General features: G+C 50.2%; 60 protein-coding genes, 1 pseudogene and 2 CRISPR repeat arrays (2 of these 63 running past the window's edge). Of the genes and pseudogenes, 33 read left to right on the top strand and 28 right to left on the bottom strand.

The window, feature by feature from the left end; all coding sequences use genetic code 11:
• Positions 1–291 carry the 5' portion of a GyrI-like domain-containing protein gene (locus MCON_RS14025; protein ID WP_048132613.1) on the bottom strand. 147 nt of this gene lie to the left of the window's left edge, so 291 of the gene's 438 nt are visible here — the first part of the coding sequence; its start codon is at positions 289–291; its stop codon lies beyond the left edge, outside the window.
• A 141-nt stretch (positions 292–432) separates the two neighbouring features.
• On the opposite strand from MCON_RS14025, the gene MCON_RS14020 reads away from it, so the two are divergent.
• From MCON_RS14020 to MCON_RS16990, 8 genes and pseudogenes are all read left to right on the top strand, one after another.
• Positions 433–1,038 carry a hypothetical protein gene (locus MCON_RS14020; RefSeq protein WP_048132612.1) on the top strand — a complete coding sequence of 202 codons (606 nt, stop codon included), beginning with the start codon at positions 433–435 and terminating at the stop codon, positions 1,036–1,038.
• A 101-nt stretch (positions 1,039–1,139) separates the two neighbouring features.
• On the top strand, positions 1,140–1,937 hold the full coding sequence (locus MCON_RS14015) for a 2-amino-3,7-dideoxy-D-threo-hept-6-ulosonate synthase (RefSeq protein WP_048133388.1): 798 nt from the start codon (positions 1,140–1,142) through the stop codon (positions 1,935–1,937).
• A gap of 94 nt (positions 1,938–2,031) precedes the next feature.
• Positions 2,032–2,139 (top strand): annotated as a pseudogene (locus tag MCON_RS16770) (transposase); the annotation flags it as partial.
• Between the two features lie 123 nt (positions 2,140–2,262).
• Positions 2,263–2,574 carry an IS200/IS605 family transposase gene (gene tnpA / locus MCON_RS14010; protein ID WP_048132611.1) on the top strand — a complete coding sequence of 104 codons (312 nt, stop codon included), beginning with the start codon at positions 2,263–2,265 and terminating at the stop codon, positions 2,572–2,574.
• Positions 2,571–2,990 (top strand): RNA-guided endonuclease InsQ/TnpB family protein, encoded by a 420-nt coding sequence (locus MCON_RS15400; RefSeq protein ID WP_052297591.1) that lies wholly within the window; start codon positions 2,571–2,573, stop codon positions 2,988–2,990. Before tnpA ends, MCON_RS15400 begins: the two co-directional genes overlap by 4 nt.
• A 76-nt stretch (positions 2,991–3,066) precedes the next feature.
• Complete coding sequence (locus tag MCON_RS15395) at positions 3,067–3,324, top strand: transposase (RefSeq protein WP_052297590.1); 258 nt, start codon at positions 3,067–3,069, stop codon at positions 3,322–3,324.
• Between the two features lie 17 nt (positions 3,325–3,341).
• The gene (locus tag MCON_RS14000; protein ID WP_013718493.1) at positions 3,342–4,556 is read left to right on the top strand and encodes an ISAzo13-like element ISMco6 family transposase; all 1,215 of its coding nucleotides are present in this window, start codon (positions 3,342–3,344) and stop codon (positions 4,554–4,556) included.
• An 11-nt stretch (positions 4,557–4,567) separates the two neighbouring features.
• On the top strand, positions 4,568–5,029 hold the full coding sequence (locus MCON_RS16990) for an RNA-guided endonuclease InsQ/TnpB family protein (protein ID WP_083804738.1): 462 nt from the start codon (positions 4,568–4,570) through the stop codon (positions 5,027–5,029).
• A gap of 86 nt (positions 5,030–5,115) precedes the next feature.
• On the opposite strand, the gene MCON_RS13990 is transcribed toward MCON_RS16990, so the two are convergent.
• The 4 genes from MCON_RS13990 to MCON_RS13975 all read right to left on the bottom strand — a co-directional run bounded on the left by MCON_RS13990 (position 5,116) and on the right by MCON_RS13975 (position 9,011).
• Complete coding sequence (locus tag MCON_RS13990; protein WP_013720589.1) at positions 5,116–6,876, bottom strand: hypothetical protein; 1,761 nt, start codon at positions 6,874–6,876, stop codon at positions 5,116–5,118.
• 135 nt (positions 6,877–7,011) lie between these two features.
• Entirely contained in the window at positions 7,012–7,773 is a 762-nt protein-coding gene (locus MCON_RS13985; RefSeq protein ID WP_048132587.1) for a DUF6834 family protein, read from the bottom strand.
• A 56-nt stretch (positions 7,774–7,829) separates the two neighbouring features.
• A complete protein-coding gene (gene mptA / locus MCON_RS13980; protein WP_013720587.1) occupies positions 7,830–8,780 on the bottom strand; it encodes a GTP cyclohydrolase MptA in 951 nt (316 codons plus the stop codon).
• Positions 8,781–9,011 (bottom strand): hypothetical protein, encoded by a 231-nt coding sequence (locus MCON_RS13975; protein WP_048132571.1) that lies wholly within the window; start codon positions 9,009–9,011, stop codon positions 8,781–8,783. It lies immediately after the preceding gene.
• Between the two features lie 179 nt (positions 9,012–9,190).
• On the opposite strand from MCON_RS13975, the gene MCON_RS13970 reads away from it, so the two are divergent.
• On the top strand, positions 9,191–9,835 hold the full coding sequence (locus tag MCON_RS13970) for an RNA 2'-phosphotransferase (RefSeq protein WP_013720586.1): 645 nt from the start codon (positions 9,191–9,193) through the stop codon (positions 9,833–9,835).
• Between the two features lie 4 nt (positions 9,836–9,839).
• Here the strand turns inward: MCON_RS13970 and MCON_RS13965 are convergent, their stop codons facing one another.
• Positions 9,840–10,451 (bottom strand): undecaprenyl diphosphate synthase family protein, encoded by a 612-nt coding sequence (locus tag MCON_RS13965; RefSeq protein ID WP_013720585.1) that lies wholly within the window; start codon positions 10,449–10,451, stop codon positions 9,840–9,842.
• 60 nt (positions 10,452–10,511) lie between these two features.
• Between MCON_RS13965 and MCON_RS13960 the strand changes: the two genes are divergently transcribed.
• The 3 genes from MCON_RS13960 to MCON_RS13950 all read left to right on the top strand — a co-directional run bounded on the left by MCON_RS13960 (position 10,512) and on the right by MCON_RS13950 (position 13,570).
• Positions 10,512–11,726, top strand: a complete 1,215-nt coding sequence (locus tag MCON_RS13960) for a TIGR00297 family protein (RefSeq protein ID WP_048132557.1) — start codon at positions 10,512–10,514, stop codon at positions 11,724–11,726.
• Positions 11,727–11,790: 64 nt separating this feature from the next.
• Positions 11,791–12,645 (top strand): shikimate dehydrogenase, encoded by an 855-nt coding sequence (gene aroE / locus MCON_RS13955; protein WP_013720583.1) that lies wholly within the window; start codon positions 11,791–11,793, stop codon positions 12,643–12,645.
• A 34-nt stretch (positions 12,646–12,679) separates the two neighbouring features.
• Positions 12,680–13,570, top strand: coding sequence for a prephenate dehydrogenase/arogenate dehydrogenase family protein (locus MCON_RS13950; RefSeq protein ID WP_013720582.1), 891 nt, complete (start codon positions 12,680–12,682; stop codon positions 13,568–13,570).
• An 8-nt stretch (positions 13,571–13,578) separates the two neighbouring features.
• Here the strand turns inward: MCON_RS13950 and MCON_RS13945 are convergent, their stop codons facing one another.
• The gene (locus MCON_RS13945) at positions 13,579–14,307 is read right to left on the bottom strand and encodes a ferredoxin--NADP reductase (RefSeq protein WP_013720581.1); all 729 of its coding nucleotides are present in this window, start codon (positions 14,305–14,307) and stop codon (positions 13,579–13,581) included.
• Between the two features lie 108 nt (positions 14,308–14,415).
• Between MCON_RS13945 and MCON_RS16355 the strand changes: the two genes are divergently transcribed.
• Complete coding sequence (locus tag MCON_RS16355; protein WP_157863840.1) at positions 14,416–14,562, top strand: hypothetical protein; 147 nt, start codon at positions 14,416–14,418, stop codon at positions 14,560–14,562.
• Positions 14,563–15,324: 762 nt separating this feature from the next.
• Here the strand turns inward: MCON_RS16355 and MCON_RS13940 are convergent.
• Positions 15,325–16,572, bottom strand: coding sequence for a Glu/Leu/Phe/Val family dehydrogenase (locus MCON_RS13940; RefSeq protein ID WP_013720580.1), 1,248 nt, complete (start codon positions 16,570–16,572; stop codon positions 15,325–15,327).
• A 423-nt stretch (positions 16,573–16,995) separates the two neighbouring features.
• Here MCON_RS13940 and hisH point away from each other — a divergent pair, with 423 nt between their 5' ends.
• From hisH to MCON_RS13925, 3 genes are all read left to right on the top strand, one after another.
• The gene (gene hisH / locus MCON_RS13935) at positions 16,996–17,601 is read left to right on the top strand and encodes an imidazole glycerol phosphate synthase subunit HisH (protein WP_013720579.1); all 606 of its coding nucleotides are present in this window, start codon (positions 16,996–16,998) and stop codon (positions 17,599–17,601) included.
• Positions 17,595–18,407 carry an imidazole glycerol phosphate synthase subunit HisF gene (gene hisF, locus MCON_RS13930; RefSeq protein ID WP_013720578.1) on the top strand — a complete coding sequence of 271 codons (813 nt, stop codon included), beginning with the start codon at positions 17,595–17,597 and terminating at the stop codon, positions 18,405–18,407. The genes hisH and hisF overlap by 7 nt, the downstream gene beginning before the upstream one ends.
• Positions 18,408–18,504: 97 nt before the next feature.
• Positions 18,505–18,765 carry a FeoA family protein gene (locus tag MCON_RS13925; RefSeq protein ID WP_013720577.1) on the top strand — a complete coding sequence of 87 codons (261 nt, stop codon included), beginning with the start codon at positions 18,505–18,507 and terminating at the stop codon, positions 18,763–18,765.
• A gap of 42 nt (positions 18,766–18,807) precedes the next feature.
• Here MCON_RS13925 and MCON_RS13920 read toward each other — a convergent pair whose 3' ends face one another.
• Positions 18,808–19,185 (bottom strand): hypothetical protein, encoded by a 378-nt coding sequence (locus MCON_RS13920; protein WP_013720576.1) that lies wholly within the window; start codon positions 19,183–19,185, stop codon positions 18,808–18,810.
• 376 nt (positions 19,186–19,561) lie between these two features.
• On the opposite strand from MCON_RS13920, the gene MCON_RS13915 reads away from it, so the two are divergent.
• Positions 19,562–20,110: a hypothetical protein gene (locus MCON_RS13915; protein ID WP_013720575.1), complete on the top strand. Its 549-nt coding sequence runs from the start codon at positions 19,562–19,564 to the stop codon at positions 20,108–20,110.
• 43 nt (positions 20,111–20,153) lie between these two features.
• Here MCON_RS13915 and MCON_RS13910 read toward each other — a convergent pair whose 3' ends face one another.
• Genes MCON_RS13910 through MCON_RS13885 form a run of 6 tightly spaced genes read right to left on the bottom strand, consistent with a single transcriptional unit; the run spans position 20,154 to position 23,629 of the window.
• A complete protein-coding gene (locus MCON_RS13910; RefSeq protein ID WP_013720574.1) occupies positions 20,154–21,329 on the bottom strand; it encodes an NAD(P)/FAD-dependent oxidoreductase in 1,176 nt (391 codons plus the stop codon).
• Positions 21,326–21,496, bottom strand: coding sequence for a 4Fe-4S binding protein (locus tag MCON_RS13905; protein WP_013720573.1), 171 nt, complete (start codon positions 21,494–21,496; stop codon positions 21,326–21,328). The genes MCON_RS13910 and MCON_RS13905 overlap by 4 nt, the downstream gene beginning before the upstream one ends.
• 15 nt (positions 21,497–21,511) lie before the next feature.
• Positions 21,512–21,781: an acylphosphatase gene (locus tag MCON_RS13900; protein WP_048132554.1), complete on the bottom strand. Its 270-nt coding sequence runs from the start codon at positions 21,779–21,781 to the stop codon at positions 21,512–21,514.
• The gene (gene tpiA / locus MCON_RS13895; RefSeq protein WP_013720571.1) at positions 21,782–22,447 is read right to left on the bottom strand and encodes a triose-phosphate isomerase; all 666 of its coding nucleotides are present in this window, start codon (positions 22,445–22,447) and stop codon (positions 21,782–21,784) included. It lies immediately after the preceding gene.
• 27 nt (positions 22,448–22,474) lie between these two features.
• Entirely contained in the window at positions 22,475–22,978 is a 504-nt protein-coding gene (locus MCON_RS13890; RefSeq protein WP_157863839.1) for a hypothetical protein, read from the bottom strand.
• A 39-nt stretch (positions 22,979–23,017) separates the two neighbouring features.
• Positions 23,018–23,629, bottom strand: a complete 612-nt coding sequence (locus MCON_RS13885; RefSeq protein ID WP_232844296.1) for a ribbon-helix-helix protein, CopG family — start codon at positions 23,627–23,629, stop codon at positions 23,018–23,020.
• 219 nt (positions 23,630–23,848) lie between these two features.
• Between MCON_RS13885 and MCON_RS16985 the strand changes: the two genes are divergently transcribed.
• The gene (locus tag MCON_RS16985; protein ID WP_269798818.1) at positions 23,849–23,977 is read left to right on the top strand and encodes a hypothetical protein; all 129 of its coding nucleotides are present in this window, start codon (positions 23,849–23,851) and stop codon (positions 23,975–23,977) included.
• A 280-nt stretch (positions 23,978–24,257) separates the two neighbouring features.
• Here the strand turns inward: MCON_RS16985 and MCON_RS13880 are convergent, their stop codons facing one another.
• Positions 24,258–24,767 (bottom strand): DUF1003 domain-containing protein, encoded by a 510-nt coding sequence (locus tag MCON_RS13880; RefSeq protein ID WP_202795805.1) that lies wholly within the window; start codon positions 24,765–24,767, stop codon positions 24,258–24,260.
• A gap of 242 nt (positions 24,768–25,009) precedes the next feature.
• Here MCON_RS13880 and MCON_RS13875 point away from each other — a divergent pair, with 242 nt between their 5' ends.
• Positions 25,010–25,519 carry a hypothetical protein gene (locus tag MCON_RS13875; RefSeq protein WP_013720567.1) on the top strand — a complete coding sequence of 170 codons (510 nt, stop codon included), beginning with the start codon at positions 25,010–25,012 and terminating at the stop codon, positions 25,517–25,519.
• Positions 25,520–25,992: 473 nt separating this feature from the next.
• On the opposite strand, the gene MCON_RS13870 is transcribed toward MCON_RS13875, so the two are convergent.
• From MCON_RS13870 to MCON_RS13840, 8 genes are all read right to left on the bottom strand, one after another.
• On the bottom strand, positions 25,993–26,838 hold the full coding sequence (locus tag MCON_RS13870; RefSeq protein WP_013720566.1) for a CoB--CoM heterodisulfide reductase iron-sulfur subunit B family protein: 846 nt from the start codon (positions 26,836–26,838) through the stop codon (positions 25,993–25,995).
• Entirely contained in the window at positions 26,835–27,365 is a 531-nt protein-coding gene (locus MCON_RS13865) for a 4Fe-4S dicluster domain-containing protein (RefSeq protein ID WP_013720565.1), read from the bottom strand. The genes MCON_RS13870 and MCON_RS13865 overlap by 4 nt, the downstream gene beginning before the upstream one ends.
• A complete protein-coding gene (locus tag MCON_RS13860) occupies positions 27,365–28,471 on the bottom strand; it encodes a 4Fe-4S binding protein (protein ID WP_052297589.1) in 1,107 nt (368 codons plus the stop codon). The genes MCON_RS13865 and MCON_RS13860 overlap by 1 nt, the downstream gene beginning before the upstream one ends.
• The gene (locus tag MCON_RS16350; RefSeq protein WP_052297588.1) at positions 28,468–28,800 is read right to left on the bottom strand and encodes a 4Fe-4S binding protein; all 333 of its coding nucleotides are present in this window, start codon (positions 28,798–28,800) and stop codon (positions 28,468–28,470) included. The genes MCON_RS13860 and MCON_RS16350 overlap by 4 nt, the downstream gene beginning before the upstream one ends.
• On the bottom strand, positions 28,787–31,222 hold the full coding sequence (gene hdrA2, locus MCON_RS13855) for a CoB-CoM heterodisulfide reductase HdrA2 (RefSeq protein WP_013720564.1): 2,436 nt from the start codon (positions 31,220–31,222) through the stop codon (positions 28,787–28,789). The genes MCON_RS16350 and hdrA2 overlap by 14 nt, the downstream gene beginning before the upstream one ends.
• 64 nt (positions 31,223–31,286) lie before the next feature.
• Positions 31,287–31,892 (bottom strand): toll/interleukin-1 receptor domain-containing protein, encoded by a 606-nt coding sequence (locus MCON_RS13850; protein ID WP_013720563.1) that lies wholly within the window; start codon positions 31,890–31,892, stop codon positions 31,287–31,289.
• Positions 31,893–31,899: 7 nt separating this feature from the next.
• Positions 31,900–34,653 (bottom strand): formate dehydrogenase subunit alpha, encoded by a 2,754-nt coding sequence (gene fdhF / locus MCON_RS13845; RefSeq protein WP_013720562.1) that lies wholly within the window; start codon positions 34,651–34,653, stop codon positions 31,900–31,902.
• A 209-nt stretch (positions 34,654–34,862) separates the two neighbouring features.
• Positions 34,863–35,135 (bottom strand): dodecin family protein, encoded by a 273-nt coding sequence (locus MCON_RS13840; protein ID WP_013720561.1) that lies wholly within the window; start codon positions 35,133–35,135, stop codon positions 34,863–34,865.
• Positions 35,136–35,259: 124 nt separating this feature from the next.
• Between MCON_RS13840 and MCON_RS13835 the strand changes: the two genes are divergently transcribed.
• Complete coding sequence (locus MCON_RS13835; protein ID WP_013720560.1) at positions 35,260–36,573, top strand: alpha/beta hydrolase family protein; 1,314 nt, start codon at positions 35,260–35,262, stop codon at positions 36,571–36,573.
• A 216-nt stretch (positions 36,574–36,789) separates the two neighbouring features.
• On the opposite strand, the gene MCON_RS13830 is transcribed toward MCON_RS13835, so the two are convergent.
• The gene (locus MCON_RS13830) at positions 36,790–37,173 is read right to left on the bottom strand and encodes a hypothetical protein (RefSeq protein ID WP_157863838.1); all 384 of its coding nucleotides are present in this window, start codon (positions 37,171–37,173) and stop codon (positions 36,790–36,792) included.
• Between the two features lie 22 nt (positions 37,174–37,195).
• On the bottom strand, positions 37,196–37,402 hold the full coding sequence (locus tag MCON_RS13825; RefSeq protein WP_013720558.1) for an antitoxin family protein: 207 nt from the start codon (positions 37,400–37,402) through the stop codon (positions 37,196–37,198).
• A 425-nt stretch (positions 37,403–37,827) separates the two neighbouring features.
• Here MCON_RS13825 and cas1 point away from each other — a divergent pair, with 425 nt between their 5' ends.
• The 10 genes from cas1 (at position 37,828) to MCON_RS13775 (ending at position 51,434) form a co-directional block, all read left to right on the top strand.
• Positions 37,828–38,943 carry a CRISPR-associated endonuclease Cas1 gene (gene cas1, locus MCON_RS13820; RefSeq protein WP_269798881.1) on the top strand — a complete coding sequence of 372 codons (1,116 nt, stop codon included), beginning with the start codon at positions 37,828–37,830 and terminating at the stop codon, positions 38,941–38,943.
• Positions 38,944–38,945: 2 nt separating this feature from the next.
• Positions 38,946–39,233, top strand: coding sequence for a CRISPR-associated endonuclease Cas2 (cas2, locus tag MCON_RS13815; protein ID WP_013720556.1), 288 nt, complete (start codon positions 38,946–38,948; stop codon positions 39,231–39,233).
• Position 39,234: 1 nt separating this feature from the next.
• Positions 39,235–39,870 (top strand): CRISPR-associated protein Cas4, encoded by a 636-nt coding sequence (gene cas4 / locus MCON_RS13810; RefSeq protein ID WP_013720555.1) that lies wholly within the window; start codon positions 39,235–39,237, stop codon positions 39,868–39,870.
• 113 nt (positions 39,871–39,983) lie between these two features.
• The gene (locus MCON_RS13805) at positions 39,984–41,867 is read left to right on the top strand and encodes a TIGR02556 family CRISPR-associated protein (protein WP_013720554.1); all 1,884 of its coding nucleotides are present in this window, start codon (positions 39,984–39,986) and stop codon (positions 41,865–41,867) included.
• Positions 41,868–41,869: 2 nt separating this feature from the next.
• Complete coding sequence (gene cas7b, locus MCON_RS13800; protein ID WP_013720553.1) at positions 41,870–42,790, top strand: type I-B CRISPR-associated protein Cas7/Csh2; 921 nt, start codon at positions 41,870–41,872, stop codon at positions 42,788–42,790.
• A 7-nt stretch (positions 42,791–42,797) separates the two neighbouring features.
• A complete protein-coding gene (cas5b, locus tag MCON_RS13795) occupies positions 42,798–43,511 on the top strand; it encodes a type I-B CRISPR-associated protein Cas5b (protein WP_013720552.1) in 714 nt (237 codons plus the stop codon).
• Positions 43,429–45,954, top strand: coding sequence for a CRISPR-associated helicase Cas3' (gene cas3, locus MCON_RS13790; RefSeq protein ID WP_232844393.1), 2,526 nt, complete (start codon positions 43,429–43,431; stop codon positions 45,952–45,954). Before cas5b ends, cas3 begins: the two co-directional genes overlap by 83 nt.
• Positions 45,955–45,963: 9 nt before the next feature.
• Positions 45,964–46,620 carry a CRISPR-associated endonuclease Cas6 gene (locus MCON_RS13785; protein ID WP_013720550.1) on the top strand — a complete coding sequence of 219 codons (657 nt, stop codon included), beginning with the start codon at positions 45,964–45,966 and terminating at the stop codon, positions 46,618–46,620.
• Positions 46,621–46,779: 159 nt separating this feature from the next.
• Positions 46,780–47,627: a CRISPR direct-repeat array (repeat unit 37 nt; unit sequence CATCAAGAGCAAGTTCCACGAAAACAAGGATTGAAAC).
• A 198-nt stretch (positions 47,628–47,825) separates the two neighbouring features.
• Positions 47,826–49,178 (top strand): IS110 family RNA-guided transposase, encoded by a 1,353-nt coding sequence (locus tag MCON_RS13780; protein WP_048131613.1) that lies wholly within the window; start codon positions 47,826–47,828, stop codon positions 49,176–49,178.
• A gap of 79 nt (positions 49,179–49,257) precedes the next feature.
• Positions 49,258–49,883: direct repeats of the CRISPR family, unit length 37 nt; unit sequence CATCAAGAGCAAGTTCCACGAAAACAAGGATTGAAAC.
• Positions 49,884–50,081: 198 nt separating this feature from the next.
• The gene (locus tag MCON_RS13775) at positions 50,082–51,434 is read left to right on the top strand and encodes an IS110 family RNA-guided transposase (protein ID WP_048131613.1); all 1,353 of its coding nucleotides are present in this window, start codon (positions 50,082–50,084) and stop codon (positions 51,432–51,434) included.
• Between the two features lie 694 nt (positions 51,435–52,128).
• Here the strand turns inward: MCON_RS13775 and ligD are convergent.
• Both ligD and ku read right to left on the bottom strand, forming a co-directional pair.
• Complete coding sequence (ligD, locus tag MCON_RS13770) at positions 52,129–53,076, bottom strand: non-homologous end-joining DNA ligase (protein WP_013720547.1); 948 nt, start codon at positions 53,074–53,076, stop codon at positions 52,129–52,131.
• Positions 53,073–53,924 carry a non-homologous end joining protein Ku gene (gene ku / locus MCON_RS13765; RefSeq protein WP_013720546.1) on the bottom strand — a complete coding sequence of 284 codons (852 nt, stop codon included), beginning with the start codon at positions 53,922–53,924 and terminating at the stop codon, positions 53,073–53,075. Before ku ends, ligD begins: the two co-directional genes overlap by 4 nt.
• A gap of 100 nt (positions 53,925–54,024) precedes the next feature.
• Here ku and MCON_RS13760 point away from each other — a divergent pair, with 100 nt between their 5' ends.
• The 3 genes from MCON_RS13760 to MCON_RS13750 form a co-directional block, all read left to right on the top strand.
• Positions 54,025–54,426, top strand: a complete 402-nt coding sequence (locus MCON_RS13760) for a hypothetical protein (protein WP_157863837.1) — start codon at positions 54,025–54,027, stop codon at positions 54,424–54,426.
• Positions 54,414–55,598, top strand: a complete 1,185-nt coding sequence (locus MCON_RS13755; protein WP_013720544.1) for a geranylgeranyl reductase family protein — start codon at positions 54,414–54,416, stop codon at positions 55,596–55,598. The genes MCON_RS13760 and MCON_RS13755 overlap by 13 nt, the downstream gene beginning before the upstream one ends.
• A gap of 609 nt (positions 55,599–56,207) precedes the next feature.
• Positions 56,208–56,522, top strand: the 5' portion of a protein-coding gene (locus tag MCON_RS13750) for a LamG domain-containing protein (protein WP_232844295.1). It continues 993 nt past the right edge of the window; only the first 315 of its 1,308 coding nucleotides appear in the window; its start codon is at positions 56,208–56,210; its stop codon lies beyond the right edge, outside the window.

The raw sequence follows: 56,522 nt of genomic DNA, 5'->3' as shown, positions 1-56,522 counted from the left end.
CATCTTTCCTCCAGCAAGCTCATAGCATCTGATCATATCATTCTCCGGGATGTTCTTTAAAATCGGAACGCAGACCTCTATGTCGGCATTGCCTGCCTCATCTGCTCTCTTTGCCTCCTCAACGCTCTTTTCGTGATATAAAAAAAGGGGATGCCCGACAATTATGGCTTTGCAGCTCATGGCATATTCAAATAGAGAGGCAAGCATTTCTGCGATCTCCCTATAATGCCCCTTCCGTCTCATACCTGCAACCAGTTGAGGCTTCTCGTCTATCACGGTAATTTCCGCCATGCTATCACGTATCATTATCTGATTTTATTTCGGATATATCTTTCGAGCTGTCCTCTTTGGAGCATTCTCTTTCAGAGTCTGTACCATGTCTATAAATATTTGACAATCAGAATCTAATTAAAATTCACACTAGGCACATAAATGAAGATAGTTAATTTGCTTGTCATGCTATTCCTGATCGCCGCAACACCAGCAATAGCTATTGCGTCGGGGGAGACGATCGCATTGGGTCCAGCCACCATCTCATTGGACCTGGAAAATATTGGTTCATATACGATAGAGAAGGAGAGTGTCATCTCAATGGATCATGAGGAAAAAGATATCCGATTTCAATATGAGATCACACCTGCAAACATAATTATCGATGATAAATTAGGCCAAATTATACTGGAAGTCCATCAAATGAGTACCGCGGAGCCGATGGATGAACCTATCTCAGAAAGGGATCAATCAACAGGCATTGAGCATTGCATTCAGAAATCGGATATGATTCACGGCAGCCGAGAAATGACCATGAAGGAATATGAAGTTGATGGCCATGATGGCGTTTTAGCGACCATAGAGATCGATTCAGATGATCCCCTTAGTGCACTTGGATTGATCGAATCAAATGATCCCCTTTACGTACTCGGATGGTGTCTTGATCAGAAAGATGGTGAAGGTAGTGTTGTATGTGTAATTGGATCTGATCTTCCTTGGGAAACAACGAAAGAGATTTTCGATTCAATATCTTCAGATTTGGCATAATTCGGCTTCGACTCAAAAGTCCCTTTTTTTTAGTCCAATCGCAATCCTTATATATGTTATATGTTAGCATGCTACATGTTAGCATGATTAGGTGATTGGATTTGAGTGAGATTGGCAAGAGAGTCAGAATTGAGAGGATAATGGATAGAGACAGCGGGAACACAGTCATAATTCCACTGGACCATGGCATATCAGTCGGCCCCATCCAGGGCCTGGCCGACCTCCCGGAGATGGTAAACAAGGTGGCCAAGGGCGGAGCCAATGCCGTGCTGCAGCAGAAGGGAATGGTCAGGCATGGTCATCGCGGCTATGGCCAGGATGTGGGACTGATCGTGCACATGAGCGCATCCACCTCTTTAGGTCCAGACCCCAACAACAAAGTCCAGGTTTGCCTGGTGGAAGAGTGCCTAAAGATGGGCGCTGATGCTGTATCCATTCATATCAATATCGGCTCTGAGACCGAGTCCGATCAGCTGAGCATCATGGGGTGCGTCAGCGAGCGCTGCGACTTCTGGGGCATGCCGCTGGTGGCCATGATGTACCCCCGGGGCAAGAACATCGCCAATCCCAATGATGTGGAAGTGGTAGCCCACGCTGCCCGGGCGGGAGCGGAGCTGGGAGCGGACATAATCAAGACCAACTACACTGGCGATCCTGACAGCTTCCGTAAGGTGGTCAAGGGCTGCCCAGTGCCAGTGGTCATAGCAGGCGGTCCTAAGACCGAGACGGACATGGAGTTCTTGAAGATGATCGAAGGAGCGCTACAGGCTGGTGCGCGCGGGGTGGCCATAGGCAGGAACGTCTTCCAGCATAAAGATCCGGTGAAGATGACCCGTGCCATAGCGGCCATAGTAAACAAAGGCAAGAACGCTGATGAGGCCATAAAGATCCTGAAATGATAGAAACGAGCAGGGCGCAAACTCCGGTCTTCGGGCCGGAGTAAGCCCGTAAGTACTCTATTTATAGTATGCGCACGTATAAACGGTCATGGAAGTGCGGTCTACTAGGCATAGTAAGTATAATATAAATTACCATTTGGTATGGATACCCAAATACCAGCGTCCTGTACTTACTGGCGATGTAGCAGACCATCTCAAAGACATATTCGGCTCCTCGCTATTTTGCATGGGTGAAATTGAATCGGAAACTCTCTGTATCTTTTCGCCTCTGTGGTGAACCGCGATGCTCTGACCCAACCACAGAGGCGCAGAGGAACAAAAGGCCATATTCTCTGCCTTAACTCACCCACATAATTCAGCGAAGAGCCACATATTCCATACCATAGCAGAGAAGAAGGGGGTAGAGATATTGAGTCTGGAGATAATGCCGGACCACATCCATCTTTTCATCTCATCTCCTCCTCAAAATGCCCCGTCTTTGCTAATCAATTGGTTCAAAGGAATCAGCGCCAGGATGTACAATTATTGGTATAACGAAACCGCTATCAAGTGGACCAATTCGTATTATGTCGGCACTGCTGGGACCGTGACAGCAGAGACCATCAAGAAGTATATCGAGGAGCAGAAATCCAGATGAAGACCGCCTACAAGTTCAGGATGTACCCTAATAGGCTACAAGAGGCCCAATTAGACCTTACTCTCGAAACTTGCAGGCACCTGTATAATACGGCATTAGCAGACAGAAAGAACGCCTATGAGACTGAAGGCATTAGCAGATCATACGAAGATCAGGCTGCTATGCTCACTGTCGAGCGAAAGAACGGCAATTTCCTCGGGATATATGCCCACTGTCTTCAGGATGTCCTTCGCAGGCTGGATAAGTCCTTCAAAGCATTCTTCCGGCGAGTCAAGGCCGGAGAAAACCCAGGATATCCCAGATTCAAGGGCAGGGGTTGGTATAAGTCCTTCACATATCCAGACTCCGAGACAGGATACAAGATGGAAGGCTCAAAGCTAACTCTTTGCAAAGATCGGAACCATCAGGATATTTAAGCATCGGGAAGTCGAAGGAAAGATCAAGACTTGCACCATCAAGAAGGATCTCCTGGGCCATTGGTACGCCGTCTTAGTGGCGGAAATCGAGGATGCCCCTGCCGTTGAGCCAACAACCACAATAGGGGTAGACGTTGGCCTGAAGAGCCTAATAACCACGTCTGCCGGTAAGTCGATCCAATACCCTCGATACTACATCCAGTTAGAAGAGAAGCTGGCTGCTGCCCAACGATCTCTTTCCAGAAAGAAAAGGGGCTCGGCCAACAGGCGGAAAGCTAAAGCAAAAGTAGCTAAGTTGTTGACGCAAAATAAAATAGACAACTTTATATTGTAGAACATCGTTTATATATTATGGAAAGCGAAGTAGACTATGAACCATTCCTAAAAGCCTTGTCAGGTGCAGATCCGATCCAGGCAAGGCGTTTTGCGGCTGCGAAGGCTCTTGAACTTGGATGGGGCGGTGTCTCAAAAGTCTCTGCCATAACTGGATTTTCGCGTACTACTATCAATAAGGGCATTCAAGAGCTTGAGAGCAACGAAGATCTGAAGCCACCCGAAAGGCTTCGCAAGCCGGGTGGTGGTCGAAAACGAGTTGCAGATAGAGAGCCAAACCTATTGAACGACCTAGAAAAAATAATGGAAGAGAGTACAGCAGGCGACCCAATGAGTCTTCTCAAATGGACATATAAATCAACCTATGCCATCGCCGAAGAACTGCAATCGAGAGGTCATAAAGTAAGTCATGATACAGTGAGACGGCTATTGAAGGAAAGCGGCTACTCGCTTCAAGCCAATCGAAAAAACCTAGAAGGTAAGTCCGGTCCAGAGAGAGATACTCAATTCCGCTATGTCAGTAGTCAAGCCGCCAAATTCATTGATGCAGGTGATCCTGTAATTTCTGTAGATGCAAAGAAAAAGGAACTCGTCGGCAACTACAAGAATTCAGGCAGGACTTGGAGGCAAAAAGGACAACCAGAACTGGTTAATGTGTATGATTTCCCATCCAAAGCGATTGGAGCCGCTATCCCTTATGGGGTTTATGATCCTAAAAGAAACGAAGGGGTCGTTAATATCGGAAAGAGCCACAATACCGCAGAATTTGCCGTTGAGAGCATCAGACAATGGTGGAATTTAGTTGGAAAATATCGCTATGCAGGATGCAAAAATTTGCTCATTTGCGCGGATGGTGGTGGGAGCAACGGAAGCCGAAACAGGGGATGGAAGTTCTTTTTGCAGCAATTGGCTGATGAAATTGGAATAACCATTACGGTTAGTCATTTTCCACCTGGGACGAGCAAGTGGAATAAGATCGAGCATTGCATGTTCTCATTTATAAGCATGAATTGGCGAGGAAAGCCTTTATCCAGCTATGAAACCATTATCAAGCTAATCGGATCAACTAAGACAAAGAAGGGGCTAAGGATAGAGGCTCGATTAGATGACCGAGATTATGAAACGGGAATAAAGATATTGGACGAGGATATGGCGCGATTGAAAATTAGTGTACATGAATTATATCCCATGTGGAACTATTCAATAGAACCACGTCTAACTACATCAAAATAGCGAGAAATTGAATATATTATTTAGCGTCAAGCCCTAAGATCAGTAAGAGAATTCAGAATCTTCGAGATGAATTCCTACACCAAGTATCCCGGAAACTGGTAGATTCTGCTGACATAATCGTATTTGAAAACTTGAACATCAATGGAATGCTCAAGAACCATCATCTAGCAAAGCATATCCAAGACCATGCATGGGGCAAACTAATTCAGTTCACTCAAGGCAAAGCTGCGAAGGCTGGCAAAGTAGTAGAACTGGTAGACGCGAGATGTACTTCTCAGAAGTGCTCCCAATGTGGCATAATGGTCCCTAAAACGCTGGCAGACCGAGTTCATCTTTGCCCTAAATGTGGGCTAGAGATGGATAGGGATCTCAATGCCAGCATCAATATCCGCACCCTCGGACTGAGGGGAAGAGCCTACAGAGATGCGGCAAATAACCAGCCGGTCAGTGAAGTAGGAAGCCCTGGTATTTAGGCCAGGGAGGAAGTCACCTTATTCAAATGCCATTTCGAGCCGGCCTGGCAAAGGGTTGCCGGCCAGCCCGATAGAGCAATGAAAGACTAATTTGCCGGCCAGACATAGACGTAGATGTAATTGGACCAATCATTGCAGTAGTAGCTCAGTATATGCCAGCCTGGCTCGCTTCCCTTAAACCAGGTCTGGTACCAGCCAGACGTCTTGTAGCCAAAGTTTTTGACCTCGGGATTGCACCCCTTGCCACCAGTATGGCAGATCTTCCATTCATACGACCAGTACTCTCCATGACGGCTTATCTTGGACCAGAGGGGGAGCCAGTCACCGCAATATACGCCCGCGACGGTATCTATATCGTCATTGCAATCCAGGACATAATACTCATTGCATCTGCATTTAGATGGCTTTGGAAATACTGCTTTGCTGCTATGGGAGGCATAATTGCTCGGCCCCACGGGGACTTTTGAGATCATATCATCCTGGCAACGGCCGCTATCGTCCACATAAGGACAGTTTCCGTAGACTCCTTCGGTTATCAGAGTAGATGTGGTGAAGGAGGTTGTGGTCTGGGCAGATGTGCTGCCACCAGCGGTGGGCGTGGCAAGAGTCTTTCCATCCAATCCTTGGGGATAGCTTCCCGGTACTGGATACATCGCGGCCGCTGCGGGAATGGTGCTCTTTGGAGCCGATCCATCATAGTAGCTCATGCTTCCCGTCTGACCGGTGGCCGGCCGATACAAGCTGTAATTGGGAAGGGCAATATTCTCGGAATAGATGTCAGGCGGTGTTGGCGCTCCAGCAGGCAATGAGGGCTGCATGGATGGCTGGACGGATGACTGCCCGGCAGATGGCAGGGCAGATGGCATCGTGGCCGAAATGGCAGACGGTATCGTAGATTGCATTGCAGATGGTATCGTGGGCTGAATGGCAGATCCTTCGCCTGCCAGATAGCCGGATGATGATGAAGACGGGATTGAGCTGTACATTGAAGGATAGACATAGATATAGATATAGTTGGACCAGGCACCGCAGTAGTAGCTTATTACATGCCAGCCGGGAACATCGCCGGTAAACCAGCCCTTCTTACAGCCCGGAACTGACCAGCCCCACAATCTGACCAGTGGGGTGGACGTCTTCGGATACCATTCGTATACGAAGAAATAACCCTTCGACTTGATCTCTGCCCACAGGGGTAGATATCCTCTGTAGCTGCAACCAGCCACTGTTGCCAGACCGGAAGCGGTCTGAACATAGAACCGGTTTGAAGATGTGACCAGGCCCGGATAGTACCACCCGGTCGAGCCCACCTTGGAGCTGGTAGCCTTGCTGATCCCTGAGCCGGCCTCGAAGCCCAGCATAGCTGAACCATCCTGACCATATGCTTCACCTGCAGTCATCGTGGGAATTGGATGTGATACGAAGTTCAGGCTTTCATCAGGCGAAAAGCTCTCCGCCTTGGGGATAGATAATCCGAGCGATTCGGCTGTCATCTGATCCTCGACCGGCCCGCTTATCCATGGCGCTTGATATAACGATCCTTGCGATGAAGTAACAGGAACGGATGAAGACTCCGATAGCTCTGCAAATCCTTCAGCATAGCCTTTCTGGTATGGCGCCTGGGTTGATGAACTCCCTTGATAAGGAATATAAGCTCCAACCGGGCCAGTTTCTTCTATGCTTGCCGATCGCCCAACGCTATTCTCTGAGGCGGTGCCTGACAGGCCTTGGTCCGACTGCATGTAAAGATCAGATTCATCCACATCGCCTACAAGAGCAAAGGAGATGCCCGTAGTGATCAAGAACACCGCCATTGTTGCCAATAGAAAATGCCTTACTATTCCCTTCATTGTACCCCACTCCCGATCAACTTTTGATCTGTTGTTTGCAGATTTAGCGCCTTTATTCTATTTAATACTTGCTTTAGAAGCGAGTACCAGAATCGATCAGTTTATAATAATATTCAGTCATTCAATTTAATCGAATTAGAATTGCTTTCTCCGGCTCCAGTTGTTTCTCACCATCTCCGCCAGGCGCGGATTTTCGAATTGATTGTAGATGTCCAGGTCCATGGTATAACCCACAAAGGGATCTATGCTGCCCTTCTCCATGTTGGTCACCCATATCTGAATCTCCCTTTCCTCTGCCTTTAGGCCATTCTCCTGGTAGAACTGCATAAAAGGCTCCAGGTTCTCTCCGCTGGGCACCAGGGCCACCACATCCTCGCCCTGCTCTCCCCGGCACTTATCTATATCTAGCGACCTCACGCTCGTTGCCACAAAGGCCCTGGCCTTCCTCTCTGGCGCGCTGAATACCAGTTCCCCAGTTTCCTCTGAGGTAAGTCTATATCCTGCATCGCTCATGAACTCCACTAAGAGATCCTTCAGGCTCTGATACATGATCCTCCTCAGCTCGGGCATTGAATTGAGGAATTTGCGGTTGGCTTCAGCGAAGTCCTGCTTGCTGTATTTTTTTGTATGCATGAAGTGGAATATCCGCCCATCCATTTGGGTGAAAGTATCCAGCCTTGGCAGATCGAAGAACGCTGGCTCCTTGCTCATAATGCTAACAAATATGCCGGGAGCTATCTTCTTGCCTATGGTCTTTTGCAGCTCTTCTCGCTCCTCCTCGCTCAAATCCGCTGCCCTGACGATATCATAGGTACGAAGCAATAGCTCACATCGAGCGATGATCTCCCTCTCTCGCAGCACTTTGCGGAGGGGGCCGGCGATCTTGTCAATTTCCATATTGATCAACTGCAACCAATCGATTTTAAACTGGTCTTAGACCAACTCAAAGGCATTTAAACCTTCAGGCAGGCCAGCTCTGCTCGCAGCTCGCCCATGGTGGCAGTCCTCTCAGCGAAAGCATTATGCTGATGGATGCTCTCCTCATTGATCTGTTTCAACGTCACTGCAGCATCATCCGGCAGATCGCTGAAAGCCTCCACCGTCTTCTGAGCCATAGTCCTGACGCAGTCCTCCACGAACTTGGGATTGCTATGCGCCCGGCTCACCACTAAGGCCTCGTCAGGCCTTTTGAGCAGGCCATAAACCTTGGAGCTCATGGACTCCTCGATGATCTTGATGATCCTGTCTATAGAGACGCAACGCCGGTCGCGCACCTCTACCGAGATGCTGCCTCTGCCTCGCTGGTTATGGGTGGCCACAGGCAATCGGCTCAAAACATCTAAAGCGACCTCTTCGGATAGGCCGGCTTTGATCAGCTCACCCCGAGCCTGATCTTTCATGATCTCCTGAGCACAGGGACATGCGGTCATCCCCATGACCTCTGCACCTACCGTCTTTCTCAGACATCCGGTGGGACCTGCTCTTGCCACCGCCTCGGCAAATATGTCCACTACCTCCTGGCAGGTGACCTTTGTGAAGGGCGTCTGTCTGCGAACGATGTACTCGCTCTTCATCTTCACCTCTGCCCTGGACGCATACTCATGCCGGGCAAGAAGCCTCTTGGCGATCTCGCCACATAGCTCCTCGATCTCATAAACCGGCAGGTTTATGGCATCCTCGAGAACCTCATCAATGGCTTCGAAGTTCCGGGAGAGGTTGGCACCCTTGCGGTCGGATGGAAGGTCGACGAACACCTCGAAATTGGAAATCAGGACCACTGGCCTCTCGTCGCTCCCCCTCTCGACTTTAATCAGCTTCTTGACGCCGGTAACACCCACTCTGGTCAGATTGAAAGGAAAATCTGGCTCGCAGGCCTGAATATCGGGAAGAGAGTCCAAATGCATTCACTCCTGATTTGATTCCCAGTTGCAGACCTCAGACTCGTCCTCTTCCAGCTGATCGATCTTCAATAGGAGCCTGTCCACTTCTTGCATCATCTCTTCCAAGCTGGTTTTAATCCGCTCATCGCAATCATCAGACAAAATAAAAGACCTTTCCAGCTCGGCCATCAGCTCCTCTTCATCCATATCGAGCATCCGGCATATTCTCTTCTCGACATCTTTCGAACCGGGCATAATAGTTTATTCAAAACAGACATATTTGAGTCTTTGCTTCCTGAAATGCGGACCTTGATTTTCTCGATTGAATTGAATAGCCATGCCTGACTATAGGAACTGAATATCGGTTTTTTAATGGAGAGCAGTCAGCTATATCTATGCGAAAGGCTATTCATGATGACGGAGGAGGTCTACTGATGATCAAGCGTTGCCCTCAGCACGGATTTTTCAGAGAAGAGCATTGTGAGTGCGGACTTGCCGGTCAGCTTATTCTGGATGAGGCCAGGACGGAACAGCTGGGCAGACTGGTAGCGGGGGGCCTTCGGCATTTTCCCCTTGATCTGGGCCTGGAGATGGACTCTCGGGGCTGGATCGACCTCTCGAAGCTGGGAGAGGTGGTTCAAAAAAGACATCGCTGGGCGAACAAAGAGATGGTTATCGCCCTTGCTCAATCCGATCCCAAGCAGAGATATGAGATCTCAAATCAGAGGATCAGGGCCAGATACGGTCACTCTATGGATATAGAACTGGACCATCCGGAATGCCATCTTCCCAGGCTATATTACGGAGCGAGCGAGGAGGAGGCAGACAGGATCCTGGAGATCGGCCTCAAGTCCGCGTCCCAGAGGTATGTCCATCTATCAACCACCCCAAATAAGGCCTGGGATGTGGCAGGCTACCGCACTGGGAATCCCAAGGTAATCCAGGTGGATGCCGCCCCGGCCAGAGAGGCAGGTGTGAAGATGATGACAGTAAATGATGATATCGTTATATCAGAGATGATACCTGCCCGGTTTCTCTGCATTCTCGCCTCAAAGGATATTCCCAAGACCGGAAAATAAATGATCAGCGGCCGAAGCGCCTCTCTCGCCCCTGATAGTCTCTGATGGCACGGAGAAAATCTATCTTGCGCAGCCTCAGCCAGTTGACATCGGTGAAATAAAGCTCTGAGTAGGCCGATTGCCAGATCATGAAGTCGCTCAGCTGCTTTCCTCCCGCCCTTATCACCAGATCGGGCTTCTGGCTGAAGCGAAGACGGGATTCTATTGCCTTTTCATCTATATCCTCCGGAATCAGCCTTCCCTCTTCCACCTCACTGAGAAGATCTCGGAAAGCCTCAGTCACCTCTCTTTTGCCCCCATATCCTAAAGAGACGGTAACCCTCATCCTCCCGCCGGAACCTGTAAGCAGATCTGCATCTGCTGTGTGCAGAGAGATTTGAGCGGGAGAGCTCCGCAGAGTGTCTGCGATCTTCTGGCAGAGTGTGGGCTCGTTATCATTTATGTAAAGGACGAGTGAGGCAAGACCCATCGATCTGCTCCATTCGATGATATCCCTCAGCTTATCCAGGCCCTCATCAAATAGATCCCCTGAGCTGAGGACTATGGCAATGCAGCCAGGGAGGTTGGCCTTGGATATGCGCATCTCTAGGAGCTTTTCATACAGGCGGTGAATCATCAATTCATCACTGGTTTTCCATAGGCAAAGTATTTTTGCGATGAAACTGGTTTGTACTGCATGAACCGCGAGAACGCCTCCAGGCTGGCCATAGGACTTATGGTATTGCTTCTGCCTTATGCCTGGCCGTTCACAGTAGTTGCTCTGGCGGCGGCTTTTTTTATGGAGAAGAGCACCCGTTTGCTTGCGGCAACCCTGGGTTTTCTCCTGATCATTAGGCCTGTTCTCGCCCAGATGAGCATCGATCTTCCTTTGTATGTTATCGCCATCTCTTTTATGGCCTCCACCTTTGCCTCATTGGGCTATCTGAGGTTTAGTTCCTTAACAGGAAGCATAGCTCATCTTCTCATTACTGTAGCTCTGGGCTATCCCCTCGCGATCTGGATCTCCGCGGGTACTATTCCCAAGGAGAGCGCTATGTTCCTTGCGGTCCTGGGTGGTCTTTCCGGCACATTTCTAAATCAGGCATCCAGGATGAGAGACTTTGCCGTTCCCTTCGGAACCGCCATGGTGATGTGGCTCTTCTCCTTCCGCTATCCATTCCCGGAGCTGCATACAATCATACTCATATGCCTTTTCGCCCTCATTTTAGGAGTGGGCGCTTACTGGGCTAAAGCGGCGGACATATCTGCCGTGATCAGCGAGACCATAGTCGGTTTTCTGGTTATAATCTTCGCTGGCTTGAGCTGGTTTTTGCTTCTTTTGATCTTTTATCTCATGGGTGGCGGTTTCACTCGTTACGGATATGCTAAAAAGGAGAAGCTAGGGATAGCCCAGTCACATGGAGGAGCGCGAGGCTACAAGAACGTCTTTAGCAACAGCCTGGTACCGCTGGCCATGGCAGTATTCTATGGCATCTACGGAAACGACCTATTCGTATACGCCTTCATCGGATCTGTGGCCACGGCCAATGGCGATACCCTGGCCAGCGAGATTGGAGAGACCAGCAGCTCCAAGCCCAGGATGATTACCACTCTTAAGGAGACTGAGCCGGGTGTGGATGGAGGGGTGACGCTGCTTGGCGAGGGGGCATCGCTGCTCGGCGCACTGATCATCAGCATTTTGGCCGCGATCAGCGGGATGACTGGACTCTTAGGAATCGTTATCGGGACAGCTGCTGGATTCCTGGGCACCAACTTCGACAGCTTGCTGGGAGCGACCCTGCAGAGCCGGGGCACCCTGAGCAATAACGGGGTGAACCTGGCAGCTACTGCCTTTGGAGCCATTGCGGGAGGAGTTGTCTGGTATGTGCTGCATATCTGGAATATCCTCTAGAGCATCAAAAGCACCCGGTCAATAAGTCAGGCCGAGAATCTGGATCATAGGAGCACATGAAAAAATGAAGATCTTCGGAATCTTTGGCGATCCAATCGAGCACAGCCTCTCTCCAGCCATGCAGAATGCCGCCTTTCGGGCCCTGGGCATGGATGGATGCTATCATGCCTTTCGCGTCAGCCGGTCCAGGCTTAAAGATGCAGTCATTGGAGCAGATGCTATGGGATTTGGCGGACTGAATTTGACCATTCCTCTCAAGGAGGAGGCTTTGAGCCTGGATTTTCTGGAGGCAGATGATCTGGCCAGAGCGATTGGAGCGGTAAACACCATATCCTTTTCTGGAGAGGCGGGGGAAGAGAAAGGAAAGAACAGAATACAGGGCTACAATACCGATGGTTGGGGGGCTTTATCGGCTCTGCAGGATGCTGGAGTCAAGGTCAAAGGCAGCCGGGTTTTATTGATTGGCGCAGGAGGTGCGGCAAGGGCGATAGCTTATGCTCTGGATCGGGAGGGAGCGGAGGTCTCCATAGCGAACCGGAACCTAAAGAGGGCTCATGAGCTGGCTGCCTCTGTGGGCGGCATAAGCTACTGCCTGTGTGATCTGGAACCCCTGGTACGCCAGGCGGATGTTATCATCAATGCCACCTCGGTGGGGATGAGAGAGGGGGATGGGAGGATAATAGATAGCCGTCTCTTAAAGAGCCATCATGTCGTCTTTGATATCGTGTATAACCGGGAGACGGAGCTTCTTTGGGATGCTCGGTCCATTGGTGCAGCGGCCATCGATGGAGTGATGATGCTGGTCTATCAGGGGGCAAGGGCCTTTGAGATCTGGACGGGCAGGAAGGCTCCAGCAGATGTGATGGAGAGGGCGGTCAGGGAGAGCCTGGAGGAGCGAAGGCAGAGGAAGAGCAGGTGATGAAGATAAGGAGATCTCGGATGAGGGAGGGAAGATGGTGCGCATACTGATATTGGGCGGAACTGGGGAGACGGGTTCCTGGTTTGCTCGCTATTTCAAATCAAAAGGATGGGAGGTGGCCATCTGGGGGCCGAGCGGGAAGGTGGAGGTAGCCGAACGTCTGGGAGTGCGCTATGCCCATGATATGATGGCTGAGGTGGAAGAGAGCGATGTGGTCTTGGTGAGCGTGCTCATCGAGAAGACGGTGGAAGTGATACGTCAGGTTGCCCCACGCATGCATTCAGGCAGCCTGATCATGGATGTGACCTCGGTCAAGTCCGGGCCGGTGAGGGCGATGAAGACTTACGCTCCCAAGGGGGTGGAAGCACTGGGCACTCATCCCATGTTCGGGCCCACCATGCCCTCACTCTTTGGCCAGACGATCATCTTCACCCCGGTGGAGGGGAAGACGGGAAAGTGGCTTGGAGTGATCAGGTCCCTCTTCGAATCGGATGGAGCCAAGATCGAGATTCTGGAGGCAGAAGAGCATGACGAGACCATGGCCGTAGTGCAGGCGCTCACCCACTTCGCCTATATCAGCATCGGGGCGGCACTGAAGGCTCTGGATTTTGATGTGCAGAGGTCGCACCGGTTCATGTCTCCGGTTTATGAGATAATGATCGACTTTGTGGGCAGAATCCTGGACCAGAATCCTGAGCTTTATGCCTCCATTCAGATGAATCCCAAAGCGGCGGCTGCCCGGCAGGCCTTTGTGTCGGAGTGCATGCGGCTGTGCGAAAAAACGGATGATGGAGATATGGAGGGCTTCAAGCAGATGATGAGAGAGGCTGCCCTTCATTATGGCGGGACCCATGAGGCCCTGCAGAGGTCGGACCGGGTGATTAATTCCCGGATAAGGGAGAAGGAGGAGGAAGGGAAAAGATAAAATAGATTCTATCCCACCAGCTCTTCTCCCGCGTTCGATCTATTGTACCCGCTGAAGTATTCATGCTTAATTTGACTCGGGTCAAGTCCAATCTCCGTTAAGAGGGCGGTCATAGATTCGACCATCGGCTGGGGGCCGCTGACATAGTAGATCCTCTCTGCCCATTGGGGCACAGTGCTCTTTATCATCTCTCCGTTCAACCGCCCCGATAGGCCTCTCCAGGCGGGGCTGGGATTGGTGATGGTCATATTGACCACAAGACGGGGATTGGCCCTCTGCATCGGCATCAGGTCATCATAAAAGGGGATCTCATCCTCATTTCGGTTGGAGTAGAGGAGGGATATGTCTGTGCTCGTTTTCTTATCGGTACAGAATTTGATCATGCTGCGCAAGGGTGTGATTCCTATCCCGCCGGATAGCATGCAGACCTTATCGTGCTCGCCCAGAAAAGAGAAGCTCCCATAAGGCCCGTCCAGTGAAAGTGTGTCTCCAACCTCCAAATCGTCTATAAGCTCTGAGAACCTCAGGCCGGTCAGCTTTTTTGTGACCTCCAGATGGTCTTCTGTAGGGCTGCTTGAGAAGGATAAAGGTTTCATGATCCGCTCTGGCCCATCGCCGAAGATCAGAAAAGTCCACTGGCCGGGAAGATAGCTGAAATGTTCCGGCTTTTCGAAACGAATGGACTTTACGCTCTTGGTCCTCTTTATGACCTTGACTGCCCGGGAGAGGAATTTCATTCACTTCACCTATGAATTGAATTGATCTATATCTATCTTCAAAACTAATAAATGCTTGGGCGAGGAATGGATCATCGATAGGCTGTCACGATCCGAGAGGGATTCAAAATGGCAGAGAAAGAGGAAAAGGAAGAAAATGAGCAGATGGTCAATGAAGAGGATGAGCAAGGCAATATCTTAGTTTATCCGGCATGGTCAAAGAAGAATGCTCCCAAGGATAAGCAGAACAAATGGGAAGTTCCCATTTATATGTAAGGGCGCATTGCTTTATTCTGTTTCTCGGATCCAGACGGGATTAAGGCCAATATTAATCCATGCAGGCTGTTTTTCAGTGGACTCCGCCGCAGCCAATGAGGCTCCCTCAACACCGGGGGGTCGGGGCAGAGTGCAGGCAAGCCGTAAGAGGTTCGTGACATATTATGATTGATTTGGCTCCTCGCTATTTAGTGTGGGTGGACTGAATCAGAAATTCTCGGTGCTTCTGTGGTGAACCGCGATGCACTGACCCAACCACAGAGGCACAGAGGAACAGAGGCTATAATCTCTGCCTGACCTCACTCACATCATTCAGCGAAGAGCCATTGATTTTCTCAGCAGGATTCGGATGAATTGCGAGCTTGAAGAAAGCGATTGCTGCAGCAGGAGAAGCATGTAGCAGGTGCATGGACCGTACTCGAATACCAGGATTTCCAGGAATCTGCACCATACATTTATATCGTTGAATGACGAGCAATTAGCGGGCAAAAGTCGACCACAACCATTACGGCCAATTTTCCTCCTACCTCGTTAGAGATCGACTTTGCCCAACCCTCCTATAAAGAGAGCAAAACTCATCCCAGGAAATCTATATCCATTTCAAAAAGATGAATCCCCAATCCAGCAAAGATCAAAAGACCAAATGATGACCAAATAAAGATTGTAGGCCTCTGCAATCATTCCGGGCTTCTTGCTCGGAGGATGCAAAGGACCTATTTTTATCTGCTTATCTGACTGTTCAGAGGTAAGCTCGTCTCTCCTTTAAACCCAGCCGCGGGTCTTCATGGCATCGACCACCCTGGCCACGGCCACAGTGTAGGCTGCCTGACGCATGTTGATATTGTACTGTCTGGAGGCGGCCAATACTCCCTGGTAGGCCATGGTCATCCTCTCGTCCAACCTTTGATAGACCTCTTCGAATGACCAGCAGTAGCGCATGATGTTCTGTACCATCTCAAAGTAGGAGACGGTGACTCCGCCGGCATTGGCCAGGAAGTCGGGGATGACATGCACCTTGTTATTGAAGAGGATCTCATCTGCCTCCGGTGTGGTGGGACCATTGGCCAGCTCCAAGATGATCTTGGCCTTGATATTTCCAGCATTCTCCTTGGTGATCACGTTCTCCAGAGCGGCGACAATGAGAATGTCCACATTGAGCTCCAGGAGCTCCTCATTGCTTATCCTCTTGGCATCGGGTATGCTGGCCACGGTACAGGTCTCCGCCTTGACGCTTGATGCCTCCGCCGGCTCTATTCCTGCCGGATTGAATGCTCCCCCCTTGGAGTCGCTCACCGCGACAACCTTGCTGCCGAAAAGCTCCTTGGCCAGGCTGTGTGCATAGCTGCCGGCATTACCGTACCCTTGAATGGCAATTGTGGCCCGGGAGAGATCAATTCCTAATTCCCTTGCCGCCTCCCTCAGAGCATACATGCCTCCCCGGGCAGTGGCATCGCTTCTGCCACAGGAGCCGCCCACGCACAGAGGCTTGCCGGTAATGCAACCAAAGTTGTTCGAGCCGGTCAATTTTGAGTACTCGTCCATCATCCAGGCCATCATCTGAGGAGTGGTGTAGACGTCCGGCGCAGGAACGTCCCTCTCCGGTCCAATGTTCTGCCAGACCATATCCACATAGCCCCGACAGAGCCTCTCCTGCTCCCCAGTGGAGAGCTCCTTGGGATTGCAGATCACTCCACCTTTGCCTCCGCCCAGGGGCAGGCCGAGAAGGGAGGTCTTCCAGGTCATCCAGGCAGCTAGAGCCCTCACGGTATCAATGGTCTCATCCGGATGGTATCTTATGCCGCCCTTGCAGGGGCCCAGAGCATCGTTATACTGAACCCTGTATCCCTGGAAGATCTTTATGCTGCCGTCATCCATGCGCACGGGAATCGATACGTGAAACTCTCGCCTGGGGTGGCGGAGGAACTCATGCACTCCAGGATCGAGGTTTAGGATCTTGGCACAATCATCAAGCTGTTTTTGAGCTATCTCAAAAGGATTCGATTTGGTCATTATATTGCATCTCCATTAAGTATTTTCCCGAATCTTAATTTTTATGACCTGGTGGAGGGAGGTGTCCATCGTTCCCTATTTAAGTATTATGGGTCAAGTTTTTAAGTGATGGAGAAGGGCGGAATTGAGTTGTCGGCCTATTTAAAGATTTGCTATAATTAAATTGCAGATAAGAAATAGAGAAATAACGGACGAATTGAGTTGATATGAAGCTATATGAATGCGAAATTGTGAAGAAATCATAAATAATCTTAAAAAATTTACTATGAAAGTTCATAATCCTTGCCCCCTGCAGGGTATGGTACCTCGCAGGAATATACGTTCCGCCGAGCCAACAGGCTTATGAAAAGATATGAAAGGATCGCAAATAGAGATATTAATGGCGCCAAATAAAATCGCGCCATAGCGAGAAGGAAGACGCAGATGAGTATAATCATAGTGGATTATGGAATGGGAAACCTATTTTCCATATACAACGCCCTGGAGTATGTGGGCGGCAATCCCAAGATTGCCCGCGATCCAGGGGAGTTGGCCGGGGCGAAGGGCATAGTTGTCCCGGGTGTGGGGGCCTTTGGCAGCTGCATGAATCAGCTCTCTCGATTCTCAGACTCGCTCTTATCATGCTTCCAAGAGGGAGTGCCGATGCTGGGCATATGCGTTGGCATGCAGGTGCTCTTCCAGGAGAGCGAGGAGAGTCCGGGCGCGCCGGGTCTGGGCTGGATAGAGGGAAAGGTTGTGCGCCTGCCGGATGGAGTGATGATTCCCCAGATGGGCTGGAACAGCCTATACATCAAGCACCGGGTGGAGATTTTTGATGGCATCAGTGAGGGGGACATGTTCTACTTCGTCCATTCCTACTACGGCCAGCCGAGGGACAAATCGGTTATAGCCGCCACCACAGATCATGGAGTGGAATTGGCAGCTGCGGTCCATAAGGATAACCTCTTTGCCACCCAGTTTCATCCCGAGAAATCAGGGCCAAAGGGCCTTAGAATCCTGAAGAACTTCGTGAGGTCTACCATATGCTAGCTAGAAGGATCATTCCCTGCCTGGACTGCGACCTGGGAGTCCCCGGAGGCAGAGTGGTCAAGGGAATTGAGTTCAAGCAGATCAGATATGCCGGAGTCCCCTGGGAGCTGGCCGATCAGTACTATCAGGATGGTGCGGATGAGATCGTCTTTTTGGATATAACTGCATCCAGTGACCGGCGGGAGACAATGACCAGTGTGATAAAGAAGACATCGCTCTCGGTTTTTGTGCCCCTGGCCGTGGGCGGGGGGATAAGCAGCCTGGCGCAATCAAGGGAGGTCTTCAACGCTGGTGCGGATAAGGTCACCGTTAACACCTCCGCCCTAAAGCGACCGGATCTCATCAGCGAGATCGCCGGTAGATATGGAAATCAGGCCGTGGTTTTAGCCATAGATGCCAAAAGGCGCTATTCCCAGGAGGATGGCCGGAATATGGTACAGACGGAAGAGGGGCCCTGCTGGTTTGAATGCTCCTATTATGGCGGCAGGGAGTTCACCGGAATTGACGCCATCGACTGGGCCAAAAAGGCCGTCTCCCTGGGAGCAGGAGAGATCCTTCTCACCAGCATGGACAGAGACGGCACCAAGCTTGGATTTGACATACCCCTCACCGCTGCTGTGGCGAGAATGGTCCGGGTGCCTGTGATCGCCTCGGGGGGATGCGCAAATCCCGAGCATATGCTGGAGGTCTTCCAAAAGACCGATGCCTCTGCAGCTTTAGCGGCCAGCATCTTCCACTTCCAGGAATGCAGCATCAGAGACGTCAAGACATATCTAAGGAAGAATGGGGTGAATGTGCGATTATGATGCAATTGATTGGGAAGAGAAGGATTGCGAAAGGATGATCGCTGCGCAAGATTTATCCGTGTTCTGGAGGTGATGGCGACGAGGTGGATGATCGGAGATGAGATACATTGAGCTCTCAAGGGCCCCCTGTAATCAGACCCTGGAGATTCATTCCGTGAACGGTGAGTATGGCTGGGAGAGGAGGTTTGAATCCATGGGAATAAGAAGAGGCAGCCGTGTGCGCAAAATAACCTGCCATCCCTTTGGCGGACCGGTGGTAATCGAGCTTAACGGATCGAAGATCTCGCTTGGACGGGGAATAGCAGCAAAAATAGAGGTTGAGGTGCTCTCATCTCCCCCAGTTAAGAGGCAGATCTGAAATCCTCATCCCCGATCGAGCAATAATTGAATCCTGGATAATTTATGTTGATATGAGCTGCTTGAGCCTCTGGATGCTCTCCATGGCCTGAGCGGACTCATGCAGCTTCTCTTCCTCGAAATGTTTTATGACCTCTTCAATGCCTGCTTTCAATGAGTAGACCTTCATCGGTCTTCCTTTGCCCTCGCGTTTAATCTCCTTCTCCTCTATCCAGTTGTTGTCGCGCAGGGTTCTCATGGCAATGCTCACCTCTGGCTGCCTGAGGTCTGAGCCCATCTCTATCTCCCTTGAGGAGGCCTCATCCACATTTGCCAGAAATGTGATAAGGGTTGCTACGTTTCGGGGCACTCCAAGGGAGCGGAGCGTCTCCACGAATTCCATGTCCTTGTCATCCAGGATCTTTACTGTCGACTCTCTCATAATCGTCACCATATTTTTCAGGTCACTAATACTTAATGATATAAATAATTTGTTTTGAAAGGCTTGGTCTTTTAATTTTACTTATTTAGACTAATACTTTAGATAATAAGTCAAAATGCAGCTGATATTCGCATTTAGATGGTTATTTAGGATAAAATAAGCCTGATTAGGAATTTATAATCACGATGATTTTTTGAGGGGATGATATCCCTCAAAAATTAAAGCCGTTTTTTTGCCATTCTTGCGAAAGCAACTACAAAATAGAGTTAAATAATTAATTTAGGGAGAATAATTTAGTATAAGTTTGAAAATTTTTTTATAATCGTAATTTATTCGTCCCGATATAGATATATCTCGTAAGGTCCTTTGGTTCTCTATGATAGCCATCGAGATTGACAAAAGGGATCTGGATGAGCTGACAAAGACTGAGGTTAAAAACCTACCGGGGGCACTTTTTGCCGGTGCCAGTCCTCTTCTTAAGCCCTTTATGAAAAAGCTGGAAGCTCTTTTGCCCCAGGAGAATAAGGGCCAGGGGGATAGCTATGTGCTCTGTGCCCTTCATTCTCATATAGATGAGGTGCATGCCGACGAGAGTCAGATCGTTGTCAAAAGCAGCGATGAAATCGTCGAGATCCGTCGCGAAGAACTGGCAGAGCTGATGGATGAGAGATATCCGACCACTGGCCACCAGCGGCTCAACCTACCCGGACTGCTGTTTTTGCAGAGCGGCCCGGCACTGCAGTCCGCCAGCGCCATGATCCTCCGCCGGGAGCATAAATTGCGCATCCCCGATGGCCGCCGGACCATGCGCTACATCTTCCATATGGGCGTGGTGAAGCTCGATGCGGATAAAGAGAAGATAAAAATCGGCTTTGACCTGGAGAGGCTGCCAAAGAAGGCAGATGGCACCTCCACCCTGGAATAAGCCAAAGCCATATTCAGAATCCAGATCCTTTGGAGCCTGGCAACTATGTTACGAGGTGGCGCAACTCCCAGAGAAGCTTGGGATTCAACCGGAAGAGCACCCGCAAGAGGCCAGGCAGATCCAATTTGGATATGTCCTCCTTTGCCAGGGAACCGATCAGCATATTGAGATCTTTGTCGGTCAGCTTTACGAAGAACTCCTTGAACTCCAGGCTGCGAGCCAGGTGCCTGCCTATGCCCTCTCGCCAGCGTTCCTCATACTCTCGAAGCCCCTCTCTCGCGACGTTGCCTGCGGCAATTGCTTTTGCTGCCACCTCTCCGGCGATGACTCCTGCCTCCATGGCATTGAGAATCCCCCCTCCAGTCAGTGGATCGGTCTGGCGGGCGGCATCTCCGACCAGCATAACGCCGTGGGCAGTGGCCGACTGGATGGGCCCGGAGCAGGGATCTCCGCCCACCACCATCTCCACTATCTTGCCATTGGGAAAGTGCTTTTTTGTAAATTCCCGCAGCAGACGGATGGCTTCACCGGGCCTGGATCGGCTTCCAAGAACTCCCAGGCCGACGTTGGCCAGCTTCTCCCCTTTGGGAAAGGACCAGGCGTACCCTGAAGGAGCAATGCTGTTTCCCAAGTAGAACTTGGTGTAGTCATCATCGATTCCCGGATCCAATACCAGAAACTGGGCGCAGGATTCGATGTCCTTGAGGTTGAGCGTGGTGTCAATACCCGCCCAACGGCCTACCTTTGACTCTACGCCATCCGCACCGATGATGATCGGGGCTTCGATTTTCAGAGGATCTCCCACTTGAATGGCATTAACGCCATAGGGAACACCATCATTCATCAGAAGGCTGGCAGCGCGAGTCTTGACCAGCACTCGGGCCCCGGCGCGGGCGGCTTGCATAGCCAGAGCCCGGTCGAAGACCTTTCTCTCCAGAACGTAGCCAACCTCGCTCCCGCTCCGGTCCTCGGACATGACTATGCTGCTTCCGTCTGGAGAGTAGATCTTGGCGCCCTTCACCTCAGAGGCGATCCACTCCGGCTCTGGCTTGACCATCTTGCATAAGGCCCTCTTGCCCACCCCCTCAGCGCAGCGAACAGGATCGCCGATCTCCTGGCGCTTCTCCAGCATGACCACATTCAGGCCGGCTGCTGCTGCCGTTTTCGCGGCCATGGAGCCACCCGGGCCCGCTCCAACCACTATCACATCGCACTTCATGCCTCGACCTCTAGCGCTCCCACCGGACATATCTTGGTGCAGATGCCGCACTCTTTGCAGTCTGCGGAAATCTCCAGCCAGGTCTCCACCAGCTCCAGGGCACATGTCGGGCATACGCTGACGCAGGCACCACAGTAGCAGCACTTGTATCTGTTGACGGTAAGCAATAAATCACATCCATTTTAATATTTTATTTCAAAGTCATTATAGCCTTTGGCCTCGATCTCCGAGAGCTCCATACCCAGGACCACAGAACCGGAAGGCCCGGACTTCATAGCCTTGAGCAGCTCCCCCACCTGTCGTCTCTCTCCCTCCAGCACCGCCTCCACTCCGCCCCCGGGAATATTTCGCACCCATCCATTGATTCCCAGGGATTTGGCTCGGTCACGGGTATAGGCGCGATAATAAACACCCTGCACCCGGCCAGAAACCCTGACGTGCACCGACATCATCTATTTTGCCCCAGTCACAAGATCCTCTAAAGCCTGACGCTGATCCTTGGCTTTAATGATTCCCGATGCCAGCAAGACGCCCTCCGATCCCAGGTCCAGAGCGCTTCTCAGATCCTCGCCATGGGTTATCCCCGCGCCGCAAAGGACCCCCACACGAGGGGCGATTTTCTTGACCGCGCTGACAGAATCGCTAACCACGTTGGGATTGGCCTTGGATACCGGAATTCCGCTTCCTATGAGCTCTGGAGGCTCCACTGCCACATAATCAGGTTCAAGAGCTGCCGCAGCCCTGGTGGTGGCCACGTTGTTGGTGCAGATGATGCTCGCGAGGCCAAGATCCCGGCAGGCGGAGAGGGAGGCTTCCATATCGGCCAGCTTGATCCTTCTCTCCGAGTGGTTTATGAGTGAACCTCTCGCACCTGCTGCTTTTATGGAAGCGGCGGTCACATGGCCGGTAAAGCCGCCATAGCCAACGCCATCCACATGCTGGGCGTAGACCGGAATTTTTACCTCACGAGATATGGCATGGATGTCTGCCGTCTGGGGTGCCACTATCATCTGCACAGAATAGTCCCTGGCGATATCCTCGCAGATCTCGGCCAGGCGCAGAGCCTCCGGGCCTGTAGACTCACGGTAGGTCTTGAAATTGAGCACAATTATGGTCATATTCTTCCTCGGCTCTCCGGTGCGATCTCAGTGGACATATAAATTTTGGCTGCAATCGTCTCTTATGTCGCGATAGCACTTCTCATAAACATGCTCTGCAGCGCATTCGCCACAGGTTTTCATCATCATCTTCCCTTTAAATATGAAAGCGATCAAAGGCAGCATTCCCCTCTCTTCTCTATGGATCAGGTGATAGATCAGTCCCTCAGTCTGGGAGTAGTCGAGGATCACCGGCTCTATTTCTCTGTGCTCAATGATGAATCTCTCCAGGACCGGATAGCATCGCTGGCAGATGGCGCAGTCCTTCCTGCCGATAAATAGCAGCACCAGCCCCTCTCTCCCTGCAATTTCCCCTGCCAGGGCCATGGCCGGCCCATAAGAATCCTCCAAAAATGTGGATACGATCTCCGATACCTCGTCTGAGGATAGCAGATATTTTCTAGACAGCTCCAGGCTTATCTCTTCCTGCTTTGCGGCGATGAAGTCCTCTGCCAGGGAGATAAGATCCATGGAAGGGGAAACGTCATTCATCTTCGCGGGGGTATGATCCTTCTAGGGGATTAATTTTTCTTATAGATCATGAATTACTTTGATCCTGAGCTTGGAGAAGTCCTCTTTGATCTCCACCAAAAAGCCCATGCCATCGAAGATCTCCTCTAATTCCTTAAGGACGAACTTCTTGGGGGCATCCGATCCGAAGATCAGAGTGAACTCGTTCTTGCCGGTCTTATTCATGGTAAATAGGTTGCAGATCTCCAGCCGGCGGAGGATGGTCTCGGCATTGAAGAGCTTGTGCTTGAACTGCTCGGCATGGGCCCGGCTGACCTCTTTATGCAGGCTCCAGAACTTCTCTTTCTCCGGATGCGTCTCGATGAAGCTCAGAAACATTATCCAGTGGTCGATATCAAGTATGACATGCTCCCCGGCAGCGAGCATCTCTGCATGGGTGTAGACCTTGTTGTCCTCCGCATATTCAAAGAGCAACTTATGTTTGCCAAAGAACTTCAGAGACTCTCGCATCAGCTCGCTCTGGGACATGTTCGAGTCCTCTTTCATCTTCTTGAACAGGCCAGCTGTCTCTTCGTCCAGTGCTATGGTGATCCTTTCCGGCGACTTCATTTCATCCTCTGCGATTTTCCTGCTAAATTGCTGCTCGCCACGGTTCAATGCTTCCGCCAACATCTTCGTGCTTATGCTATATTACCTTTATCTGGCATTATCTTTTTATATCAATGCCGGAAAAGGCGTTCCTTTGCACTGCTATTAATTTATTGCTGAATGGGTTCATGCCGTCTCCAAGCCCGCCTATGCCAGGAGATCTTGGATCTTAATGTTGCAGATCAGGCCCTTTCATCATGCGCACCGATATTGTTATATTCAAAAGAGATGTGAAAGCCTCACATGGACTCTTGGATGAATGATAGGGAAAGATATTCTGCAAAGGATAAGAATAAGCTGGAGAAGGGATCTGGTTTTGTCAAGATCTGGACGCTTCTGAGCAACTGGGTCTACAGGGTAATTTCCTGGTAGCACGCCCTTTTGTCTCCGTGCCTCTTCCATGAAAACGCACCTAAAAACCGGGGGATATCAGCCATCTCCCCCGTTTTACTTTCTCCAATGCGAATCGCATAATTGACCTCCAGATCCAGCCCAGGTAAGCTGCGAGGAAAGGGATTTTCCATCGAAATCGAAGTCCAATCTCTCTTTCCTGCTATAAGACAATTCAAAATGTAATAGCATTAGCTCCCAACTCAATCCGGCCCTCAAAGGTCCAGGAGTTGGCAGGCCACTCAAGATTCCTTCTGGCATATTATTCAACATTTTCCATTTTGCTCTTCAAGGCAAGAAGCTCACGATAGATCTCCTCCAGTGCTCTATTCTGAGCGGCAAAATTGTCAAGGACTGCCTTGGACTCTTCCTCTGCGCGAATGTTCATAAGATAATCATTGTGAGCTTTTAGGCGATCCTGGCGATTTTGGCTCATCAGGATTAAAGACGCGGTATAGGCAGACTGCAATGAGAAGATCAAGTTCATGAAGATGAACGGATAAGGATCCCAGGCTTGCATGTAGGCAGTTGCATTGAGCAGCACCCAAACTGCCACAAGGATCGATTGTGCGAGTATGAATCGCCATGACCCCAAGTTCTCGTAAACCCAATCGGCAAACTTCTCTCCTTGACTGGATGGGCCAGGATCTATATCACTAAGCTCTTGGACAGGAGGATGATCATGCTTAAACGGCTCGGGGAATTCCAGTTTTCTCAAATTTAACCCTCTGAAAAGTCCATATGATAAGACAGCATTATATGCATCGATCAATGTGGCCTGCAATATGTCTAGAGAGATAACCGCTGCATGGCGCATCCCTGCTCCAGCCTGCCCGGGACCTGGCCACGATCATGTCAGAGGCGCGAATCCTGCGAAATGACTTTGGGATGGACGTTGCCAAAAATGAGTTCACAGGATTGAAAAGGATTACATCACGGATTTCTCAGACATCTCGCAAGCCACCGCAACGACTTTAAATAGATAGAGTCCACCTGGGGGCCCAAAGTGAAAAAATGCCATTAATTGATATTCAATTAGCTGTATCAGGCTTGGATTCTAGAACTCTGGAGCAGGCAGGGATCATTGCAAACTTCTTCGCTGGCTTCCTCCTGGCCTCAGATTATTTACTTTTTAATGATAAAATAAATAAAATAAATGAATATTTAGAGCTTCATTTATTAAAAAGATACAATAGGTTTTCTAAAAGAGTTAAGAATTATTCAAAATGGAATAGAAGTTTTATATTTACTTTACTTTTCGTGGTTATTTCACTGTCTGTTTATCAATTCATATCTAATTCCGCGACCAGCTTGCTGGATTACATGACATACTACTATGGCTTTGCAAAACTTGTTCTCATACCATTACGCAGAGTGCTCCTTGCATCTTTAGCGATCCTGGCAGTAATGTTCATTCTCCTGTTCATCGCTCGATCCACACCAAAGAAGATGATTGGCGCTTTCGCTATTTTGCTCTTTATGTTTGGGAATATATTGCTCCTTCTCAGCACCGTCATTGAGTAGCTGAAATTGGCCAAAAGACCCATTCCTCGCATATTTGGAGCGAGAGAAGAAGAGGCTCCTCGCTATGTAGTATGGATGAACTTGAATCGCAAATTCTCTGTATCCTTTTGCCCCTGTGGTGAACCGCTATGCTCTGACCCAACCACAGAGGAACAGAGACTATAACCGCTGCCGTACCTCACCCAAATAATTCAGCAAAGAGCCATAAACCACAAAGCACACAAAGGACACAAAGACCGCACCAAGGATTATTGGGCTATCAAGAACTGGATTACCTTTGCGAGGCCTTTATGATCTTTGTGCTCTATATGGCTAAAATCCGTTATCTGCAATCCAATCAAACCACAGAGGCGCATAGGAACAGATGGCTGTTCTCAGCCGCGCCTGACCCACATAATTAAGCGAAGAGCCGAAGAAAATATTGCCTCATAGAATAAAAGCAAGCCAGGTGGCAGACTCCTGCCATTTCTCCTCTACTGCTCCGCCATCCTCTGGTATATCCGCTCCATCATCGGCATAGGCGATACGGAATTCATATCCATTCCCAGGTCGTCCGGCCCCAGGCCCAATGCGATGCCCACCAGCTGGGTCACATAGAGAACTGGAATCCCTATCTCCTCACCATACCTCTGTTCCACCGACCTCTGCTTGGTATCCAGCATGAACTGGCACAGAGGGCAGACGGTGATGATGACCTCCGCTCCCGCCTCCTTGGCGTCTTTCAGGATTCGATAGGCGGTCTCATTGGCAGCCTCCTCCTTGGGCATGAATATCGGCCCGCCACAGCAGAAGGTCTTCCGCCGGAAGTCAACAGCGTCCGCCTGCAGAATCCGGATCAGCTTCTCCAGGACAACGGGATACTCCGGGCTGTACACCCCAGGAGGGCGTGAGAGGAGGCAGCCATAATAAGCAGCCACCTTCAGCTCCTTTAAAGGAACCACAATCCCCTGGTCATCTTTCTCCAGAACCTCGAGGATCACATCCAGAGCGTGCCGAATCTTCGCCCCTTTGTACTCCTTTTCCAGGACGGCATTCACTTTGGCTCTGATCTCCACATCCTCCAGCTTCATGGCAGCCGCCCTGAGGTTGCTGTAGCAGATGGAGCAGGAGGTCACGATATCCAGCTCGGTCTGGGACATGTTCCGGGCAGCAAGCCCCGTGGCCACCATCTCATTGGAGACGTGAGTTGCCCCGCAGCAGTTCCAATCCTCCAGCTCCTCCAGCTCGATTTCAAGGCTCGAAAAGACCGCTCTGGTGGACCTGTCCATCTCCTTTCCCGTGGAGAGAGAAACGCAACCCGGATAGTAAGCCAGCTTCATTTGCCCAGCTCCTCCATAATCCTCTTGACCTCATCCTTTCCCATAACCTGCTCTCTTTCCAGGGTTATCTTGCCCCGGGGGAGAAGCTCCAGGCCCACCTTCATGGACTGAACAGTCCCTTGGGGATAGAAGAGCAAGAACTCGCCGATGAGAGGAAGCTCGCTTATCCGACCGTATTCCTCGATCTGCTTATTGAAGAGGTGGTCGTAGTTCTTTCCAGGGCTTTCTATCTTCTCCCTGTCCGCCAGCTCCTTCAGAGCGGACACGACCATCTTCGGCCTTATTCCCCGGGGACAACGCACAGTGCACAATAGGCAGGATGTGCACAGCCACAGAGTCTCATTGTGCAGGGCCTCCTCCCGTCTGCCCTCCAGACAGAGCTTGACCAATCTTCTTATGCTCGGTTTCATAAGATGAGCCGTGGGGCAGCTGGCCGAGCAGGTGCCGCACTGAATGCAGGTCCTTACCTCCTCTCCTGCCAGCCTTAATACCTCGTTCTTGAAATCCTCTTCTATTGCCGTGGCCATTACACTGCCCCCGCGTTCTCTTCTCTTGCCTTCTTTCTCTTCCTTTCAGCCTCGTGGAGCCTCTCTACAATCTTCTGGCTCGCCTTATCCGGCGGCTCGTTCTCCATGATCTGGCGGATCTTGGGCTTGGCCAGCATTGGCACCAGCGGCTTTAAGGCTTCATCCACCATCTTCAGAAGCTCGGGATCCACCTTCGGCGCCTCCGGAGCGGGCAGGGGCGTCCTATCGATCTTGGGCGGGACCACAGCGCCGCTCACATCCGGTATCTTCCGCTCGCCGGTCAATATGGTACGAATCGCCTCCTTCCACTCCTCTGCCCAGGGGGTCTCCTTTACCTCCGTATGGCTGACCTCAGTCCTCTGCACATCAATGGCCGAGACGGGACAGGCCTTCTCGCAGGCCCCGCATAGGATGCACTGATCTTCCACCGGAGCGGCTTTGCCCCGCTCGTCCACATACCAGCACTTGGCAGGGCAGACGTTGAAGCAGGCCAGACAGCCCAGGGGATCGCATCGAACGAGGTTCTTCTCCACCATCTTGATCTCCCCCTGGAAGGGCTTGGATATGTCCATGCCCTCATAGGGGCAGACCAGAGCGCACCTGCCGCAGCCAATACATAGGCTCTCATCGACCTTTATCTTCCCCTCGATCTTCGGCTCCTCATCAAGCTTTAGAGGCTCGCCCTCGACAGCGATCGCCTCCTCCGGACAGAGGGGGACGCACAGCCCGCAGTAGTCGCAAAGATCCTCGTCTATCAGCAGCTGCTCATAAGGCACCAGATCGCGGGGATCCCGATCCTTTTCCACTTTATCGACCAGAAGGAAGGCCTTGCAGAACCTGGCGCACCGTCCGCAGAGGTTGCACTTCTCCTGATCTATGGAGATCTTCCCTTCAATCCCCTCCCGAAGGGGTCCAAAATCCTCCCGAGTCTTGTCAAAGGTCACCTTGATCGCTTCCGTCGGGCAGACGGGCTCGCAGAGCAGGCAGGGCAGACACTTCTCATTTGGCTTCGCCTCGGCCATGAGCCTGGGATACTCCTCCCTCTCTCTGAAGTCGACCGGCTTTGGCATTGCCTTTTCTGTTGTCTCACACACATTTTCAGTCATGCTTTTGCTTCGGCAGCCTCTGCCGCCTCTGGCTCAGCCTTTTTCTCCACAACTCTCATTTCGAAGGCCTTCATCGGACAGAAGTTCACGCACATCCCACAGAATACGCAAAGATCCTGGTCTATCAACACAGGCGGCGCATCCAGGCCTTTGGCGATCTCCTTCAGCGGCCCCTCCTGCAAGGCTTTTTTGGGGCAGATGGCAACGCAAATGGAGCAGCCGGCGCATTTCTTATAATCGTAATCCAGGATCTTCTCGCTATCCTTGGTCCTCTGCTTGGCCAGGATATGGGATCCTTCCACCTCCATGTCCTTCTCAATCTCCATCATGCTGCCCCTCACCTCCCTTGGCCATCGTGCTTTCCGATTGTATCTCTGCTTCCTTTGTGGCATCCTCTCCAGGCCCTTTTCTCCTCTTATCCAGCTCAGTTCCTATGGGGCCGATGGCCTTCAGCTCCCCGATGAACTCCCTCAGATCCTGAGCATAGATCTCGCCCTCGCTGGCCGCACACCAGACGATCTTGACCCTCCCCGGATTTATGCCGATCTTCTCCAGGACACCCTTCAATACATTCACCCTCTGCAGAGCCTGGTAGTTCCCATCATGGTAATGGCATTCGCCTATGCGGCAGCCGGCGATGAGCACTCCATCCGCCCCTCGCCGTAAGGCCTCCAGGACGAAGCTGGGATCCACCCGCGCCGAACACATCACCCGGATGTTGCGGGCATTGGTGGGATACTGAATGCGAGAGGTACCGGCGAGATCGGCGGCACCGTAGCTGCACCAGTTGCACAAAAATGCGATGATAAGGGGAAACTCCTTCTTCACCTCGGTCGCCGCTCTGATCTGGGCCAGGATCTGCTCATCTGAGAACAGGCGCATCTTGATGGCATCCACTGGACAGGCGGCAGCACACGACCCACAGCCTTTGCAGGCTGCCTCGTCCACATAAGCCGGGCTCTTCACAGAGATGGCCTTCTGAGGGCAGACATCGACGCACAGCTTGCACTTGATGCACAGATCGGGATCCACATAGGCTGATGTGGGCTCCAGATCCAAGAATCCCTTCTGCAATAGCCTTATGGCCTTGGCGGCGGCAGCACTGCCCTGAGCGATGGATATGGGGATCTCCTTGGGCCCGGAGGCGCACCCGGCGATGAACACCCCATCGATATGAGCCTCTACCGGCCTCATCTTGGGGTGAGCGATCTCAAAGAACCTGTCCGGCCTGCGGGAGAGGCCGAGAAGGTTGCCCAGGACGTCCGCGCTCTTATCCGGCTCCAGGCCCACGGATAGGACAGCGATATCGTGCCGGACCCTCTTTATCTCTCCAGTCTGGGTGTCCTCAAAGCGGAGATAGATATCGCCATCAACCTCCTCGATGCTGGATACGCGGGCGCGAACGAAGTTTATCCCCAGCATCTGAGCCCGCACATAGAACTCCTCATAACCTTCTCCGCATGCTCTGATATCGATATAATAGATGGTGATATCCGAGCCGGGGTACTTCTCAGCGATCAGCTGGGCATTCTTCAGCGAGGCCATGCAGCAGATCCGAGAGCAATATATGTTGCCGACTGTGGCATCTCTGGAGCCGACACACTGCAAGAAAGCTATGGACTGGGCGACCTGGCCCGTGCTCGGCCGGACAACCTCGCCCTTGGTCGGGCCGGAGGCATTGAGCATCCTCTCCATCTGCAGAGTGGTGACGACATCCCTGAGCCTGCCAAAGCCGTACTCCTCCTTCCGGGCAGCGTCAAAGGGCTGCCATCCAGTGGCCACGATTATGGCCCCCACATTGATCGTGAAGTGCTCGACAACCTGATCCAGCTTGACCGCCTGGGTGGGGCAGGACTCCACACACCGGCCGCAGCCGATGCATGCCTTGGGGTCTACGCATGCCGACAGAGGAACGGCCTGTGGATAGGGCACATAGATGGCTTTTCTCTTGCCGATGCCAAAGTCGTACTCATTGGGCACCTCCACTGGACAGACGTCTGCGCATTCGTTTATGCAGCCTTTGCAGAGGACCGGGTCCACATAGCGTGCCCGGTGAACTCCAGATACTGTGAAGTTGCCCACGCTGCCCTCCACCCCCAGGACCTCGGAATAGGTGTAGAGGGTGATATTGGGATGGTTGAAGACCTCGGACATCTTGGGGCCCAGAACGCAGATGGAGCAGTCGTTGGTGGGAAAGACGTCTGTGAGCAGGGCCATGTAACCGCCGATGGTCGGCCGGCGTTCCACCAAAAACACATGAAAGCCCGCATCCGCCAGGTCCAGGGCGGCAGCGATCCCGGCCACGCCTCCTCCTACTACCATCACATCCTTGTTAACCGGTATCTGCTCCTGCTCTAAGGGCTGCAGGAGGGCGGCCTTGGCCACGGCCATTGATATCAGGTCCTTGGCCTTCTCCGTGGCCATGGCTGGCAGGTCCATGTGCACCCAGGAGCAATGCTCCCGGATGTTGGCCATCTCCAGCATATAGGGGTTCAGCCCGGCCTTGGCAATGGCCCGGCGAAATGTGGGCTCATGCAGTCTGGGCGAGCAGGCGGCCACCACGATCCTATCTAGCTTATATTCAGCAATATCCTTTTGAATCTGCTCCTGCCCAATATCCGAGCAGGAGAACTGCAGATCTCTGGCCACGGCCACATCAGGCAGCTTCTCGGCGAAGCTCTTCAGCTCTTCAATATCCAAGACGCCGGCGATATTCAGGCCGCAATGACATACATAAACACCAATGGGCATGGACTTCAGGTAGTATGATCTCCTTAATTCACTTAAACCTATGCAAGGGAAAAAAAGCCATTTGTCAAAAATTTTCTATGAACTTCTGGGGTTTCAGCGATTCTTGCTCCCCAGGCAGAGGTTCGAATGTCCGCGGGTCGAGCAGGATTGTGTTCTGACAGTAGCTGCAGATCGTCTCCAGGAAGATTCCCTTTTCCTGGGCAGAGTCCACCTCATCCTGGTCGGTCAGATACTGGGTCATCTCCTCTCCACATTGGGGGCAGACCACCCGAAGCCACTCCAGACGGCTCAACTCCCGGATGCTTTTGATCAAGATGCCTATGGCATCGGCAAAGCTCTCCCTTCTGAAGGGTAAAGCTCGCAATTGATCGATCAGAAAAGGAAGCTGAGCGCCCTCCTCTTGCAGGGGAATGATCAGTTGGTCAATGCCCCTGGCCAGACCTATCTCCTGGCAGAGGGCTGGAGAACGACTTCCCTTCCGGGTTGCCAGAGCCACCAGGCACTCGGAGTTTCTTATGGCAAAGGACACCCTATCGGCAAGAGAGATAGCAGGCGATTGATTGTACAGGGCGACATAGCTTTCCAGGCCCACCCGCCCCAGCGCTAGCGAGAGCCGCAGAGCCAGGTCTTCATCATCCGGATCGTAGGAAATGTAAACTTTAGAGATCATCCAATCATTACGCCTTTAACTTTTCTATCTTCACAGCGCATGCCTTGTACTCCGGAGTCTTCGCCTGAGGATCAAGAGCGGCATTGGTCAGAAGGTTGGTCAAGACATCCTGGTAATGGAACGACATGAAGGCCATGCCGCGGGAGGACTTGTCTGTAACCCTTGCTTTGGTCTTAACAGAGCCCCGCCTGGAGCTGACAACAACCGTCTCTCCGTCCTCGATCTCGAGTTCTCTGGCATCGGCAGGGCTTATCTCTATGGCCTCCTCCGGCCATACCCACATTATTCCTTTGGATCGCCTGGTCATGGATCCGCAGTTGTAATGCTCCCTTCTCCTGCCGGTGGTGAGGATCAAGGGATATTCCGTATCGGTCTGCTCAGCGGGGTACTTGTGCTGTACGGCATTGAACCTTCCCAGGCCGCAGCTGAAGCTCTCCGCATGCAGGGTCTCTGTTCCCGGATGGTCAAGGGATGGTATGGGCCACTGCAGCCCGCCGTCATCCAGCCGATCGAACTTCACTCCGGCAAACATCGGCGCCAGTGAGGCGATCTCATCCATGATCTCCGAGGGGTGGCCGTAGCTCATCGGATAGCCCATCCTCTGGGCGATCTGACAGATCGTCAGCCAGTTCTCCTGGCCGCATAGTGCTGGTATCGCTTTCCGCACCCTTTGAATGCGCCGCTCGCCGTTGGTGAATGTTCCATCGCACTCGGCAAAGCTGGCTGCGGGCAGGATGACGTCTGCATACCTGGTGGTCTCAGTGGGAAATATCTCCTGCACTACCAGGAAGTCCAGGGACTCCAGAGTTGATCTCACCCGGTTGGTGTCGGGCTCGGTATGGGCGGGGTCCTCTCCCAGGATGTAAAGGCCGCGGATCTCCTTTCCCGGATTGCGTTCTATCATCTGGGTGGAGGTCTGGCCGGGGACAGAAGGCAAGGCAACCTTCCAGGCTTCCTCGAACTTGGACCGGATGCCAGCATCGGTCACCGGCTGGTAGCCGACATGGACGTTGGGAAGGGCGCCCATATCACAGGCCCCCTGGACGTTGTTCTGGCCGCGCAGAGGCATGATGCCAGTCGAGCGGCGGCCAACGTTTCCGGTGAGCATTGCCAGGTTGCCCAGGGACATCACATTGGAGGTTCCTGTGGTGTGCTCAGTTATGCCCAGGCCGTAGATGATCATCGCTTTATCGGCACTGGCATAGAGCCGGGCGGCCTCGATGATATCCTCTGCCGCCACTCCGGTGATCTGGGATGCCCTTTCAGGCGGATACTCCTCCACCGTCTTTTGCAGGTTCTCAAATCCCATGGTGCGCCGGTCTATGAAATCCCGGTCCTCCAGCCCTTCTTTAAGGATCACATTCATCATTGCATTTATCAGGGCGATGCTTGTTCCCGGTTTCTGGTTGAGCCAGACCGATGCCCTGTCGACCAGCTCGATTTTACGGGGGTCAGCGACGATTATCTTCGCTCCATTTCTGGCTGCCTTGATTATCTTCAGGCTGACTACGGGATGGGCTTCAGTGGTATTGGAGCCGATGATGAAAAGGACATCGGCGTCTTCAATCTGGTCAAAGGAGTTGGTGGCTGCTCCGCTGCCAAAGCAGGCGGCAAGACCGGTCACTGAGGGGGCATGGCAGACCCGGGCGCAGTTGTCCACATTGTTGGTTTTAAAGACCGCTCTGGCAAGCTTTTGCACCAGATAGTTCTCCTCATTGGTGCAGCGGGAGGAGGAGAAAGCCCCTAAAGAATCGGGGCCGTATCGATCTTGGATCTCTGTGAACCTCCGGGCGACCAGGTCTAAAGCCTCATCCCAGGATGCCGGCTCGAATTGACCGTTTCTCTTTATCAGAGGAGTGGTGAAGCGGTCGGGATGGTGGATGATCTCCTCCAATCCAAAGTGGCCTTTGACGCAGGCCTGGCCCCGGTTTACCGCTCCATCCCGGCTTGGCGTGACGGATAATATTCTGTCTTCAGAGATCTTGAGATCCAGGCTGCAGCCTACGCCGCAGTAGGGGCAGATGGTGACCACGGTGCGGTCGGGCCGGATCCATTTCTCCGAACGGATGAAGAGGGCGCCGGTGGGGCAGGCGTCCACGCATGCGCCGCAGAACTTGCAGTCTGCCTCCTGCAGGGATTCGGGACCTATCCAGTGGTTGCGGTGAAAATCGGGGTTGTTAAATAGGATGCCCAGGCCGCGTACCTCGTCGCACATTCTTATGCACCGGCTGCACATGATGCAGAGATTGTAGTTGCGGTCGAAGAACGGCTCTCTTAATACCGGCATATCCCGGAAAGAGGTCTGATATCTGATCCTGTCCAAACCGGTGAAGGTGACTGCCTCTTGCAGCTCGCACTGGCCGTCGTTAGGACAGTACTTGCAGCCCACTGTTACTGGAAACTTGCGCATGCACTCCCGCAGCTCGCCGCATTCGTTCTTTCTCTCGCAGAAGAGGCAGGAGGTGGGATGGTTGGTGAGGGCGAGGAGCATCTCCAGGGTATGTCGTCTCATCTCCTGGAGCTCCTCGGTGCGGGTATGGACAACCATTCCCTCGGCTGCAGGGGTATTGCAGGATAAAGGATAGTAATCCAGGCCTTCCACAGAGACGATGCAGAGCTTGCAGGAGCCTATGGGCTTCAAGTCCGGGTGGTGGCAAAGAGACGGCACATAAGAGCCCGCAATGCGGGCAGCATCGAGAATGGTGGACCCCTGGGGGACGGATACCTCTCGATCATCGATGAGCAGCTTTATTTCTGACATGTTCCCAACCGCGCCGGGACAGCGATAAGGGTTGATTGTATTTGTAGGTTGCTCTGCCTGCCTCAAAATTTATTAATTAGATTATAATAATTGTGGGGTGCAATTCAGATCTTTTATGGAAGAGCGATCAGGCACCAGAGCCGCCGAAGAGAACGCGAATTTGCTTTGTGGAATCATTCTTCCGAATCGCTCAATGGTATCGATTTGCCTCAGCAGAGGGGCTCGGCTGCGTCCCCCTTTGGAACCTTCCAGCCCAAATCTGTCTTCCAGTCTTCGTATTTGAGGGATATTCTTAATTTAATTCTGTATAATATTATATTACCTTTTTCATCTAGTTTGGCATCAAGCTCAGCAACGCGTGCGATCCTTAGGTTCCAGATGGATTTATGTGCCGTGTCGATTGCGTTTTTGGCAGCATCTTCCCAACCGATGGGGGATGATCCTACGAGCTCAATAGCTCGATAAACGCTCTCTTGAACCATAGTCAATTTTATGCCACTCAATATTGATATATCTTTCCCGCTGCAAGACGATAATTTTATAATTGAATGCGGGCTAAAATTTAAGTACCATTAATAATATCCCATGTTCTCTGAGGACAATTCTATGCTTAAGCATTCTCTTTTCGGATTCAGGCTCTGCCAGGTTGTATTTCTGAGCCTGTTGATCGCACCTCTTGTTGCTGCAGGAGCTGATGAGATGAACAGCACCGATATTTCGGGATCGATATTTCAGAATCAAGAGTTCAACTTCCAGTTCCTCCGGACCATCGGCTATACAGCGAGCGGAGGCGCAGACATCAACGAATGTCTGGACACGGCTTTTCGCATCAAAGATGGCGATGCTGAGAGCTGGTACGGCCAATGGAACAGAACTGCCGCCAGGCTGGAGAGTACTGCCGAGGAGTTCCTGGCCAGTGGACATAAGATCAGCGCAAAGGAAGCCTTCCTGAGGGCCTCGAACTACTACCGGAACGCTGGATTCTACCTGGACATCAATCCCGATGATCCTAGGATTGTGTCCACCTGGGAGAAGAGCCATGACTGCTTCATTAAGGCAGCAAACCTCTCCAGCGGCCTCATCCGGCCGGTCCGCATTCCTTTCCAGAACACCACCCTCCCCGGCTACCTGTGTCTGGTGGACGGCAACGGCACCAGTAGGCCGACTCTGATCGTTCATACCGGCTTTGACGGAACTGGTGAAGAGCTGTACTTCGGGGTGGCAAAATTCGCTATCGATAGGGGATATAACGTGCTGATCTTCGAGGGGCCTGGCCAGGGTGAGATGATCCGAGTACAAGGGATGCCCTTCAGGCCTGACTGGGAGGCTGCAGTAACGCCAGTGATTGATTTTGCCCAGAACCTGAGCGAGGTTGATCCGGATAGAATTGCCCTCATGGGAATCAGCTTCGGCGGCTACTTGGCACCGAGAGCTGCTGCCTTCGACCACCGCATAGCTGCGTGCATCGCCAATGGAGGCGTCTACGACTTCAATGCCAGCGTGATGCAAAAAGCCCTGCCCAATATGGAGGAGATTCTGAGCGACGAGAATGCGTCGCGGGAATTCGACCAGGAGATGAGCGAGTACATGAAACAGAGCATCGAGACAGGCTGGGCGGTAGAACACGGCATGATCGTTTTCGGAGCCCAAACCCCCAGCGAATACTTCCGAATGATCGCTCCATATACGCTGAAGGACGTAGCCGGGCTGATCAGGTGTCCCACCCTTGTTGTCGATTCGGATAACGACACGCTCCTGGCGGGCCAGGCGAGGCCGCTTTACGACGCCCTGACCGGTCCGAAAGAGTATCTGCTCTTCACCACTGAAGAGGGAGCTGGGCTGCACTGCCAGATGGGCGCCCCGACCATCTCGAACGAGAGGATATTCAACTGGCTGGATGGAGTGCTGCAAGAGGGCTAGTGCCAGGCCCAGCCTTTGATGGTTCTGGCCAATCTTTTTTTCAGCGGAAAATACGTCCTTCGGTTCCTGAACCTTGATTACATTACTGCCAAGACTGATCCATACAGGCTGTTTTTTTTGTGGACGCCGCGCGCGAAAAAACGCGCGGTAGTGCTCTGGCCCCCTCAACGCCAGGGTGGCTTGGGAAAAAAATGTCCTTGCAGTTGATGGTTCTGGCTATTCTTTTTTCTCAGCAGATAGTACGTCCTTCGGTCTCAGTCTGGTTATCCCTTCGATTCCATCAAAATGTCTATCAAAACTTATTATCTGCAAATTGAGCTTCTTAGTGACATATGATTGCAGAGCATCATCAAAATCCAGGTCTACTGCCATTTCATCTATAACTGCAAGCTCATCTCTGAGGTCAGTATTGTAGATGTTCAAGCCTTTCATCCTTCCAATGCTTTTTAAAAATGTCCTGAGAGCGTCCAAATTTCCGATTCTATCTAAAATGGTCTCAATGGAATGAATCGAATAGGTCGTTACAAAGGCATTAATTTCGCCTTTATCGATCATTCTTAGCAATGTAAGGCAATCATTTCTATATTTCCTCTCCAGCATTGCCTCCAGAAAAATATTGGTATCAATCAGATACAACCTTTCTCACCCAGATATCTCTTGCAGCATGCTGCAGGTCGACTGAATCTATATCGATATCTTTTAGAAGGCCAACTAGTCTATCTGCATTTGATTTAACTATCTCGATTTCAACTACATCTCCTTCTGTTAAATCGAGCTTTTCCAGAGGTTTGAGAACATTATTTTCATATCTTGCCTTCACCATCATCATTCAATGATTGGACTTTCTTATTTAAAGAACTATCTGCTCTGTCTTGTTTGTCGTCAGATTTAAGACGAGGATCGAAAAATCCGGGAATTGAATCGGATGGTTCTGGAAGGTTGATTCTGGAAGGTTGATCTGCAAAAGCTGATTGAAAAGAAGCATTTCCTTGGTCGATTTCCGAAACCTTGATTGCAATACTGCCAAGACTGATCCATACAGGCTGTTTTTTTTTGTGGACGCCGCGCGCGAGAAAACGCGCGGTAGTGCTCTGGCCCCCTCAACGCCGGGGTGGCTTGGATACCCAGATTCCGACGGTTAGGCGAGATTGGCGTGATTTGCTTTTTAGGTCAAATATGCAGATTGGTTAAGGTTAATAATCATAAAGGACAGATGACTGACAAAGCAATATTAGAGGTAATCATTTGCAGCTCGTGATCAATAGCTATGGAGCATATCTGCGCAAGAACGGCAATTGCTTTCTGGTGAAGAGGGAGGACAGGAGCTTTGAGATTGCTGTCGGCAAGGTAAATAGCATACTGATCACTACGGCGGCGTACATCACCACCGATGCCATAAAGCTGGCAGTGGACAACAACATCGATATCGTTTTTCTCGATTCCCATGGAGATCCCTATGGAAGGGTATGGCATCCGAAGCTGGGAAGCACAACCCTGATTCGGAGAAGGCAGCTTGAGGTATACGATACCCTAGACGGCCTGAATCTGGCAAAAGAGTGGGGATTGAGGAAGCTGGAGAATCAGATAGACCTTCTGGGACGGATGGGGAAGACCAGAGAGGAAAAGAGGGATCTTCTGGACGGATACATACTGGAGATAGAAAACTCACGAGAGCGGATGAAGAGGCTGCGGGGCACAATCGAATCCAGGAGGCAGGATATGCTCGGCCTGGAGGGCAAGGCTGCCAGGGCCTATTTTGAGGCCATCTCTTCAATCATGCCGGAAAAGTATCGGTTTGCAGGACGGAGCAGAAATCCGGCCAAGGACGAGTTCAATGCTCTTCTCAACTACGGATATGGCGTTCTTTATTCGCTGGTGGAGAAGGGTTGCATCATAGCGGGGCTTGATCCGTACCTCGGCTTTCTGCACAGCGACTCATACAATAAGAAGTCGCTGGTATTCGATATCATAGAGATGTTCCGGATATATGTTGATGAGACGGTGGTTTTTCTCTTTTCCAGGCGAATGGTGAAGGATGGATTCTTTGAGCCTCTCGAGCAGGGAATGGGCCTGAGCAAAGAGGGAAAAGCAGCGCTGATCGAGTCGCTCAACAAAGCCCTCGAGGAGCCAATCCCCTACCGAGGGCGCAATGTGAAGAGGAGGAACACCATTCAGATGGAGTGCCACAGGATTGCCAATGGGCTAATCCGGCCCGGTCAGGAGATGCCGGATGACTTCGATCTGGATATCCTGGAGCAGGAAGTATGCCGGGAATCGGATGGCAAAGGCAGGGAAGACAGAGGTGAGCGAGAAGAGGAGCAGGCGCAGATGGGCGAGAGCGAGAATGCACAGGAGTGCAATCGAGGCTGATTATGCTGGTCTGGGTGATCTACGACATATCCGAAAACAGATACCGCAGCCGGGTGGCTAAGATCTGCAAGAACTACGGCCTGTTTCGGGTGCAGAAGAGCGCATTTCTGGGAGACTTGAACCGGAATGAGTCCGACTCCCTGACTCTGGAGTGCGAGGCGATTATTGACGAATCGGATTCAGTCTACGTCTTCCCCATGTGCGAGGACTGCTTTGATAAGATCAAGCTGATCGGAGCAGGGTTCGATCGAGAGCTGGTGAGCGGGATGACCATAACCAAGGTGTTTTGAGATGCAGACGGAAGGCGAAACGGCAGCGATACCTGAGCCCGAGCAGAAGATCGAGCAGGAGGTTTTCGTCACAGTCTCCGATGCTTTGGAGTACCTGTTCTGCCCGAGGTTCATATTCTTCATGCACTGCCTGGGCATCGCTCAGCGAGAGGAACGGCGCTACAAGGTCCAAAAGGGCAGAGAGCTGCATGAGAGCCGTGAGAAGGTGAATCGGGATTACGTAAGAAAGAGGCTCAACTGCGTCCGAAAAGAGATCTCCGTTTACCTTACTTCGCAGAAGTACCACTTCAAGGGAGAAGTTGATGAGGTCCTCTTTCTGGAGGATGGAACAGCAGCGCCTCTGGATTACAAGTATGCGGAGTTCAAGAACACTGTTTACAGGACGCACAAGTTTCAGGCTGCTCTTTACGGGCTGCTCATTATGGAGCACTTCGGCGTGGATGTAAAACGAGGTTTTGTCTGCTACACCAGGAGCAATAATTACGTGGCGGAAATCGACTTCAAGCAGAAAGATTATGAGAAAGCTAAGGAGATTGTCCGCGAGATATTGATGATAATTCAGAGGGGATACTATCCCGATGGGACGAAGCAGAAGGCAAGGTGCGTGGACTGCACGTACAGGAATATATGCGTCTAAATATTATAAAGATAATGCCTTAGCCAAAAAAAATGTGCGTAATTGTTCAGTAATATAACAAAAGCTTTGAATACGTTGCAAGAAATAAAGTAATTTAGAGTAAAGGTGGTTAAGTGATTGATGCTGTAAGCAGAATCGGTAACTACATTCAAATGACTTATGGTGGAGATAACTTGCTCTCTACTTTTATAGAGAATCCGAATAGCAATGGCAAGTATAAATTCGTACTAATAGTAATTTTGAAAGAAACTGAAGGAAATTACTTATTTAGCCACATAGCCTTTGATGAATTTAGCGATTATCCAAGATATCTGTATAAAAAAGGGCCGTCAAATGGCACTGATGCTACACCAACTAGCAAAGTAGCAGGGGATATTTGGAAAACCTTTCAAAACAGATTTTTAAAATGGTTCCAGAACTATGAAACCTACGATATCTCAAAAGAAGAAAAAGAATCTCTCAAAAAGATGAACATGGCACTGAGGGATCAAAAAGAAACAATCTTAGCTGAACTAAATGAAAAATTTTCTCAGAAGAGATCCGATGAATATGCCATCATTACCTTGGGAATCGAGAGAGGTGGAAATATTCGTTATTTGGGGGATCTGCAAGCATTTAAGAACATTTTACTCCGGAAAGGCAAAGATAAATACTATCTCAAAAAGTCTCAGGGAGAATCTCTTGGAAAAGATTCTGCCTGCTCAGTTTGCCGGGGGACAAAAGACGAGGTCTACGGCTTCGCAATTCCCTGGACTTTTCACACTTTCGACAAGCCAGGATTTATAGCAGGCGGTTTTAAAGTGAACGAATCCTGGAAGAATACGCCGGTATGCTTCGATTGTGCCAAGCATCTCGAAGTTGGGAAAAAATACATCGAGGAAAACCTCGACTTTGGCTTCTATGGTTTCAGATATCTTCTCGTGCCGAAATTAGCCTTTGGAAGGGATGACAATGAGACACTAAAAGAAGTCTTGGGCATTTTGGGCAACAAGGATCAAAAGAGGAATCTAAAAATAAATCGAGAAGTTAAGAACAGAATAACTTCTGATGAAGAGGAGGTTCTTGAATTTGTCAAGGATCAGAAGGATTTCTTCAGCAACAGCCTGATATTTTATAAAAAGGAGCAATCGTCTTACAGAATCTTGCTTTTGATAGACGGGATTCTTCCATCAAGATTGAAGGCTCTTTTCGATGCAAAAGAGAAAGTCGATGAGAGGTTCAAAATTTATAACGATTCAATTTTAAGTGAAGATCAGAGAGAGAAAAACCATCTGGAATTCAATTTCGGAGTCCTAAGACGATTCTTCCCGTCCGAATCAAAGAATAGAACCTTCGACAAGATATTCTTGGAAGTAGTAGACAAGATATTTGTTGGAGATCAAATCAGTTACTATTTGTTGATGGGTTTTATAATGAGTAAGGTGAGAGAGGCGTTCATCAAGGGTTATCCTACCAATATCACTACCCTGAATGGCTTCTTGCTCTTGCACTATATAGAAGAGCTCAATCTTTTCAAAGCAAATAAAGTGGAGATGAAAGACATGAATGAACAGGGAAATGGGGTTCTTCGCATCGAAGAGCTTGAGAGTCTCCCATTAGAGCAACGTGTTGAAAGGTTCTTCGAAGCGAACAAGTCATTCTTCAATACCGACGCTAAGAAGGCAACATTCTTGGAAGGAGCATTGACTCAAATGCTGCTGAACATACAGTGGAATGACAAGAAGGCAACTCCCTTTCGCAGCAAGTTGCACGGCCTGAAGATGAACGAAGCATTGATCAAAAGGCTCCTTCCGGAAATTCAGAATAAGCTAGAGGAGTATGGGAAGAACTACTACAAAGATCTAGAATCACTCATTGCAAATCATTTTGTTTTGGCAGGAGTTAATTGGAAAGAGGTAGACGACGAATTGAGCTTCTATTTCGTCTTAGGAATGGATATGCATAAACTGTTCAGGAATGCAAAAGAGGAAGAGCAAAAGATTGAAAAGGAGGCATGAATATGAGTGAGACAATCAAGAACAGATCTGAGATTCTTTTCCTTTATGACATAAGAGATGGAAATCCCAATGGCGATCCCATGGACGAGAACAAGCCTAGGATCGATGAGGAAACAGGGGCAAATCTCGTTACAGATGTGAGACTGAAACGAACAATCAGAGATTATCTCTACAATTTTAAAGCTCAAGAGATATTCGTAAGGGAGATCATTTATGATACCCAAAATGGTTACATCCAGGATGGGAAAAAACGAGCCAAGGACTTCGAGGATAAAGCAGAGAGGATTTTAAACGAATGCATTGATGTGCGCCTCTTCGGCGGAGTTATTCCACTCAAAGACGACTCGATAACCTATACTGGTCCAGTGCAATTCAAGATGGGGCGGTCGCTCCATCGTGTTAGCATGATGCATATTAAAGGAACAGGAGCATTTGCCTCAAAGGAAGGTTCAAAGCAGGCAACCTTTAGGGAAGAGGACTTCCTGGCATATTCGCTTATCTCCTTTTACGGCATCATTAACGAGAACGCTGCCAAACATACTCATCTAACCGAGGAAGATTTGAAGCTCTTGCTTGAGGGCATTTGGAATGGTACAAAGAGCTTGATTTCAAGATCCAAAGCAGGACAAGTCCCCAGGTTGCTCCTCAAAGTGAATTACAGCAAAGAGAATTATCATATCGGGGACCTCGATAAGATGCTGAAGCTGGAGACCGAGATTCCTCATGAGAACATTCGTGACACTACAGATTACCAACTTGACGTCTCCGAGCTGGTCAAGAAACTTGCTGCTGAAAAGGGCTCAATCAAAGACATTGAGATTTCCGTGGACGACAGAATTCGGTTCAGCAAAGATGGGGCAGCCTTTCCAATTGAAGGATTGGCAGCAGCTACAGGCATCGCCATAAAGCCGATAACGTTCTGAGGTCCAGATGCCGGAGAGAGTAATAGTATTCGATGTGTGGGGGGACTACGCCCACTTCAGGAAGAATTACTCTACCAGCTCTCCACTTACCTATTCTTTCCCACCCCGAACGGCTCTCTCAGGGCTGATCGGGGCCGTCGTTGGTCTGGACAAAGCGGAGTATTTCAGGCACTTCTGTAAGGTTGATGCCAATATCGGATGCAGGATCCTGGCGCCTGTAAAAAAAGTGAGGATCGGAGAGAATCTGATTGACACCAAGAGCGCAGTTAAGATGCATCTGATCAAGAATCGAACCCAGATCAGATTCGAGTTCGTCAAAGATCCGAAGTACAGGATCTATTTCTCTCACTCCGATGAGCAATTGTATAAAAAGCTCAAAGACCTGCTCACCAGCCATCAGTCTGTATATACTCCATGTCTCGGACTGAGTCAGCTCATTTGCAGCTATCAGTTCATAGGAGAGTTTGGATTAAAGAGTTCTGGGGAAGAAGTCCAGGAAATCGATAGTGTCGTGCCAGGAAAATGCCTACTGACCCCAGAATTCGAGGAGGGAAAGGAGTACTTCTCTGAGGTGATGCCGGGCGAGATGGGAGAAGCAAGAGAGGTGACTGACTACAGCGAGATTCTTTTTGAGAGAAATGGAAGGAGCATCAGGGCGAAGGCCAAAGAGCTTTGGGAGGTCGAGAATGGCGAGCATGGCGAGCGAATCGTATTCCTTTAAACTGATGTCGCACCCAGATAAGCGCCTGGTGGATCACTTGAGAAGAGTGGGGCAATTGAGCAGAAAAACTGTTAGAGACAAGTCTCTAAACATAGATGACAAGGATCTCTTGACAGATGCTGCTTACCTGATAGGAGTGACGCACGACCTGGGGAAAGCCACGAAATTCTTCCAGGAGTACATTATTGAAACAGATGAGAGGAAAAAAAGGTCCCTCAAAGCGAAGGATACCACCCATCATGGTCTGCTCTCGGCCTTCTTTGCTTACGCTGTAATCAAAGAATACCTACATCAATCGGAGATAAAAGGAGGATTAGCAGATTATCTGCCCATCATATCTTTCCTTACAGTAAAAAGGCATCACGGAAACCTCATGAATGCCATGGACGAGATAAGCGAAGTGGATGCAGAGAAGGATAAGATTTTGAAGGTAGCAAGAGAGCAGATTGAATCCATGGATATGGATAAAACCGAGCTTAGCGAAATCCTTGAATTGCTTCTTTCCGAAGAGAAGATAAATTTAAAAATAGATATCGATAAAATTCTTGATTACATTTTGCAGGATGCCCCCCGGGAAATCGGTAGAAAGGAAAAACGTCTGGTAAGGCATCTCAATGAAAAGAGCGATCTTTACCTGTATTTCATAACTCAATTTCTTTACTCCGCCCTTCTGGATGCAGATAAGACTGACGCGGGGTTAAATGGCAAAGATCTAGATCGTTTAGACCTTCCAGCAGACCTGGTGGATCAGTACAGAGACCGAAAAGGATTCACTTCCGACAGAAATAATATCAATAGTCTCAGGAATCAGATCTACGAAGATGCAATGGTAGGAATTAGTGATTGGAACCTAGATAATAGAATTCTATCGTTAAATGTTCCAACGGGCACAGGCAAGACTCTTACCTCTCTTTCCTTTGCTTTGAAGCTGAGAGATCGATTGAAGAAAGAGAAGAATTTCACTCCAAGGATAATCTACGCTCTGCCCTTCCTGAGCATAATAGATCAGAATTACGCGGTATTTGACGATGTGGTGACCCAAGGAGGAAGACTTAAAGATTCCAGGCTTCTTCTCAAGCACCATCATCTGGCAGATGTGAGCTACAAGACAGAGGACAACGACGAATATAAGGCCGACGAAAGCCTGTTGCTCCTGGAGGGTTGGAACGCAGAGATAATAGTAACCACATTTTGGCAGTACTTCTACACGCTTTTCTCTAACAAAAATAAATTGCTGCGAAAGTTCAACAAGCTGGCCAACTCCATAATTATTCTGGACGAAGTGCAGGCTGTCCCTCACCAGTACTGGCAGTTGATTCACGACGCAACAAAGATGCTTTGCGAGAAATTCAATAGTTATGTCGTATTCGTTACTGCAACTGAGCCGCTCATATTTGATGAGGCGATAGGAGAGATAAAGGAGATAGTGCAGAAGAAAGAAGAATACTTCCGGGGCCTAGACAGGATTGAGTTGATTCCTAGAATTGAGACCGCTTTGACCCTGGAGGAATTCAAGGTCCTGCTAGAAAAAGATATAACTGGCAATCCTGAGAAAGATTTCCTCATTGTTCTAAATACCATAAGCGCAGCCAACGATGTTTACAATTTCGTGAAAGGCCTCGAGTTAGTTAACACGGAGAATTTTTACCTATCTACAAACGTGATTCCGAAAGAGAGGCTGGAGCGGATAAGAAAGATCAAAGGACCTTCGGAAAAAAGAGAGGCCAATGAGTCGTTAAGGAAAAGAAAGGTCATTGTGAGCACCCAGCTTATTGAAGCAGGAGTGGACATCGATGCAGACATGGTCTACCGGGATTTCGCTCCAATGGATTCCATAAACCAGGTAGCGGGCAGATGCAACAGAAACTCGGCCAAAGCAGATAAAGGCACCGTATCGATCTTTATTTTAAAAGATGACCGAAAAGAATTTTATAAATACATCTACGATCCCTTTTTGATGAGCAAAACCCTGGATACATTAAAAAATATAAATGATACAATTAAAGAATCAGATTTTTTGGAGTTGAACAACAAATACTTCAAAGCCGTGAAGATGGGCATGGGCGACGAGAAATCAAAAGAGAACCTGGCCTGTTTGGCTCAGTTGTCCTTCCGGGATCTGAGCAAAAAATTCAAGCTGATTGAGGAGGACTATCCAAAGGTAAATGTATTTGTAGAACTAGATGAGACGGCTGTAGAAATCTGGAAGAAATATCAGGATATGCGAATGGAAAAGGATCTCAAAGAAAGAATACGAAAAAAACTGGAGATAAGAAAAGAGTTCAGCGAATATGTGATATCGGCACCAGAGAAGTTCGCTCATTCCTTGATAATTGAAGACTCCGAGTTTGGATATATATCAAACGCGGAACTGCCCAACTACTATGATATGGAAACGGGCTTCATGCGGGCTGGAGCCGGAGTGGGCTCCATGATCATCTAGAGGCAATAAATGAACCTCAAAATCCTCCGCCTCACTCTGCACTCGGCCGCGCCCATGCGCGGGGACGCGGCCAAGCTGCGGGGCTTCTTTGCCACCAGCTTCAATGAACATGCTCTGCTGCACCAGCATGTGACAGACAAGCTGATCTACAGGTATCCTCTCATCCAGTACAAGATGCTGGACGGCAGCCCTCTGGTCATGGGCATCAATGAGGGGGCTGAGGTCCTGAAAGACATTTATGATAAATTCGATGAGATAAAATTGGGCGAGAGCAACTACACCATCATGGAGCGCGGCGTGACAGTGAAGAGCGAGGAGTTTGGCTGCACAGAGGAGATCTTAAGCTACAGTTTTGCGATGCCATGGCTGGCCCTGAGCCAGGAGAACTATGCCAAGTATGTAGCCGCATCTGAGGAGGAGAGAAGGGATTTGTTGAGAAGGATTCTGGTGGGCAACATCCTCTCCGCCTCCAAAGGCCTAGGGTATGTGGCGAAAGAGCATATCAGGCTGGATCTGGGGAGGATGAAAGATGAGATCTGCATGCTCAAGGGCACAAAGGTTACAGGCTTTCGAGGGGAGTTCACCACCTGCTTTGCCATACCAGATCACATGGGACTGGGAAAGTCGGTCTCCAGAGGATTCGGCGCGGTTATGAGGCTAAAATAGATCGCTTAATCACTCTTTTTAAAGCTAGGGGCGCATTTTGAAGCTGCCAGGCCGGAACGAATTTATAAGGCATCTGATAAATTCCATTCATGCCAGCGGAGGGCTAAGAATGGGTGGTTTAACGGTGTCAAACGGGAAAAAGAACGAAAAAAAGCCGCTCATCAAGAGCAAGTTCCACGAAAACAAGGATTGAAACGCCATCATGCAACTTCCTTCTGACATTTTGTTGAAAACATCAAGAGCAAGTTCCACGAAAACAAGGATTGAAACTCAAGGACACCATCGCTCTGTCCGCTGCCCTGATCTCAACATCAAGAGCAAGTTCCACGAAAACAAGGATTGAAACTCTGCAGTTGACGCGGTGGTCATAATTAGAAGGTGACACATCAAGAGCAAGTTCCACGAAAACAAGGATTGAAACACCGCATAGAAAAACGTCCCAGACTCCTCTAGGACATCAAGAGCAAGTTCCACGAAAACAAGGATTGAAACGAAATTCGTCCACCCCAGTCGATTCCATGACATTCACATCAAGAGCAAGTTCCACGAAAACAAGGATTGAAACTGCATTCTTCCCGGTGGCTCTGCTTGTGGGGCTTCTCATCAAGAGCAAGTTCCACGAAAACAAGGATTGAAACGAAATGCGTACAGCCCGTGGCATTACAAAGTGAACCATCAAGAGCAAGTTCCACGAAAACAAGGATTGAAACGTGGCAACTTCCTTTGCCATTTGTTCAAAGACGTTTCCATCATCAAGAGCAAGTTCCACGAAAACAAGGATTGAAACTAAGGGCCAAGCTCTACAGCATCGTATTTGTTGCCTCATCAAGAGCAAGTTCCACGAAAACAAGGATTGAAACTCCCACGCCGTGGTTGCTTCTTCGATGTTCCCCGATCCATCAAGAGCAAGTTCCACGAAAACAAGGATTGAAACACGGTCAGAGCATCATCCCCCGAGACATAGATGGGACATCAAGAGCAAGTTCCACGAAAACAAGGATTGAAACGCCCATGAGCCCAGGCAGGGGCTCACACGTGACGGATGGAAAACCAGATATTTTAATCCGTCCATGTTAAGTCTGATATGGGCAGTGAAGGCTGACAAGTTTATGGGACGCTTGATCCCGCGATTGAAACCAGCCAATATCCCTCGAATACGGGACTGCGTCATAGAACGCGTATGGGAAATTATCCCATATAAGGGAATGATCATCTGCCCATATCAGGCAGAGACATATATGAAAAAACGAAGAGAAAGAGTTTGCGGTGCAGATGTCCATAAAGATCTGATCGTTGCCACAATAACTGGCGACGAAGTGCCGTCGATTCGAGAGAATTTTGGGACAACAAAATCCGAGCTTGATAGATTCAGAAACTGGCTTGCAGACAACAAATGCGAACAGGTTGCATTTGAAGCTACAGGAGTCTATTGGATCCCGATTTATGATGTTCTGAGCCGAACCATAGATACCATTGTTGCCAATCCGCTGCAGATAAAGTCCATTCCAAACGATAAATCAGATTCAAAAGATTCAAAGCGTATTGCAACTCTGTGCTTGAATAATCAAATCAAGAGATCTCGGGTTTTTTCCGATGAAGACCGAGAGCTCAGGAACCTAACGCGAGCCAGGTCAGGATATGTCAAGACACGAACTCAGTTCAAGAATCGGATACACAAATATCTCTCATCAAACGGCATTAAACTCAGCTCTTCTATGGACGACATATTCTGCAAATCAGGAACACATATCATAAGAGGTCTGGCTGAAGACAAGCCCGTCGAAGAGATCCTGAAAGGCATACCCTCCGGAAAGATCAGGAAAAAGCAAGACGAGATCAGATCAGCACTTGCCAATGAACTGAGCGAGACAAATCGAATGCTGATCAGCGATTCTCTTGAAATCATGGACAATGTCGAATCCAAAATAGAGAAGACAAGCCTAAACATTCTGAAAAAGATTCAAAATAAGAGCAAGGATCTGGCTATCGTTATGTCCATTCCTGGAATCGCATTTATCTCAGGTTCGGTCATCCTGTCAGAGATCGGAAATTACAGAGATTTTCAGACCCCTGAACAGCTGGCGAAATGGTGTGGCCTCAATCCTGGAGAAAATGAATCTGCCGGCAAAAAGAGGAAATGCGGGATCACAAAGCGCGGTTCCAAGTATATCCGAGTTGTACTTGTCGAGGCTGCCCAGACAATAGCTAATATGAAAAATACAGGGCTGTCCAGATTCTACAAGAGGCTGAGCAAAAAGAAGGAGCACAATGTGGCAATCGTTGCCGTAGCCAGGAAACTCATCTGTCTGATTTATCATCTTCTGATCAACCAGGAGTTCTATCAAGAGGTTGATTGCAGAAAGAGGAAAAAAGGTCGAAATGAGTCCTGCCATGAACCTTCTTTGAAGGATGAGCATCTGACGGATAAGGTAGCTGCAATTGTAGATGCCTTTTATGGAATGAGCGATAGTAGCCGGAAGAAGGCTCTCTTGCGAGCGCTTGAAGATATTTCTGTGAACAAGCCCGACCAGAAAAGGTCATCTGATGGAGGTGGATAGCTAGCCTCTTGCATTTGATTTTTTTTGGTTTTCCATGGGAAACACCGCCGCATCCCATGTCTCGGGATCGATGCCCGTCCATCAAGAGCAAGTTCCACGAAAACAAGGATTGAAACTAGAAATTCGGGTTTCGAGTGGCTGGTTTCATCGGGACATCAAGAGCAAGTTCCACGAAAACAAGGATTGAAACGATACACGTCGAGTCCCATCTACGCAACCTCCTTGATCATCAAGAGCAAGTTCCACGAAAACAAGGATTGAAACTGCCACCGCCTTTGATTTTGCCCGCAATCGACCCCAGCCATCAAGAGCAAGTTCCACGAAAACAAGGATTGAAACTCCATCGTTTAGCAAACTCCATCGCGATTTCCTCAGACATCAAGAGCAAGTTCCACGAAAACAAGGATTGAAACTGCTCAAAGATGCTGTTCGGTTTGCCCAACTGGCATCAAGAGCAAGTTCCACGAAAACAAGGATTGAAACTGCATTCTTCCCGGTGGCTCTGCTTGTGGGGCTTCTCATCAAGAGCAAGTTCCACGAAAACAAGGATTGAAACGAAATGCGTACAGCCCGTGGCATTACAAAGTGAACCATCAAGAGCAAGTTCCACGAAAACAAGGATTGAAACGTGGCAACTTCCTTTGCCATTTGTTCAAAGACGTTTCCATCATCAAGAGCAAGTTCCACGAAAACAAGGATTGAAACGCCCATGAGCCCAGGCAGGGGCTCACACGTGACGGATGGAAAACCAGATATTTTAATCCGTCCATGTTAAGTCTGATATGGGCAGTGAAGGCTGACAAGTTTATGGGACGCTTGATCCCGCGATTGAAACCAGCCAATATCCCTCGAATACGGGACTGCGTCATAGAACGCGTATGGGAAATTATCCCATATAAGGGAATGATCATCTGCCCATATCAGGCAGAGACATATATGAAAAAACGAAGAGAAAGAGTTTGCGGTGCAGATGTCCATAAAGATCTGATCGTTGCCACAATAACTGGCGACGAAGTGCCGTCGATTCGAGAGAATTTTGGGACAACAAAATCCGAGCTTGATAGATTCAGAAACTGGCTTGCAGACAACAAATGCGAACAGGTTGCATTTGAAGCTACAGGAGTCTATTGGATCCCGATTTATGATGTTCTGAGCCGAACCATAGATACCATTGTTGCCAATCCGCTGCAGATAAAGTCCATTCCAAACGATAAATCAGATTCAAAAGATTCAAAGCGTATTGCAACTCTGTGCTTGAATAATCAAATCAAGAGATCTCGGGTTTTTTCCGATGAAGACCGAGAGCTCAGGAACCTAACGCGAGCCAGGTCAGGATATGTCAAGACACGAACTCAGTTCAAGAATCGGATACACAAATATCTCTCATCAAACGGCATTAAACTCAGCTCTTCTATGGACGACATATTCTGCAAATCAGGAACACATATCATAAGAGGTCTGGCTGAAGACAAGCCCGTCGAAGAGATCCTGAAAGGCATACCCTCCGGAAAGATCAGGAAAAAGCAAGACGAGATCAGATCAGCACTTGCCAATGAACTGAGCGAGACAAATCGAATGCTGATCAGCGATTCTCTTGAAATCATGGACAATGTCGAATCCAAAATAGAGAAGACAAGCCTAAACATTCTGAAAAAGATTCAAAATAAGAGCAAGGATCTGGCTATCGTTATGTCCATTCCTGGAATCGCATTTATCTCAGGTTCGGTCATCCTGTCAGAGATCGGAAATTACAGAGATTTTCAGACCCCTGAACAGCTGGCGAAATGGTGTGGCCTCAATCCTGGAGAAAATGAATCTGCCGGCAAAAAGAGGAAATGCGGGATCACAAAGCGCGGTTCCAAGTATATCCGAGTTGTACTTGTCGAGGCTGCCCAGACAATAGCTAATATGAAAAATACAGGGCTGTCCAGATTCTACAAGAGGCTGAGCAAAAAGAAGGAGCACAATGTGGCAATCGTTGCCGTAGCCAGGAAACTCATCTGTCTGATTTATCATCTTCTGATCAACCAGGAGTTCTATCAAGAGGTTGATTGCAGAAAGAGGAAAAAAGGTCGAAATGAGTCCTGCCATGAACCTTCTTTGAAGGATGAGCATCTGACGGATAAGGTAGCTGCAATTGTAGATGCCTTTTATGGAATGAGCGATAGTAGCCGGAAGAAGGCTCTCTTGCGAGCGCTTGAAGATATTTCTGTGAACAAGCCCGACCAGAAAAGGTCATCTGATGGAGGTGGATAGCTAGCCTCTTGCATTTGATTTTTTTTGGTTTTCCATGGGAAACATGGAGAGGATACGCAATGAAGTCTAAGTATGTGAACATCAAGAGCAAGTTCCACGAAAACAAGGATTGAAACGCTCTGTCATCCGGGCTTTGGTATCGTTGTTGGCACATCAAGAGCAAGTTCCACGAGAAAAGCCTTCGTTGAATTATATGTGTGAGGTACGGCAGAGAATATAGCCTCTGTTCCTCTGCGCCTCTGTGGTTGGGTCAGGATCGCGGTTCACCCAGGTACAAAAGGATACAGATAATTTGCGATTCAAGTTCACCCATGCTAAATAGCGAGTAGCCTGGTTTATACTCGTCGCAGATCGGTTTGATTGGATTACAGACAACGGATTTTAGCCATATAGAGCACAAAGATCACAAAGGCCTCGCAAAGGTTAATCCTGTTCTTGATAGCCCAATAATCCTTTGGTGCGGTCTTTGTGTGCTTTGTGTGCTTTGTGGTTTATGGCTCTTCGCTGAATCATTTGGATGAGGTACGGCAGCGGTTATAGTCTCTGTTTCTCTGTGGTTGGGTCAGAGCATAGCGGTTCATCACCGAGGCGAAAAGATATAGATTTTTTGCGATTCAAGTTAACCCCTGCTAAACAACGAAGTAACCACCGAAAACAAGGATATGAAACCAAACCCCTCCCCTGCATTCTTTCGCTATCCGAGCTGATCCAGTGTGCACTCCTCCGGCTCCTTGTCATCCCTCATCCGCAAGAATACCGGAGCTCTCAGGCCGCCGTCATGTGTCCTCTCCAGTGCGGTGACCTGCACCACCATCTTCGGCTCGATCCATACCACTCCCGCAGTTGCTGGCGGATTGGAGAACGGAGGCTTTTCCCTGGGCGAAAAGCGGCCGGTGATATCCTGCAGCTCCTCGTCTGTGAAGCCCGACCCCACTCTGCTGATGTACACCAGCTCGCCCTGGCTGTAGGCGCCGAGGAGCAGTCCGCCAAAATAAGGCGTTCGATCTCCTTTGCCTGGAATATAGCCGCCCACAACCAAATCCAGCTTAAGGCTCTTTTTGATCTTCACCCAGTCCTGGCTCCGGATGCCGGGAAGATAGAGCGACTCCAGCCTCTTGCCGACCACTCCCTCAATCCCCATCTTCAAAGCTGCCTGAAAATAATCCTCCCCTTTCTCGGGAAATGAGTCGATGAGGGTCACGGTCTCGCTATCCTTCAGGTCCGCCTCCAATTCCCTGAACAATATCCTCTTTCTCTCTTTGAGGGGAAGGTGTATCAGGCTCTCTTTATCAAGACTGAGGATATCGAACACCACATAGCTGGCCGGCATGGCGCGGGAGAGGTAGTCTATCCTGATCGGATCGTTCTGATGGTCCCGCTCCGCTAGAGAACGGAAATTGGGAATGCCCTTCTTGAAGACGGTGATCTCGCCGTCCAGGACGCACTCGCCCTGCAGGCTGCCCAGGGCACTGGCCAGCTCAGGGTAGCGATAGGTGATATCCGCCAGCCTTCGGTTGGAGAGCAGGACCCTTTTTTGGGCCGAGGCTATGCAGCGGGTCCCGTCTATCTTCGGCTCGAAGATCCACCCCTCTCTGCTGAAGGGCTGGCCGGATACAGCCAGCATCGGCTTGATGGGATTCATTTCAGCGAATCTGCCGTCGCCCGCAGGGCCTCCATCAGGCTCTTGGCAGGGGGCTTCTCCTTCTTCTTCCTCTCCGGCACGCTCACGATACCCTCCATCTTGGACCTCACCAGGGCCTCGATTCTCTTCTTGTACTCATCCTCATAAGCGCTGTAATCCAGCTCTCCTGTCAGGCCTCGAACGATCTCAAATCCCAGCACCATCTCCTTTTCCGATGGCTCGGGAAGCTCTTTGAGTACGCTATACCCCGACGGGTCCCGTATCTCATCAGGATACCTCATGGTGGTGGCCGCGATTGCCTGCCGGTAGTAGTGGACAATGACCGGCCTCTCCCTGGAGTGCATGGTTATCCTGCCGATGGCCGCTTTGCCCGTCTTTTCCATCACCGCCCTCAAGAGAGAATAGGCCTCCTCTGAGCGGTCGGGCAGGAGCAGATAGGTCTTCTCAAAGTAATGAGGATCAACCTCAAAGAAGCTGACGAAGCGGTCGAGGGCTATGGTGCTCCTGGACTCGGGCTTCGCTTTATCTATCTCCTTTTTCTCTAAAACCACATACTTCTCATTTCCCAGAGGATAACCATAGACGATGTCCGCGAGCATGACCTCCTCCCCCTCCTGGCAGTAGCGCTTGAAGGATATGGGGGTCTTGCAGGCTTTGTGAAGCATGCGAAAGCTTATGCGGGTGTTCCTGATCATGGAGACGGCTTTGACCGGAATGTTGACCAGACCTATTCGCAGGCTGCCTGACCATATGGTTCTGGGAGGCGCAGAGGGGATTGGCTCCTCGTCCTCTGCCCCATCTTCCTCCTTTCCTGCGGTCTTTTCGACCAGCTGCACTACCTCGGCCATAGAGTATTATTAACCCTGGATTGTACAAAATCTTTTGCACCTTGGGCCATTTTTTTAGCCACCCGCAAGAGGCATATGCTCTCGGCACAATCTGGATAATGTGAATTTGGAGGAATGGAATCTGGAGAACATGAGAGAGATCCCCGGCTGGGAGGGTCCTGTCAGTCTCTCGGAGGGGGCTTACCGTTACTCGAAATATATACGCTGGATAAGGCTGTTCATCAATGCACAGATCGATGAGGAAGTGGATGGCGGAAGAATAGCCTTTTCCGGCGGCGCCGTCGGAGACTGTCCAAGCTTTGAGGTCAGACGAGAGAACGGCCAGTGGATGCGCTATGAGATTGAAATGGCCTGGACGCCAAAAGGAGAGCCCGTTCTCAGGCTGAGGAACTATTCCTGCTGGGATCTGGTGTACGACCGCATCTCCGATGGCACTCAGATCGATGAAAAGATCGAGACGATATGCGATCTGGTAGAATACCTGGAGAGATGTCTATCCTGAAAGAACGCTTTGATGTAGCTGTCATCGGCGCCGGCCCGGCAGGCTCCATGGCCGCCAAGTATGCCGCCAAATCGGGAGCTAATGCGGTCATTCTGGAGGAGCATCCAGCGGTGGGCTGGCCGGTGGAATGCGCCGGCCTCCTGGGCCTGGGCGCTCTGGCGGAGTCGGAGCTGCCGGGCAGCTCCTTTGTCCTGAGGAGGATGAAAGGGGCAGCGATCTATTCCCCTGGCGGGAATCGATTGGACTTCAAAGCCCAGGATCCAAGGGCAAGCGTAGTGGACAGGAGGCTCTTTGACCGGGCAGCAGCCTGCGAGGCCCTGCATGAGGGGGTGGAGATGAGGCTCTGCTCGCCGGTCAGAAGAATAAGACGGGAGGGGGAAGAGAGCGTTCTCTCCATTGGGGGAGGAGATGAGATAAGGGCATCGATTGTCATCAGCGCAGAAGGAGTCAGGGGCAGGCTGGCCCGGCAGGCGGGGATCATGCCGCCGGAGTTGGTTTTGTCCGGAGCACAGCTGGAGCTCCCGTTTGCAGTAGAGGATCCCGAATCGGTTGAGGTGCACCTTGGAGCGGCACCAGGCCTCTTCGCCTGGGTGATACCCACGGGAGAAGAGACCGCCCGCATCGGCCTGTGCGCCAGAGAGAGGGGATGCGAGCATTTGAAGAGATTTCTCGGGCAGGAGGTGATAAGGAAGAGGATCCTTGGATCGGCAACAACGATAAACGTAGGCGGCCTGCCGCTGGGCCCGCCCCCGGTGACCGTCGCCCAGGGCCTACTGGTGGTGGGCGATGCTGCCGGCCAGGTCAAGCCCACCTCAGGAGGAGGGATCTATCCCGGACTGGTGGCGGCCAAAATCGCAGGTGGCGTGGCTGCAGCTGCTGCAATGGAAGGCGACGGCTCTGCCCAGAGGCTGCAGGAGTACGACCGGATCTGGCGGGCCAATCTGGGCCGGGAGCTTGAGATCGGCATGAGGGCAAACCGGATGCTGAATCGAATGAGCGCAAAAGAATGCGACGAGCTGGTGAATTACCTGGCCGGAAGGCCCGCGCTCATCAAAACCATAGAAGAGCATGGGGATATCGACCGGCCCAGCAGTCTGATGATCAAGATGCTCTTTCATTTGGACTGGGATGGCTTGAAGCTGGCCGGACTGCTGCGCTATGCTTTGGGCTGAAGTATGGTGAAATCGGGATTCGTAGGCCTCACCACAAAGGCGCAAAGGCACAAAGGAAAATTTTCTACAGTACGTTAGCCACGCATTTTAGAGCAGAGCGATTATATTGTGATGAAGGGAAAATTTTGTGTAGTCCCGAAAATATTTCGTACCTGTCCTGTTTCGCTTCGTGTGAATAATTCATATTTTTTTATCATATACCAAATAACCATCCGAAAGTTCTTTCATATAATCTATCAATCGAACAAGCGGGGCAAGACAGTATGGCTGAAGATTATAGCAATTATATAAAAGATCCCAGCGAAAGAACAATTAGTATAGGAATCGATTGCCGTATTATTCCCTCATCACTTCTATATTTTAGAGAACGATGCCTGCGACAGTAGTATGCATTTCAAGTGCTGAGTGCCTTGTCGATCCGGCCGTATCGAACGATGTTGCCGTGATCTACTTTGCCATAGCCAGGACAGTCCCTATTCCAGCAGAAAGAGCCTGCCAAGGTGGACTACCCAAAAATGATATGATACCAAAAGATGTTCATAGTTTAGCGTCTTATTCATCCTGAGGTGGCTTAAATTGAAAATAAGACGGATTTTATGCGCTGGCACTATGGTCTTATTGTTCTTTGCAGTTATCAGCCTCGGTTCCGGCCAGCTGCCGACCCTTTCTGCTTCGCCATCTGCAGTAAACCCTGCAGATAAGATAACCGTCGTCTACTCTGGCGCACCAGGATTCGACACCGATTGGATCGCCATCTACAGGATAGACGCAGCGAATGAAAGATACGGGGAGTGGAGCTACCTGCGAGGCGAAAAGAGCGGGACTTTGACTTTTGCCGCCCCCCAGGAATTGGGGGAGTACGAGTTCAGGATGTTTGAGAACTGGGCCGGAAGCAGCAGTTATGAAGAGATCGCCCGGAGCAAC

It is taken from the genome of Methanothrix soehngenii GP6 (assembly GCF_000204415.1).
Taxonomy (GTDB): Archaea; Halobacteriota; Methanosarcinia; order Methanotrichales; family Methanotrichaceae; genus Methanothrix; species Methanothrix soehngenii.
This window is presented reverse-complemented; position numbering and strand designations above follow the sequence as displayed.

Coding starts and splice junctions, on each gene's coding strand:
- MCON_RS13950 (WP_013720582.1), top strand. CDS start 12,680: ATGGTGCGCATACTGATATTGGGCGGAACTGGGGAGACGGGTTCCTGG.
- MCON_RS13890 (WP_157863839.1), bottom strand. CDS start 22,978: ATGAATGACGTTTCCCCTTCCATGGATCTTATCTCCCTGGCAGAGGAC.
- MCON_RS13825 (WP_013720558.1), bottom strand. CDS start 37,402: ATGATGATGGTGAAGGCAAGATATGAAAATAATGTTCTCAAACCTCTG.
- MCON_RS13900 (WP_048132554.1), bottom strand. CDS start 21,781: ATGATGTCGGTGCACGTCAGGGTTTCTGGCCGGGTGCAGGGTGTTTAT.
- MCON_RS13990 (WP_013720589.1), bottom strand. CDS start 6,876: ATGAAGGGAATAGTAAGGCATTTTCTATTGGCAACAATGGCGGTGTTC.
- MCON_RS13865 (WP_013720565.1), bottom strand. CDS start 27,365: ATGGCCACGGCAATAGAAGAGGATTTCAAGAACGAGGTATTAAGGCTG.
- hisH (WP_013720579.1), top strand. CDS start 16,996: ATGAGTATAATCATAGTGGATTATGGAATGGGAAACCTATTTTCCATA.
- MCON_RS13755 (WP_013720544.1), top strand. CDS start 54,414: ATGTCTATCCTGAAAGAACGCTTTGATGTAGCTGTCATCGGCGCCGGC.
- MCON_RS13785 (WP_013720550.1), top strand. CDS start 45,964: ATGAACCTCAAAATCCTCCGCCTCACTCTGCACTCGGCCGCGCCCATG.
- MCON_RS13850 (WP_013720563.1), bottom strand. CDS start 31,892: ATGATCTCTAAAGTTTACATTTCCTACGATCCGGATGATGAAGACCTG.
- MCON_RS13830 (WP_157863838.1), bottom strand. CDS start 37,173: ATGCTGGAGAGGAAATATAGAAATGATTGCCTTACATTGCTAAGAATG.
- MCON_RS14020 (WP_048132612.1), top strand. CDS start 433: ATGAAGATAGTTAATTTGCTTGTCATGCTATTCCTGATCGCCGCAACA.
- MCON_RS13885 (WP_232844296.1), bottom strand. CDS start 23,629: ATGTTGGCGGAAGCATTGAACCGTGGCGAGCAGCAATTTAGCAGGAAA.
- MCON_RS13975 (WP_048132571.1), bottom strand. CDS start 9,011: ATGCCCGGTTCGAAAGATGTCGAGAAGAGAATATGCCGGATGCTCGAT.
- tpiA (WP_013720571.1), bottom strand. CDS start 22,447: ATGACCATAATTGTGCTCAATTTCAAGACCTACCGTGAGTCTACAGGC.
- MCON_RS13985 (WP_048132587.1), bottom strand. CDS start 7,773: ATGGAAATTGACAAGATCGCCGGCCCCCTCCGCAAAGTGCTGCGAGAG.
- MCON_RS13910 (WP_013720574.1), bottom strand. CDS start 21,329: ATGAAGTGCGATGTGATAGTGGTTGGAGCGGGCCCGGGTGGCTCCATG.
- MCON_RS15400 (WP_052297591.1), top strand. CDS start 2,571: ATGAAGACCGCCTACAAGTTCAGGATGTACCCTAATAGGCTACAAGAG.
- MCON_RS14000 (WP_013718493.1), top strand. CDS start 3,342: ATGGAAAGCGAAGTAGACTATGAACCATTCCTAAAAGCCTTGTCAGGT.
- hisF (WP_013720578.1), top strand. CDS start 17,595: ATGCTAGCTAGAAGGATCATTCCCTGCCTGGACTGCGACCTGGGAGTC.
- MCON_RS13840 (WP_013720561.1), bottom strand. CDS start 35,135: ATGGTTCAAGAGAGCGTTTATCGAGCTATTGAGCTCGTAGGATCATCC.
- aroE (WP_013720583.1), top strand. CDS start 11,791: ATGAAGATCTTCGGAATCTTTGGCGATCCAATCGAGCACAGCCTCTCT.
- MCON_RS16985 (WP_269798818.1), top strand. CDS start 23,849: ATGGACTCTTGGATGAATGATAGGGAAAGATATTCTGCAAAGGATAAG.
- cas3 (WP_232844393.1), top strand. CDS start 43,429: ATGGAAGGAGCATCAGGGCGAAGGCCAAAGAGCTTTGGGAGGTCGAGA.
- cas4 (WP_013720555.1), top strand. CDS start 39,235: ATGCAGACGGAAGGCGAAACGGCAGCGATACCTGAGCCCGAGCAGAAG.
- MCON_RS13940 (WP_013720580.1), bottom strand. CDS start 16,572: ATGACCAAATCGAATCCTTTTGAGATAGCTCAAAAACAGCTTGATGAT.
- MCON_RS16355 (WP_157863840.1), top strand. CDS start 14,416: ATGGCAGAGAAAGAGGAAAAGGAAGAAAATGAGCAGATGGTCAATGAA.
- MCON_RS13780 (WP_048131613.1), top strand. CDS start 47,826: ATGATCATCTGCCCATATCAGGCAGAGACATATATGAAAAAACGAAGA.
- MCON_RS13860 (WP_052297589.1), bottom strand. CDS start 28,471: ATGACTGAAAATGTGTGTGAGACAACAGAAAAGGCAATGCCAAAGCCG.
- MCON_RS16350 (WP_052297588.1), bottom strand. CDS start 28,800: ATGATGGAGATTGAGAAGGACATGGAGGTGGAAGGATCCCATATCCTG.
- MCON_RS13775 (WP_048131613.1), top strand. CDS start 50,082: ATGATCATCTGCCCATATCAGGCAGAGACATATATGAAAAAACGAAGA.
- ku (WP_013720546.1), bottom strand. CDS start 53,924: ATGGCCGAGGTAGTGCAGCTGGTCGAAAAGACCGCAGGAAAGGAGGAA.
- MCON_RS13915 (WP_013720575.1), top strand. CDS start 19,562: ATGATAGCCATCGAGATTGACAAAAGGGATCTGGATGAGCTGACAAAG.
- cas2 (WP_013720556.1), top strand. CDS start 38,946: ATGCTGGTCTGGGTGATCTACGACATATCCGAAAACAGATACCGCAGC.
- MCON_RS13925 (WP_013720577.1), top strand. CDS start 18,505: ATGAGATACATTGAGCTCTCAAGGGCCCCCTGTAATCAGACCCTGGAG.
- MCON_RS13835 (WP_013720560.1), top strand. CDS start 35,260: ATGCTTAAGCATTCTCTTTTCGGATTCAGGCTCTGCCAGGTTGTATTT.
- cas7b (WP_013720553.1), top strand. CDS start 41,870: ATGAGTGAGACAATCAAGAACAGATCTGAGATTCTTTTCCTTTATGAC.
- MCON_RS13870 (WP_013720566.1), bottom strand. CDS start 26,838: ATGAAGCTGGCTTACTATCCGGGTTGCGTTTCTCTCTCCACGGGAAAG.
- MCON_RS13920 (WP_013720576.1), bottom strand. CDS start 19,185: ATGAGAGAGTCGACAGTAAAGATCCTGGATGACAAGGACATGGAATTC.
- mptA (WP_013720587.1), bottom strand. CDS start 8,780: ATGCATTTGGACTCTCTTCCCGATATTCAGGCCTGCGAGCCAGATTTT.
- MCON_RS13960 (WP_048132557.1), top strand. CDS start 10,512: ATGAACCGCGAGAACGCCTCCAGGCTGGCCATAGGACTTATGGTATTG.
- cas5b (WP_013720552.1), top strand. CDS start 42,798: ATGCCGGAGAGAGTAATAGTATTCGATGTGTGGGGGGACTACGCCCAC.
- fdhF (WP_013720562.1), bottom strand. CDS start 34,653: ATGTCAGAAATAAAGCTGCTCATCGATGATCGAGAGGTATCCGTCCCC.
- MCON_RS13875 (WP_013720567.1), top strand. CDS start 25,010: ATGCCATTAATTGATATTCAATTAGCTGTATCAGGCTTGGATTCTAGA.
- hdrA2 (WP_013720564.1), bottom strand. CDS start 31,222: ATGCCCATTGGTGTTTATGTATGTCATTGCGGCCTGAATATCGCCGGC.
- MCON_RS13965 (WP_013720585.1), bottom strand. CDS start 10,451: ATGATTCACCGCCTGTATGAAAAGCTCCTAGAGATGCGCATATCCAAG.
- ligD (WP_013720547.1), bottom strand. CDS start 53,076: ATGAATCCCATCAAGCCGATGCTGGCTGTATCCGGCCAGCCCTTCAGC.
- MCON_RS13970 (WP_013720586.1), top strand. CDS start 9,191: ATGATCAAGCGTTGCCCTCAGCACGGATTTTTCAGAGAAGAGCATTGT.
- MCON_RS13945 (WP_013720581.1), bottom strand. CDS start 14,307: ATGAAATTCCTCTCCCGGGCAGTCAAGGTCATAAAGAGGACCAAGAGC.